Here is a 46,354-nt window from a genome sequence, read left to right on the forward strand (position 1 = left end):
CCCCGGGGGGGGCCGGGTCGGGGCCCCCCGGCCCCCCCCCGGGCCGCCGCCCGCGGCGGGGGCCGGGCCCCCCGACGTCGACGACGACGCCACGGTCGAGCCGGACGCGGGACCGGACGGGCGCGACGACGACCCCGCGGAGCCCACCGCCCGGGCCGCCGACACCGGCCCGGCCTGGGCCGAGGCACGGCCGCCGTCCCCGGCCATGGGAGCGGAGGAGCCACCGTTCCCGGGCATGGTCTCGCTGTTCGACGAGGAGGAGCTCGCCCCGAGCCTCGTCCCCACCCGGCCCCGGCGGCCCGCGGCGGTGCCCGGCCGGTCCCGCCGGTCGGCGCCGCTCTCGCACGCGGCGACGATGCGCCGGGCGATGACGGCCGTCCGGGCCGACCTCGCCGGCCACCCGGGCGTACGGTCGGTCGTCGTCGCGCACGCCTGGGTCACCGGCGCCGCCGGCAGCGACAGCGAGCGCGACATCAGCGTCGGCGGCGTCGGCCAGGTGCCCGCGACGCTGTTCGACGGGATCACCTACGCCGCGCTCGGCCATCTGCACCGCCCGCAGCGGGTCCAGGGCGCGCCGCACGCCCGCTACAGCGGCTCCCCGCTGGCCTACTCGTTCTCCGAGGCGGGCGACACGAAGGCGTCGCTGCTCGTCGAGCTGGGGCCGACAGGCCTGACCCGGGTGGAGACGGTTCCCGTCCCGACCCGGCGGCGGATGACGATCCTGCGCGGCCGGCTCGCCGACCTGCTCACCCGGCTGGAGTACGGGGAGCACGCCGACGACTTCGTCGCCGCCGTGCTGACCGACCAGGCCCGCCCGCTGGACGCCATGACGGCCCTGCGGGCCCGCTTCCCGCGCACCCTCGTGCTGCGGCACGAGCCGGAGCTCGCCCAGCCGGCCGACACCCGGACGTTCGCCCAGCGCACCCGTGGCCGCGACGACCTGGACGTCGCGGCCGACTTCGTCGACTTCGCCCGCGGGACCCCGGCGACCGACGCCGAACGAGAGCTGCTTGCCGCGGCGCTCACCGACGCCCGGCTCGCCGCCGCGACGCAGGCCGGCTGATGCGCCCACACCACCTCGAGCTCACCGCGTTCGGCGCGTTCCCCGGCGACGTCGACCTCGACCTGGACCGGCTCGGCGCCGGCGGGCTGGTGCTGCTGTGCGGCGAGACCGGCGGCGGGAAGACGACCCTGCTCGACGCGCTCGGGTTCGCGCTCTACGGCGCCGTCCCCGGTCTGCGCGGCGTGCGCGACCTGCGGTCGCACCATGCCCCGCCCGAGGTCGGCCCCTGGGTCCGGCTGGAGTTCTCCGTGCCCGGCGGGCGATACCGCGTCACCCGCACCGCCGGCTGGGACCGGCCGCGCAAGCGGGGCGACGGCACCAGCCGGGTCCATCCCACGGCGCTGCTGGAACGCTGGACCGGGTCGGGCTGGGACGCGTTCGCGACCCGCAACGAGGACGTCGGCCACGAGATCGGCCTGCTGCTCGGCATGAAGCCCGACCAGTTCTTCCAGGTGGTGATGCTGCCGCAGGGCCGGTTCGCCGACTTCCTGCACGCGGACAACGACGCCCGCGAGGCGCTGCTCAAGCAGCTGTTCAGCGTCGGCCTGTTCGAGCGGGTCGAGCAGTGGCTCGCCGACCGCGCCAAGCGCGCCGCCGACGACCACGCCCTCGCCCGGGCGGACCTCGACCGGGTCCGCGCCAGGGTCACCGAGGCGGCCGGCCTCGAGACGCCCCAGGACCAGCCGGACGAGACCGGGCGGCGCGGCCGGGCCCGCCCGCCGGGCGGCGAGACGCCGTCCCAGGACTGGGCGGCGTCGCTGGCCGCCGATGCCCGGGCGGAGGCGGACGTGGCGGCGGCGCGGCGCGACGACGCGGCGCGGGCGCGCGAGCAGTCCGAACGGGTCCTCGCCGAGGCCCGCGAGGCGACGCGGCGCGCGGTGGAGCGAGCCGAGCTGCGCGCCCGGCTCGCCGGGCTCGAGGCGCGCGAGCCCGAGATCACGCTGCTCGCCGACGAGCTCGACGCGGCGCGGCGCGCGAACCCGGTGGGCCGGGCAGTGGCCGAGGCCGAGAGCCGCGTGGTCGAGGCGCGCGCCGCGGACGCCGCCGCGGCGGCGGCGCGAGACGCGGTCGCCACCGCGGCCGTGCCGCCGGCCGGCACGGCGGACGACACGGCGGACGGCACCGGCACGGCGGACGGCACGGACGCGGCGGACGGGCCGGGGTCCTCCGTCGCGGACGGGGCCCTGCGAGCCGGGTCCGACGCGACGGCGGCGGATCTCGCGGCGCTCGGCGCCCTCGCGCACGCCGAGTCGGGCCGGCTGGAACGGCTGGCGGACGCGGTCGCGGCGGCCGAAGCGGACGAACGGGAGGCACTGGCGGCCGACGCGGCCGTCAGGGAGCACGCGCGGGCCGTCGCCAGTCACGAGACCGAGATCGCGACGACGCTGCCCGGCGTCCGGGTGGCCGCCGAGGAGCGGGTCGGGCGGGCGCGGGAGGCGGCGCTGCTGGCGCCGGCGCTCACCGACCGCTCCGGCCAGCTGGCCGACCTGGCCGGCGCCGTCCGCGAGCGCCTGGCGGCGCGCGGCGCGGCGGCGGACGCCGCCCGGGACGCCGCGCTCGCCCGGGCGCGGGCGGGCGAGCTGCGCCAGCAGCGCTTCGACGCGATCACCGCCGAGCTGGCCGCCGCGCTGGTCGACGGTTCCCCGTGCCCGGTGTGCGGCGCGCTGGGCCACCCGGACCCGACCGAGGTGCGCGCCGACCACGTCGGCAAGGACGAGGAGCTCGCGGCCGAGGCGCGGGCGGCGCGGCGGGAGGCCGCGGCGAGCGAGGCCGCGCGGCGGCTCGCCGGGCTCACCGAACGGGTCCGCACGCTGCGCGCGACCCTGCTGCGCGTTCCCGACTCCCTCCCCGCCGCCGTCGCCGAGCGGTCCGCCGCGAGCCCCGTCGACCCGGTGCGGGAGCTGCTCGACGAGCTGCGCGGCACGCTGCTCGACGAGTCGGTGCTGCTCGACGACGCCACCAGCCCCGGCTCGGCCGATCATGCCCCTGGCTCGGCCGACCGTGACTCGGACGATCCCGACTCGGCCGAACGCGGGTCCGCCGGCCACGACTCCGCCAAGCCCGGAGGCGGCGGCCCGGAACCGGCCGAACGGATCGCCACGGAGCTCGACGCGGTCGCGGCGGCGTTCACCGTGGCGGCCCGCGAGGCCACGGCGGCCGCCCGCGACCTGCCCGGCGCCGAGGCGGGCCTCGCGGCGCTGGCGGACGCCGAGACCCGGGCGCACGCCGAGCTCGCCACCCACCGGTCCGAGCAGCGCCAGGCAGGGCTGCGGGCGGCGGCGGCGCGCGAGCGGGCCGCCCGGGCGCTCGCGAAGGTCCCGGCGGCGCTGCGCGACCCGGCGCGGCTCGTGGCCAGGGTCGACGCCGTCGCCGCGTTCGCCCTCGCCTGCGGACAGGCCGAGCAGGCCGTACGCGCCGCCCGCCAGGCCGCCGGCGAGGTCTCCCGCGCCGAGGCCGCCGCCGTCGCCGCCGCGGCGGAGGCCGGCTTCGCCGACCCGGCGGCGGCGCTGGCCGCCCGCCGGGACGCGGACTGGCTGGCCGACGCCGAGCGGCGCGTCCGGGAGCACCGCGAGGACCGGGTCCGGGTGCTGTCCCGGCTCCAGGACCCCGAGCTGGCCGAGACCGCCGCCGGTCCGCCCGCGCCACTGGACGAGCGTGAGCGGGCCGCGGCCGACGCGAGGGCGGCCCACGAGCGGGCGCTGGCCGCGGCGGCCACCGCGGCCGAGCGTGCCCGCCGGCTCGCCGCCCTCGTCGACGAGTACGCCGCCGCGCACGCCGCGCTCGCGCCCCGCAGGACCGCGGCGGACCGGCTGCGCGCGCTCGCCGACCTCGCCGCCGGCCGGGGCGGCAACCAGCACGGCATGCCACTGTCGAGCTACGTGCTGGCCGCGCGGCTGGAGGAGGTCGCGCAGGCGGCAAGCCAGCGGCTGGCGGCGATGAGCGGCGGCCGCTACACCCTCGTCCACGACGCCGGCGAGCGCCGCGACCGGCGTCGCAGGGCCGGCCTCGGCCTGCTCGTCGAGGATGCCTGGACGGGCCGCTCCCGCCCGACAGCCACCCTGTCCGGCGGCGAGACCTTCCAGGCGGCGCTCTCGCTGGCGCTGGGCCTCGCCGACGTGGTCAGCGCCGAGTCGGGCGGCCACGCGATCGACGCGCTGTTCGTCGACGAGGGCTTCGGCACCCTGGACCCCGACAGCCTCGACGAGGTCATGAACGTCCTCGACGAGCTGCGCTCCGGCGGCCGCCTGGTAGGTGTCGTCAGCCACGTCGCCGACCTGCGCCTGCGCATCCCCACCCAGATCCAGGTCCACAAGGGCCCGAACGGCAGCACCGTCGAGACCACGATCTGACCTGCTTACCACTCCCTCGGCTTCCGCTACACTGGCCGTACCCCCTCAGGGGCTACGGCCGCTGAGTCGAGGCCCGCTTCGGCGGGCCTCTGTTTTTCTGGCTGTTTTTCTGACGCTGGCCACACGGCTGGCCGCCTCTGACGTCTCCAGTCACTCCGCCGCTGACGCGGGCCCGCTTCGGTTGGTCTTCCGCTGGAGATCGGTGGCCGGCTCAGCGGGTGGGGAGCAGCAGGACGAGGTCGTCGCGGTGGACGACCTCGCGTTCGTAGCTGGGGCCGAGGTCGGCGGCGAGCTCCGCGGTGCCGCGGCCCAGCATGCCGGGCAGCTCCGCGGAGTCGAAGGCGACCAGGCCGCGGGCGACGGGGCGGCCGGCGGGGTCGACGAGGTCGACCGGGTCGCCGGCGGCGAACTCGCCGTCGACGGCCGTCAGGCCCGCGGGCAGCAGCGACGCCCGGCGGTCGACCACCGCGGCGACCGCGCCGGCGTCCAGGTGCAGCCTGCCCTGCGGGGTGGTCGCGTGCGCCAGCCAGAGCAGGCGGGAGGCTCGGCGCGGGCCGGTCGGGTGGAAGACCGTGCCGACCTCCTTGCCAGCCAGCGCCTCGGCGGCGAGCGCCGCCGACGTGACGATCGTGGTCACCCCGCCGGAGGCGGCCATCCGGGCGGCGTCGATCTTCGTCGCCATCCCGCCGGTGCCGACACCGGCCGTGCCGGTGCCCTTGGCGGACAGTCCTTCCAGGTCGGCGTCCGACCGCACCTCGCGGACCAGGTTCGCCGGGCCCAGCCGGGGGTTCGCGTCGTAGAGCCCGTCGACGTCGGACAGCAGCACCAGTAGGTCGGCGGAGACGAGATGGGCGACGATCGCCGCGAGACGGTCGTTGTCGCCGAACCGGATCTCCTGCGTGGCGACGGCGTCGTTCTCGTTGACGATCGGGACGATGCCGAGTTCGAGCAGCCGGTCGAGCGCGGTACGGGCGTTGCGGTAGTGGGTGCGTCGGATGACGTCGGTCGCGGTGAGCAGCACCTGGCCGACCTGATGGCCCGAGTGCCCGAACGCCTCCGCGTACTGGTGGACCAGCGCGCTCTGCCCGACGCTCGCCGCGGCCTGCAGGGTGGCGAGGTCGCGCGGCCGGCGCGACAGGCCCAGCGGGGCGAGCCCGGCGGCGATGGCACCCGAGCTCACGAGTACCAGCCGGCGTCCCGCGAGCGGGCGCACCGAGGCGACGAGAGCCTTCAACCGGTCAGCGTCCAGGCCGCCGGCCGCGGTCGTCAGCGACGACGACCCGACCTTGACGACGACCCGCTGCGCGTGCTCGACGAACGACCGCACGCCTACTCCTCGTCCCCCGCCCGTCGGCCGCCGGTCCGCTCCTCGTCGTTCCCGTCGTCGCCCGAGGACGCCGCGGTGCCATCGTCCTCGCGGCCGGCCCAGACGACGACGGGGCCGTCCTCGTCGCCGGCATCCTCGTCGCCGGCATCCTCGTCACCGGCGTCGTCGTCCCAGTGGTCGTTGTCCTCGCCGCCCCAGACGGCCTCGTCCCAGCCCGCGTCCCGCCGGTCGGCGCGGGTGACCACACCGTCCTCGTCGACGAGGACGCCGTCCTGGGCGGCCTCGAACGCGCCGTCGGCGGCGTCCGGGGCGTCCAGCTCCGCGAGCCGCCGGGCCCGGCGGGTCAGCCGCTCGCCGCGGGTCAGCCGGACGGAGCCGCTCAGCCGGTCGTCGCTGCCGCGCGGGCCGAGGACGCCCTCGCGGGCCCGGGTGACGCCGCTGCCGCCGACGGTCGCCACGCCGCCGGTGGACTCGTCCGCGCGCTGGGTCGCGTACTGGGCGAGGGCACCGCGGCCGGACAGGGTCGGCTCCCAGTCGAAGGTGACGTCGCCGATGGTGACCTCGGCGCCGGGCTCGGCTCCCAGCCGGGCGAGCTGCTCCTCGACGCCGAGCCGGGCAAGCCGGTCGGCGAGGTAGCCGATCGCCTCGTCGTTGGTGAAGTCGGTCTGGCGGATCCAGCGCAGCGGCTTCGCTCCGGTGACGACGAACCCGTCGCCGACCGCGCGGACCGCGAAGTCGGGCTCGTCGACGGCTCTCGGGCGCAGCACGATCCGGGTGGCCGACGCCACCGGCGACGCGCGGCGGTGCTCGGCGACCGTCCCGGCGAGGAACAGCGACAGCGCCCGGGTGCCCTCCCGGGTCGCGGTGCTCACCGGGAAGACCTCGAGCCCGCGCTCGCGCAGATCGGGGGTGACCAGGTCGGCGAGATCCCGGCCGTCCGGAACGTCGATCTTGTTGAGCACGACGACGCGCGGCCGGTCGGCCAGGTTTTCCGAGTAGGCCGCAAGCTCCCGTTCGATCACGTCGAGGTCGGAGAGCGGGTCGCGGTCCGGCTCCAGCGTCGCGCAGTCCAGGACGTGCACGATCACCGAACAACGCTCGATGTGGCGCAGGAACTCCAGTCCCAGCCCACGGCCCTGGCTCGCGCCCGGGATCAGGCCGGGCACGTCGGCGACGGTGTAGGGCGGCAGGTCGCCCGCCCGTGCCACGCCGAGGTTCGGCACCAGCGTGGTGAAGGGATAGTCGGCGATCTTCGGCTTGGCGGCGCTCAGCACCGACACCAGCGATGACTTGCCGGCGCTGGGGTAGCCCACCAGGGCCACGTCGGCGACCGACTTGAGCTCCAGGACCGCGTCCAGGCTCTCCCCTGGCTCGCCAAGTTCGGCGAACCCGGGCGCCTTGCGGCGCGCCGACGCGAGCGCGGCGTTGCCCCGCCCGCCGCGGCCGCCGTGGGCGAGCACGAACGACGTGCCGGCGCCGACCAGGTCGACGATCTCCTCGCCGTCCTGCGTGAGCACGACGGTGCCGTCGGGGACCGGGAGCACGAGGTCCTCGCCGTCGGCGCCGTTCTTGTTCGAGCCCTGTCCCGGCCGACCGCTGGTGGCACGCCGGTGCGGATGGAAGTGGAAGTCGAGCAGGGTCGTCACGCCCGAATCGACGATCAAGGTAATGTCGCCGCCCCGGCCGCCGTTGCCACCGTCCGGTCCGCCAAGCGGCTTGTACTTCTCCCGGTGGATCGACGCGCACCCATGCCCGCCATCCCCTGCGGCGGCATGCAGAACCACCCGGTCGACGAACGTGGGCACAGCTTCTACCTTTCCGGTCAATCCGCCTGCCGGCGCCGGCCATTGGGTAGCAATCGACTGCGCACGTCGTCGGCGGCCATCGCAGCGAGCATGAAGAAAGCCGCACTAGGCAACCAGGGCGGTCCACCCGGCACGGCTTTGTCTTCTTGGATTTACCCCTCAGATCGGGCGAAGCCCGACGCCGGGGGTCCGGGGGTCGCCCCCCGGGCAGACATCCTGAGGCGGCTCACCGGGAAGCCGGCCGAAGGGCGGCGAACACGGTGAGCCCAGCCGCGTCAGGCGGCCGCTGTCTCCAGGGCAACCACGTTCACGACGCGACGGCCGTGGCGGGTACCGAACTGGACGTGGCCCTCGGCGAGGGCGAACAGGGTGTCGTCCTTGCCGCGGCCGACGAGAGCACCCGGGTGGAAATGGGTGCCGCGCTGGCGGACCAGGATCTCGCCGGCCTTCACGTACTGACCGCCGAACCGCTTCACGCCCAGCCGCTGGGCGTTGGAGTCACGACCGTTGCGCGAGGAACTCGCGCCCTTCTTGTGCGCCATCTCGCTCAGGCCTTCTTGGTCTCGATGCCGGTGACCTTCAGCCGGGTCAGCTTCTGCCGGTGACCCTGCCGCTTGTGGTAGCCGGTCTTGTTCTTGAACTTGTGGATCCGGATCTTCGGACCCTTGACGACGCCGACGACCTCAGCGGTCACCTCGACGGACGCGAGCGCGTCCTTGTCGGCGGTGACCGACTCACCATCGATGAGCAGCAGCGCCGGAAGGTTCACGGCCGCGCCCGGCTCACCGGAGAGAAGCTCGACGTCGACCACATCGCCGACGGCGACCCTGTGCTGCTTGCCGCCGCTGGCAACGACCGCGTACACCAGTTCTCCCTGCTCCTGGGGCCCGCGCGCACATCCATCAACCGCCGCGCGAGCTCGTGTCCTCAAGGTGCCGCCGTGGCCGTGCGCTGCGGCCATCCCGAGCCGCGCGACCCATCCCTCAGCGGCACCCTGCTGGTTCCGCTACTGGTGTTGCTGGGTCTCGCGCGGCGCTCGGCTGGCACACGCCCGTCCGGAGTGGCACCAAACCTACCCCGTGTCGCTCTACCCTACAGGGCATCCGGGCCCCAGTGGCGACCAGCACCGCTCGAGCGCGCCCGGTGGCGCCGGCTCCTACCCCGGACGGGCGACAAGCACCCCGGACGGGCGGCAAGGCACCGGTGCCCAGCCACAGAGCGTCGCCCATCGACGCCGCTATCGTCACTTTCCGTTGATAGCCAGTCCGGATGGGCACGTTCCCCGGTCCCGGTGGGTGGCACCGGTCTAGGGCCGCATCACGCGCGGCTGATCCGGACGTGTCATGGTCACCACCCGCCCCGCCGGGAACGATGGAATCGGCGACGGAGAAGTCCGGCGGGGGCGGAAGGGCGGCCGGGAATGACCGAGGTGGGATGGGAGCTGGCGGCCTGGGCCGCGGGCGCGGTGGCGCTGCTCGCGCTGCTGGCGGTGCCGGTGGCCTGCTGGGCGACGCTGCACGGGCCGGCGCTCGCGTCGCGGCTGGCGGTGGCGGCCGCGGCCGCGCGCCGCGACGACGCCGCGGCCCGCCTGGGCGATCAGGACGACCTGGTGCAGACGCTCGTGGTGGCGACCTACGCGCTACAACTCGGTGACCACGACAGGGCAAGGGACGCCGTGGACGGCGCGCTGCGCCGCTCCCGTGACACCCTCGACCGGCTGCTCGCCGAGGCCGGCCGGCCGGCGCTGACCGGGACGGGCACGCCGGCCGCCGCGGGAGGCGGCGGCCGGCGTCACGGCTAGCCGGCCCAGGTCCTGGTCGGACCGGCCTTCGCTCCGTCTGCTCCCCTGCTTCGCTGAGGCGCTCCGGCTACTCCACCGAGGCCGAGGCCTCGACGGGCTCCGTCGGCTTCGCGACCGGACGCGACGCTCGGCGCGGCCGGCGGCCCCGGCCGGCGACGACGGCCGGCTCGCCGCCCTCGCGCGACGCGACGCTGTCCGGGTCCCCCGAGTTCGCGAACACGGTCGGCCCCGCGCCGGCATCGGCTCCGTCGGCGTGGATTCCGTTCGAGGCGACCGGGACGGCGTCGACGACCACGCCGTCCGTACCTGGCCAGCCCACACCTCCGGCCTCGCCGGCCCGCGACTCGGGGTGGTGGTCCGCGTCGGTGCCCGGCGCGTCCGGCCATCCGGTGCCGTCGGCCGCCAGCTCCGGCGCCGCGGGTGGCGTCACGGTGAGCGCCGCGGCGGCCTCGGGCACGGCGGCGGTCACCGGGCTGACCGCCCGGCGGGCCCGCCGGGACCGACGGCCGCCCTCCCGCGCCCCATCGGGCTCGCCCGCCGTCCCGGCCACACCGGCACCGGTGGGCTCCTCGGCGGCGGCGGCCGGCTCCGCGGTCTCGGTCGGGCTGTCGAGATCGACGACGACCGCCTCGGTGCCCTCCACCCCTGGCGCCTGCGCGGCTGGCGATCCCGGGAGCGAGCCCCGGCGGGCCGCCCGCCGGGGCGGCGGCGCGGGCACCGGCGCGGCTGGCGCGGGCGCGTGGTGACCGTCCAGGTGGATGATCACACCTCGCCCGTTGCAGTGCGCGCACGCCTCGCTGTATGCCTCGAGCAGGCCCTGACCGACCCGCTTGCGCGTCATCTGGACGAGCCCCAGGCTGGTCACCTCCGCCACCTGGTGGCGGGTCCGGTCCCGGCCGAGGCACTCGGTGAGCCGGCGCAGCACCAGCTCCCGGTTGCTCTCCAGGACCATGTCGATGAAGTCGATGACGATGATCCCACCGATGTCACGCAGCCGGAGCTGGCGGACGATCTCCTCGGCCGCCTCCAGGTTGTTCTTGGTGACGGTCTCCTCGAGGTTGCCGCCCTTGCCGGTGAACTTGCCGGTGTTGACGTCGACGACCGTCATGGCCTCGGTCCGGTCGATCACCAGCGAGCCACCAGACGGCAGCCACACCTTGCGGTCCAGCGCCTTCGCCAGCTGCTCGTCGACCCGGTACTCGCTGAACACGTCGGTCGTGCCCACGTACCGCCGGACCCGGGCGCGCAGGTCCGGCGCCACCATGTCGACGTAGTTCTCGATGGTCTCGGCCTCGGCCGAGCCCTGCACGACCAACTCGGTGAAGTCCTCGTTGAAGATGTCGCGGATCACCCGGACGACCAGGTCCGGCTCGCCGTACAGGAGCGCCGGGGCGTTCGCCTTCTGCGCCTTGCGGGTGATGTCCTCCCACTGGGCCGCGAGGCGTTCGATGTCGCGCTCGAGCTCCTGTTCGCTCGCGCCCTCGGCGGCGGTTCGCACGATCACGCCGCCGTCCTCGGGAGTGATCTTCTTGAGGATGCTCTTGAGCCGCGCACGCTCGGTGTCCGGCAGCTTGCGGCTGATCCCGGCGCTCTGCCCGTCGGGCACGTAGACCAGGTAGCGGCCCGGCAGGCTGATCTGGCTGGTCAGCCGCGCACCCTTGTGCCCGATCGGGTCCTTGGAGACCTGGGCGAGCACCGACTGGCCGGGCTTGAGCACCTGCTCGATCTTGCGAGGCTTGCCCTCCAGCCCGGACGCGTCGTAGTTGACCTCGCCCGCGTAGAGGACCGCGTTGCGGCCCTTGCCGATGTCGACGAACGCGGCCTCCATGCTGGCCAGCACGTTCTGGACCCGGCCGAGGTAGACGTTGCCGGCGTAGGACGCGGAGCTGGCCCTGGTGACGAAGTGCTCGACGAGCACGCCGTCCTCGAGCACGGCGATCTGGGTGCGGTCGCCGGCGTTGCGGACCAGCATCCGGCGCTCGACGGACTCGCGGCGGGCGAGGAACTCGGCCTCGGTCACGATCGGCGGGCGGCGCCGGCCGACGTCTCGGCCCTCCCGGCGACGCTGCCGCTTGGCCTCGAGCCGGGTCGAGCCGCTGACGCCGCGGACGAGGTCGTCGTCGCGGCGCGCCTCGCGGACGTGCACGACGGTGTTCGGCGGGTCGTCGGGCGCGCCGGCGGCCTCATCGCCCGTCGTCGACCGGCGCCGGCGACGGCGCCGGCGCCGCGAGCCGACGCGGTCGTCGCCGTCCTCGTCCTCGTCGTCCTCCAGGTCGGCGGCGGCCCGCTCGTCGGCCTCGTCGTCGGCCTGGGTGGCGGATTCGGCCTGGTCGCCGAGGCCCGCGGCGGCCGGTTCGCCGGCCTCGTCGCCCGCCTCGCCGGCGGTCGCGGTGTCGAGACCCTCGTCGCGCGCCCGGCCGCGGCCACGCCGGCCCCGGCGGCGACGGCGGGTCCCGGCCAGGTCGGCGTCGTCGAAGCCGTTGTCCGCCTCCGAGGCGCCCGCCTCATCCGGGGGTCCCGCCTGATCCGGGGTTCCCGCCTGGTCGGTCTCATCCGGGGTCCCCGCCAGATCCGGGGTCCCTGCCCGATCGGCGGAGCCGATCGGGGAGGTCTGGGAGGTCTGCGGGGAGGTCCGGGAGCGGCTCCGGGACGCTCGGGTCCTGGGCTCCTCCGGCTGGCCGGTCTCGCCAGCCGCGGTGAGCACCGCCTCCTCGGCGACTTCCGCGGCCTCCTCGGTCTCCCGTCCGGCCCGGGCCGGACGGTTCTCCGCCTCCCGCTCGCGCTCCGCGTCCCGGCCCCATGCCTCGCGGGCGGCCAGGTCCGGCGCCTGGAAGGTCACGGTCGTCACCGGCCGACGCACCACCCGCGGCGCGGAGGCCGCCGGCTCGGAGTCCAAGCCGGACGAGAAGGTCGACGTACCGCGGGCGCTCCACTGCGGCGTCGAGGAGCGGGCGGCGCGGGTCGTGGCCTGGGCCGGCTCCTCATGCTCGGCCGAAGCCTGCTCGACGGCCGGCGCGGCGGCCTCGGCCGCGGCTGGCGCGGCGGGTTCGACTGGTTCGGCGGGCCGCTCGCCCTCGGCGGCGGGCTCGGCCGCCCCGGCCGCGCGAGCACGGCGACCGGGCGCCCGGCGCCGCGTCCGCGCCGGCGGGGCCTCGACAGCCGGCTCCGCGGCGGCCTCGGCCGCTGTCTCGGCGGCCGACGGCTCAGCGATGGACGGTTCGGCGACGGCGGGCTCGGCGGCCGGCTGCTCGGCGGCGGGCTCTTCGGCCGCGGCCGGCTCGACGGGAGCCGCCGCGGCGCGGCGGGCGGACCGGGCTCGCCGGCGGACCGGCTCCGCCGGCGGCTCGGCGGCCGGGGCCGGCTCGCTCGGCGGGGCCACGGCGGCCGGTGTTCCCGCCGGATCGGCGGAGCCCTGGGGCCCCGCCGGATCGGTGGGGGCGAGCTGGGAGGTCTGCTGGGAGAGTTCGACGGCCGGCGGCTCGACCGGCGCGGCCGGGAGCGGTTCGGGCGCCAGCGGCGCGAGCACCGCGCGGACCGCGCGGCGCGACCGGGCACGCCGAACCGGCTCGGCGGGAGCCTCCTCGGCCGCCGGCGGCTGCTCGGCGGCCGGCGGCTGCTCGGCGGGAGCCGCCTGGGCGACTGGCTCGCCCGAGACCGGCCCGGCCGCGGGCTCCGCCTCGTCCTGGTCGGGCTCGGCGGCCGGGCCGGGCTCGTCCGCCTGGGCCGCTTGCGCGATGGCGTCCTCGTCAGTCGGCGGCTCGGCCACCACCGAATCGCCGGTGGCGGCCGGTTCGTCGACCGGGGTGGACTCCATGGTCACGAGGTCTTCCCGCGGCGGGCCCGCGGGCCGGCCGGCGGCGCGACGGCGCCGTGGGGCGCTGGCGGATTCCTCCGCTGGCGCTGCTGTGGGGTTGTCGTCGCCGGGGATCAGAGTGTCGTCGGGCACGGGATATGAAGCCTCCGGGCTCCCGGGCGCGCTGCCAACGGCAGGTCGCGACCGCGCAGAAGCCGCTGTCTCGTCCGGCGGGTGACCGCCGTAATCCTGCGACGCCCTGCGTCAAGCTGGGAGCCGACCCGCCGACCTGCCCGTGTCACTGTCGTTCGGTATGAGCGGGTCCGCCAGCGTTCCATCCGCTCGGATCAGTCCCTGCTCGAGCCTGGTTGGCTCCGGTGGGACCGGAAACGTCAGCGGCGGAACGGCGACCACGCCAAGGGCGGTCAGCACGTCGTCTGGTCGCACAGCGGGCGTCGTGTGCCGTACAACCACGTCCAGTATCGCACAGTCGGGAAGCTCCGCACGGCAAACGGCGCAGATCACCGCCGCCCGCACGTCCACCGGCCGCGGTCCGTTCTTGGTTTTCCGCTCCACCTCCACGCTGTCGCGGGCCAGCAGCGCCGCCACCGCGCGGGAAAGCTCCGTCTCGGTCACCCCGGGCAGCCTGATCCGCCAGTGGGACCCGTCGATCCGATCGGCGATCGACCCCTCCGCCGGGACGCAGGCCAGCAGGTCCAGGCCGGGCGGCAGGGCGGCGTCCAGCGCCGCGCGCAGCGCCTCCGGATCGACGTCGGCGGCGAGCCCCAGCTCGACGTACTCCGCCTCGCTGGCCGCCCCGGTCGGCGCCGCCCCGCCCACCCAGGAGACCTTCGGGTGCGGGGTGAAACCGGCCGAGTACGCCATCGGGATCCGCGCGCGGCGCAGGCCACGCTCGAAGGTCCTGGCGATGTCGAGCTGGGAGAGGAACCGGAGCCGGCCGCGCTTGGCGAACCGCAGCCGCACCCGGGCGACCGGGGGCGGCGTCGGCGGGCCGTCAGGACGCCGAGGCGGCACTGGTGGGCACCTGCTTCTCGGGCAGCGGCTGCTTCTCGGGCAGCGACGGCACGGGGGCCAGCGGCAGCAGCTTGCGATGCGTCGGGCCGATCTCGATCTGCGTGCCCATGGTCGGGCAGACCCCGCAGTCGTAGCAGGGGGTCCAGCGGCAGTCGTCCAGGTCCGACTCGCGCAGCGCGTCCTGCCAGTCCGACCACAGCCAGTCCCGGTCCAGGCCGGCGTCAAGGTGGTCCCAGGGCAGCACCTCGCGCTCCGCGCGGTCCCGGGTGGTGTACCAGTCCAGCGAGACGCCCAGCGGCTCGAGCTCCGCGGCCGCGGCCCGCTCCCAGCGCTCGTACGAGAAGTGCTCGCTCCAGCCGTCGAACCGGCCGCCCTCGCGCCACACCCGCTCGATCACCCGGCCGACCCGGCGGTCACCGCGGGCGAGCAGGCCCTCGACGATGCTGGGGCGGCCGTCGTGGTAGCGGAACCCGACGGCCCGCGCGACCTCACGGTCGGCACGGACCGTGTCGCGCAGCAGCTGGAGCCGCTGGTCGACGACCTGCCAGGGTGCCTGCCCCGCCCACTGGAACGAGGTGTGCGGCTTGGGCACGAACCCGCCGATCGACACCGTGCAGCGGATGTCGCGCTGGCCGGAGGCCGCCCGCCCGGCCCGGATGACCTCGCGGGCGAGCCGGGCGATGCCGAGCACGTCCTCGTCGGTCTCGGTCGGCAGTCCGCACATGAAGTAGAGCTTCACCTGGCGCCAGCCCTGCGCGTAGGCCGCGCTGACGGTACGGATCAGGTCCTCTTCGCTGACCATCTTGTTGATGACCTTGCGGAGGCGCTCCGAGCCGCCCTCGGGGGCGAAGGTGAGACCACTACGCCGGCCGTTGCGGGAGAACTCGTTCGCCAGCGTCACGTTGAACGCGTCGACGCGGGTGGACGGCAGCGACAGCGACGTCTTGGTGCCCTCGTACCGGTCGGCGAGCTGGGTCGCGAGCTCGCCGATCTCGCTGTGGTCCGCGCTGGACAACGACAGCAGCCCGACCTCGGAGAAGCCGGACGCCGCGAGCCCCGCCTCGACCATCGCGCCGATCGTGTCGATCGAGCGCTCCCGGACCGGCCTGGTGATCATTCCCGCCTGGCAGAACCGGCAGCCTCGGGTGCAGCCGCGGAAGATCTCCACGCTCATCCGCTCGTGCACGGTCTCGGCGAACGGCACCAGCGGCGCCTTCGGGTACGGCCAGGAGTCCAGGTCGGTCAGGGTGTGCTTGGCCGGGCGGGCCGGGATGTCGTCCCGGTTCGGGGTGACGGCGGCGATCGCGCCGTCGTCGCCGTAGCGGACGTCGAAGAACGCGGGGACGTAGACCAGGCGGCGCCGCGCGAGCCGGGCGAGCAGCTCCTGGCGCCCGCCGGGGCTGCCGGCGGCCCTGAAGGCGCGCACGACGTCGGTGATGTCGAGCGCCGCCTGCTCGCCGTCACCGAGGACGGCGGCGTCGAGGAAGTCCGCGACCGGCTCCGGGTTGAACGCGGCGTGCCCGCCGGCGATCACCAGCGGGTGCTCGTCGGAGCGGTCGGCGGCGCGCAGCGGGATACCGGCCAGGTCGAGCACCGTGAGCAGGTTCGTGTAGCCGAGCTCGGTAGCGAAGCTGACGCCGAGGATGTCGAAGTCGCCGACCGGGCGGTGCGCGTCGACCGTGAACTGGGGGATGTCATGCTCACGCAGCAGCGCTTCCAGGTCCGGCAGCACCGCGTAGGTGCGCTCCGCGACCACGTCGGGCTGCTCGTTGAGGACCTCGTAGAGGATCTGCAGGCCCTGGTTGGGCAGGCCCACCTCGTAGGCGTCCGGGTACAGCAGGCACCAGCGGACCGACGCGGGCTCCCAGGGTTTGACGGTGGAGTTCCCCTCACCGCCGACGTACTGCACGGGCTTGCGAACCCTGGGCAGCAGCGGCTCCAGGCGCGGGAACAGCGACTGTCCGGACATGGTCCCAGCCTACCGAGCCCTCAAAGCGCGTACGGGTCGGTGCGCGACCGCAGCCGCACGTTCTGCAGTAGGCCCACCGCCAGCATGTTCGCGAACATGGACGATCCGCCGTAGGAGACGAACGGCAGCGGCAGGCCGGTCACCGGCATGATGCCCAGCGTCATCCCGATGTTGACGAACGCCTGGAAGGCGAACCAGCACACCACCCCGGTGCCGATGAGCGCGCCGAAGGTGTCGTCGGAGGCGGTGGCGATCGACAGCGCCCGCCACAGCACGATCCCGAGCGCCAGCAGGATGCCGCCGGCGCCGAGGAAGCCGAGCTCCTCGCCGGCGACGGTGAACACGAAGTCGGTCTGCTGCTCGGGGACGAACTGTCCCTGCGTCTGCTGGCCGTGCAGCAGGCCGCGACCGGCGAGCCCGCCGTTCGCGATCGCGGTCTTGGCCTGGTCGACGTTGTAGCTGGTGGTCGAGTTCGTCGACGCGTCGCTGGACACGAACGACGTCAGCCGTGCTTCCTGATACGGCTTGAGCAGGTGGAACTGCAGGATCGCCGTGCCGAGCAGGACGCCGCCGAGCAGCAGCCCGAGCACCCAGCGGCGCGGCGCGCCGCCGACGGCCAGCATGCCGAGGATGACGAACACCAGCACCATCACGGTGCCGAAGTCCGGCTGCAGCATGATCAGCACGATTGGCACCAGCGCGAGCGCGAGCACGACGACGACGTCGAGATCGCCGGGCCGGGCGGCCCGCACCCCGTTGCGGCCGTCGCGTTTCTCCCCCAGGATCATCGCGACGCCGACGATCAGCGCGACCTTGGCGAACTCGGACGGCTGCAGCTGGAAGCCGGCGGGCAGCACGATCCACGAGTGCGCGCCGTTGATCGTCGTGCCGACCACGAGCACCGCGACCAGCCCGAGCAGCGAACCCAGGTAGACGAACGGCGCGTAGGCGCGCAGCAGCCGGTAGTCCAGCAACATCGCCGCCGTGGCGAGCACCAGGCCGATGACCAGGTTGAGCAGGTGGCGCTTGAGGAACGAGTTCGGGTCGCCGCCGACGTCGGCCAGCCGTGTCCTGGTCGCCGACCAGACCAGCAGCGCGCCGAGCACGGCGAGCGCGAGCACCGCGCCCGTCAGCACCCAGTCGAGCCGGCGCAGCGGCGAGTGCCGGCCGGATGCCCGCTCGCGCAGCTGGCCGATCCGGCCACGTGGCGCGACCGGCGAGGAGCGCAGCGCGGCCGAGCCCAGGTCGTCCACGGTGCGTCCTCCGATCTGTCTCGTCCGTTCCAGTCCGTCAGATGAGCGGTCTCGCCGGCTTGCCGGCTAGCCGGCGAGTCCGGCGGGCGGCGCGCGCGGCCCGCCGGACAGCGTGCCGGCGGCGCTCGCCCCGCCGGCCGGCACCCCTGGCCGCGCCGTCAGAACGGCCGGCCGGGCGAGTCGTCCGTCCGGCGGCGCCGCGCCGGCGGCGTCCGGCGACGTGGGCGCCGACTGCGCCGGCCCGACGGCCGCGGGACCGAGGGCCGCTGAGGGAAGGACGTCGATCTGCCCGTCGCTGCCCACCTGGGGAAGGTCACCCGGAGGCAGGCCGCCGGGCATCTCCGCCGGCCGGCCGACCCCGAAGATCGCCTGGTAGATCTGCTTGGCCGCCGGGGCGGCGTAGGTGGCGCCGGTGCCGGAGTCGGGAATGGTCACGACGACGACATAGCGGGGGTCGCTCACGGGCCCGAACGAGGCGAACCAGGAGGTGTCCTCGCGGCCCTCGACCTCGGCGGTGCCGGTCTTGCCGGCGATCGGGATGATGTCCTTCGGCCAGTCGGCGAACACGCCGCTGGCCGTGCCGCCGGGCTCGGAGGTGACGCCGTGCAGCGCCTCCCGGATGTAGCCCAGCACGTCCCCCGGCACCGGGAGCTTGCCCTTGACGACCGGCTCGAAGCGCTTGACGACCGTCCCGTCCGGAGCGACGACGGCCTTGGCGAGCTGCGGCTGCAGGACGGTCCCGCCGTTGGCGATCGACGCATAGGCGACGGCGAGCTGCAGCGGGCTGACCGACAGGTACTGCCCCTGCCCGATCGAGAACTGCGCGGCCGCGCCGGCGTTGTACAGGTAGCCGTCGACGCACGCCTCGGAGGCGTACTGCTGGTAGCGCTTGGCCTTGACCGGGTCCTTCTCCTCCGGGTAGCCGTTCGCGGCCCGCCGGCAGTAGGACTCCTTCAGCTCCTCCCAGATGGCCCGCGCCTTCTCCCGCCCGACGACCGCGCCGGGGGCCTCCCCCGGCAGGTCGATGCCGGTGCGGGAGCCGAAGCCCATGGCCTCGGCCATCTTCACGAAGTGCTCCGCCGGCTCGGCGTAGGGGCCTCGGCCGTTGCGCAGGCCCCCGTCGCGCAGCCACTCGTCGTAGGCGAACTTGTCGAAGATGACGTCGCAGGAGATCACCAGCGCCTGGTGCAGGGTGATCGGGCCGGCCGACGATCCGTCGAAGTTGTGGAAGGTCTGGCCACCGATCTGCAGCGTCGGCGCGCAGTCGAAGTTCTGTTTGGGCTTCGCGCCGAGCCAGGTCATCGCGACCGCCGTGGAGACGACCTTGAACGTCGACGCGGCGGCCCCGGTGCCCTGGTAGGCGCGCGAGAGCAACGGGATGCCGTTGGCCGGGTCGGACAGCGCCTTGTAGTCCTCCTGCGAGATCCCGCCGGTGAACACCGACGGGTCGTAGGACGGCAGGCTGGCGAGCGCGATCACCCCGCCGTTCTTGGCGTCGAGCACCACCGCGGACGCGGTGCGGGCGTGCGGGCCGCCGGGCAGCTTGTCGAGGACACCCTGCAGGGCCTGCTCGGCCGCGGCCTGCACGCCGCGGTCGAGGTGGAGCACCAGGTGGTTGCCGGGTACCGGCGGCGTGTCCGACGCGGTGCCGGAGACGCGGCCGAACCGGTCCACCTCCAGCCCCTCGACCCCGTCGACGCCGCGCAGCTGCTCGTCGTAGACCGACTCGAGCCCGGCGACCCCGACCAGGCTGTTGAGGTGGAACTTGTCGGGGCCGGACTCGCCGTCCTTGCGGGCCGCGGCCTGCCGGTCGAGCTCCTCCTGGCTGACCGGCGCCAGGTAGCCGAGCTCGTGCGCGGCGAGCGAGCCGAACGGGTACTCGCGGACGGCCTGCAGGTCGGCGGTGATCCCGGGGAACCGCTCCGGATGCTCGATGATCGCGAGCGCCTGCGCCGGGGCGACGTCCTGGGCGACCGGGACCGGCTGGTAGGGCGAGCCGTTCCAGCAGGGCTGGGCCACCGTCGCCGAGCAGAACCGGATCTTCTTCTCGATCTCGTCGACGGGCATGCCGATCACCGACGAGAGCTGCGCGAAGGCCGCGCGGCCGCGGTCGGCCTGGCGGTCGGTGGTCGACCGGTTCACCGAGATGACCAGCGAGCTGCGGTTGCGCACCAGCGCCTCGCCCTGGTCGTCGAGGATCATCCCGCGCGGCGACGAGGTGACGACCTCGCGGACCCGGTTGGTCTCGGCGACCCGGCGATAGCGGTCGTTGTCGAGGATCTGCAGCACCCACAGCCGGGCTCCGAGCGTCACCAGCAGGGAGAGGGCGAGCACCCGCAGCATGATGATCCGGGCACGGATCCCGTCATTCACCGCCGTCTCACCCGCCTGGTCCGGCGCACCCCGGCGACCACCGCGGGGAACAGGAACGGGGTGAGCAGCGCGGCGTACAGCGCCGCCGTCAGCGCGCGCAGGAGCACCGGCCCGGCCTCGGTGGGCGCGCCGTCGCCCAGCAGCACGGCGACCAGGACGTTGCCGAGCGAGCCCGCCGCGACCGCCCCGGAGATGGCCGCGAGCGCGACCAGGACCGAGCGTTCGGTCGCCTCGGCGACCAGGCCGACCAGGTAGCCGACGAGGCACAGCACCAGCGCCGAGCGGCCGAGGACGTGGGTGGACAGCAGGTCGCCGAACAGGCCGGCGGTGAAGCCGAGCAGCGCGCCGACGACGGGGCCCTCGACGAGCGCGGCGGCCGCCAGCAGCAGGAGCACCAGGTCGGGGTGCCCGCCCGGCAGCGGCAGCCGCGCGACCACGCTGACCTGCCCGATCACGGCCGCGAGCAGGACGACGACCAGCGCCGCGAACGTCGGCGCGTGCACCTCGACGTCGCTGTCCGGATCCCACAGCTGCACGCTCATCCGGTGTCCCCGCCCTGGCGCGGCGGCAGCACCCGGTCACCCGGGTCGGTCGGCGGCTTGCCGACGACGACGGCGACCATGTCGAGCTTGCCGACCGACACGTACGGCCGGACCTCGGCGGTCCGCGACAGGCCGTCGACGTCGGTGACCTTCGTGACCTCGCCGATCGGCACGCCGGCGACGTAGTCGAGGCTGCCGAAGGTCACCAGTCGCTCGCCGGGCCGCACCCGGTAGGACGCGTCGTACAGGGTGAAGGTCAGCGTGTTCGGGCCGGAGCCGCCGGAGACGGCGCCGAGCAGCTGGGTGCTCTCCAGCCGAGCGCCGATCTTGCTGCGCGGGTCGCAGAACAGGCGGACGACGGCCGTGTGGTCGGTGAGCGAGACGACCGTGCCGACCAGCCCGTCCGCGTTCAGCACGATCTTGTCGGTCGCAAGGCCGTCGGCCTTGCCCGCGTTGATCGTCACCGTCCAGTCGGTGCCGCTGACGTCGCCGACGGCGATCACCCGGGCCGGGATGATCGTGTACTGGCCCTTGTCCGCGAGCAGCCGCAGGGCGGCCAGCTCCTCCGCCTGCCTGGTGACCTCGACCCGGCTGGCGAGCTCGCGGCGCAGCGCCGCGTTCTCGTCGGCCAGCCGGTCCGCGCGGTCGTGATAACGGTTCGGGTGCACCAGCGACGACACGGTCCGCCCGATCGGCCTGGCCACGGCGGTCACGCCGTTCTCGACCCCACCCACAGCCCCGTGCAGGAACCCGCGCACGCCGCCCGCGCCGCGGCCGGTCTTGTAGTCGATCGTGATCAACGTGAACGTGATGACGAGCAGGATGGCGACGACAAGCCGGGAACGCCTCTGCTCACGCCCCACGACGACTCCTCACGGTCCCCACGCCCGACGTCGGTGTTCCTGACGTCGCCCTACCCGACATTCCCCCGAGGACAGGCCCCCACGGACAGGCCCCACGGACGAGGAGGTAGCCCCTCCGCGCTCGCCCACCCGTCCGCCGGCACGGACGAACCAGCCCGCGCGCGGGTTCCCGGCCCCGCGTAATTTCGGCGAAACGTTGTCCGGCCGGCGCGACCGCGGTCGCCAGACCCGCGGGCGCCCAACCGCGCGCGGAGGAGCGCTACCTGCGGGGCTCGGAGATGAGGACCTGCTGGAGGGCCTCGAACTCCTCGACGCACTTGCCGGAGCCCATCGCGACCGAGTGCAGTGGGTTGTCGGCGATGTGGATCGGCATGCCGGTCTCGTTGCGCAGCCGTTCGTCCAGGCCGCGCAGCAGCGCGCCGCCGCCGGTGAGCACGATGCCGCGGTCCATGATGTCGCCGGCGAGTTCCGGCGGGCACCGGTCCAGGGTGACCTTGACGGCGTCGATCACCGCGTTCACCGGTTCCTCGATCGCCTTGCGGATCTCCTCGGCGGTGACGACGATCGTCTTCGGCAGGCCAGTCACCAGGTCGCGCCCACGGATCTCCGCGCTCGGCTCGTCGGGCATCTTGTAGGCCGAGCCGATCGCCATCTTGATCTCCTCGGCGGTGCGCTCGCCGAGCATCAGCGAGTACTCCTTCTTGACGTAGGAGATGATCGCCGAGTCCAGCTCGTCGCCGGCGATCCGGATCGACTGGCTGGTGACGATGCCGCCGAGCGAGATCACCGCGACCTCGGTGGTGCCACCGCCGATGTCGACCACCATGTTGCCGGTCGGCTCGTGCACCGGCAGGCCGGCGCCGATCGCGGCCGCCATCGGCTCCTCGATGATGTAGACCCGGCGGGCGCCGGCCTCATAACCGGCGTCCTTCACGGCGCGCTGCTCGACACCGGTGATGCCGCTCGGCACGCACACCACCAGCCGCGGCTTGGCGAAGTGCCGGCGCCGATGCACCTTCTGGATGAAGTACCGCAGCATCCGCTCGGTCGTCTCGAAGTCGGCGATCACGCCGTCCTTGAGCGGCCGGACCGCGACGACGTTGCCGGGCGTCCGGCCGATCATGCGCTTGGCGTCGGTCCCGACCGCGAGGATGCCCGTGGTGGTGGTGTTGATCGCGACGACGCTCGGCTCGTTGAGCACGATGCCACGACCGCGCACGTAGACGAGCGTGTTGGCGGTGCCGAGATCGACGGCCATGTCGCGGCCTAGGAACGACAGGGAACTGGACATCGTCGGGCCGACCTTCCCGGAGATGCGGTCCTGGGGCGTCACCGGACCGGTCCGGTGACGCCGGACCCGCCGAGCTGGCCCCTGGACGTCGAACACGATCAGGGTTCTTCGAGGCTCAGGGTATGCGGACGGTTATGTCGCGATCCCCATCAGGGCGGTCATGACCGTCATCGTTGTTGATCCTCATGGCGGACGTCGTGTTCCTCACCGACTACGCATGGCCCGGTACCGGGGATGCGTGCACGCGGGCGGACCACGCGGACGTCATGCGGAGGGACTGAGTGTGCGGGGAGTGCGGGAGCGGTGCGGACATTGCGGGGGTGTGGAGCAGGCGGGGCGTGTCGCGACGTTCCTCGGTGGTTCCTGGCGGCCGGGGGTCCGGCGCCCCGTCCCGCTGTCCAGCAAGAGCCACTGTCCAGCGGAGACCAGGTCCCACTGTCCGGCGAGGTCCCACTGTCCGGCGGGGACAAAGAAAGCCTAGACCGCGCCACCGACAGCCCGCCGCCCCGGCGGAACCGTGTCACCCGGGGTGCCGACCGGTCATCCCGCCCGGCCGCGCCCCAGCCGGTCCTTCCGGCGGTCAGCGGGACGACCTTCGCGAGGCGACACGCATCGCGCCCGCCGGCGCGGGCCGAGCCTGCCCGTAGCCGGCCAGACCGCCCCGCCCGCCTGAGCGGAGAGCCACGCCGGCCGGGCCCACCGGCTCACCCACCGGGTGGGAGCCCGCGCGGCGGCGGCCCCGCCGACAACGAACAGGCGGGCCCTCCTGGAGCAGGAGGGCCCGCCTGTCAGTCGCGTGGTCGGGGCCCCGTGGCCGTAGCCGTGGTCGGGGCCCCGGCGGCTCAGCCGAGGCCGGGGAAGAACAGGTCGATCTCCCGCTTGGCCGACTCGGGCGAGTCCGAGCCGTGAACCAGGTTCTCGCCGATCTCGAGCGCGAAGTCACCGCGGATCGAGCCGGGGACGGCCTTCACCGGGTCGGTGACGCCCATCAGGCCGCGCACGCCCTCGATCGCGCGCGGGCCCTCGACGACCAGCGCGACCAGCGGCCCGGAGGTGATGAACTCGACCAGCTCGCCGAAGAACGGCTTGCTCGCGTGCTCGCCGTAGTGGGTCTCGGCGACCGACTTCTCCAGCGTGCGCAGCTCGAGGGCCACCAGGGCGAGGCCCTTGCCCTCGAGGCGGCTGACGATCTCGCCGACGAGGCCGCGGCGGACACCGTCGGGCTTGACCAGGACGAGGGTGCGCTCAGCGGACACCGGACTCCTTTGTTCGTGTCGTCGGGGCGCGCGGCGCCCCGACATGTCAGGCGCTTCGCGCCCGAGCGGGCCTGGCCAGGGTGCCACCCACGGCGGGGTTCCCCTGTCCCAGGTCGGGGCGATGGTTGGCTGGGCCGACGAGGCGCGGAACACCGCACCGGCCCACACTGCTGACCGGGTCGGCATAACCCACAGTGCTGGACGCCAACTTACTCTGTTCGCGAGACCCAGCGGCCGGGGCGCCCGTGCCAGAACGCCGGTACCAGGGCGCCCGTGCCAGAACGCCGGTACCAGGGCGCCCGTGCCAGCGCGCGGCTCAGCGCGCCAGCAGGCGGCGGGCCTCGCCGACGATGGTCAGCGAGCCGGCGACGATGACACCGCCGCCGCCGAGTTCGGCGTCCTCCTCCACCAGCCGCACGGCCGCGTCGATCGCGTCGTCCAGCCGGGGCGCGACCTCGACCCGGTCGGCGCCGAACACCTCGACGGCGACCGCGGCCAGCTCGTCGGCGGGCCACGCCCGCGGCGAGCTGCTCTGCGTGATGACGACCGAGTGCAGCACCGGCTCCAGGACGCTGAGCATGCCGTGCGCGTCCTTGTCGGACAACAGGCCGACCACGCCGACGAGCACGTCGAACGCGAAGCTGTCGGTGAGCGCCTCGGCCAGGGCCTGCGCGCCGGCGACGTTGTGCGCGCCGTCGAGCACGATCGTCGGCGAGCGGCGCACCACCTCGAGCCGGCCCGGCGAGCTCACCGCGGCGAAGCCGGCGCGCACCGCCTCGACGTCCAGCAGCTCGGCGCCGCCACCCAGGAACGCCTCGACGGCGGCCAGCGCGCACGCGGCGTTGTGCGCCTGGTGCTCCCCGTGCAGCGGCAGAAAGATCTCGTCGTAGACGCCGCCCAGGCCACGCAGGGTCAGCATCTGCCCGCCCACGGCCACGTTCCGCCGCGCGACCCCGAACTCCAGGCCCTCGCGGGCCAGCGTCGTGCCCAGCTCGGCAGCCCGGTCCGCCAGCACCCGGGCCACGCCGAGCGGCTGCGCGCCGAGCACCGCGAGGGACGCAGGGCGCAGGATCCCCGCTTTCTCGGCCGCGATCTCCTCGGCGGTATCGCCGAGCTCCCGGTGGTCGAGCGCGATCGGCGTGACCACCTGCACCACACCGTCGACGACGTTGGTCGCGTCCCACGCGCCGCCCATGCCGACCTCGACCACGGCCACGTCGACCGGGGCGTCGGCGAACGCGGAGAACGCCATGGCGGTCAGCAGTTCGAAGAAGGTGACCCGCTCGGGGTGCCGGCCATCGATGATCTCGACGTAGGGCAGCACGTCGTCGAAGGCGCGGGCGAACACCTCGGCGCTCGCCGGTTGGCCGTCGAGACTGATCCGCTCGGTCACGCTCTCCAGATGCGGCGACGTGTAGCGCCCGGGGCGCAGCCCGAAGGCGCGCAGCACCGAGTCGATCATCCGAGCGGTGGACGTCTTGCCGTTCGTGCCCGTCAGGTGCACCACGGGGAACGACCGCTCGGGGTGGCCGAGCAGATCGACCAGATCACGCATCCGCTCCAGGTCGGGGATCATCCGGTGCGGGAAGCGCCCGGCCAGCGCCTTCTCGACCCGCGCCAGCTCGTCCCCGTCGGCCGCCGCCTGGTCCGGCCCGCCCGCTCGCCCGTTGTCCGTCACGCCCGAAGGTTATCCGCCAGCCGGACCCTTACCCTCGTCCCGACCACCCGGTAAAAGAGCGGATGGTCGGCTCCGGGACCCGGATCGTCGGCACGAACACTCGTAGACACCCTTCCCCTGAGTCTGGGCAGAGCCAGTGCTCGACGTCCCGTGGCCCGCGCACTCAAGGTGTACAAGGAGGTCCTTGGTGATCAGCACAGCCCAAGCCCGATACGGCGCAGCGGAAGCGCGCGCCGACGGGGGGTGTCGGGGGGCGAAGCCCCCTGACATTGGGGGTTCCAGGGGGTCATCCCCCTGGGCAGACATGCGTGGTGCGGCCTACCGGGAAGCTGACCGAAGGTCAGCGAACAGCGTCGGCCCACCCCGCCGCATCACGCGGACTTCTCCTGGCGGGTGTTGCGCTTCTGCGCCGCGATGTCGCGGGGCACCAGCGTGGGGTTCACGTGCTCGAGCACGACCTCGCGGGTGACGACGACGCGGGCGACGTCCTTGCGGCTCGGGATGTCGTACATCACCGACATCAGCACCTCCTCCATGATCGCGCGCAGGCCGCGCGCGCCGGTGCCGCGCAGGATCGCCTGGTCGGCGATGGCCTCCAGCGCGTCGGAGGTGAAGTCGAGGTCGACGTTGTCCAGCTCGAAAAGCCGCTTGTACTGCCGGACGAGCGCGTTCTTCGGCTCGGTCAGAATCCGGATCAGCGCCTCGCGGTCGAGATTCTGCACGCTGGTGATGATCGGTAGCCGGCCGATGAACTCGGGGATCATCCCGTACTTCAGCAGGTCCTCCGGCATGACGTCGCCGAAGATGTCAGACGAGTCCGGATCGTCCTTGCCGTGCAGTACCGCGCGGAATCCGAGGGACTTCTTCCCGATCCGGGACTCGATGATCCGGTCCAGCCCCGCGAACGCGCCGCCGACGATGAACAGCACGTTCGTGGTGTCGATCTGGATGAACTCCTGGTGGGGATGCTTGCGCCCGCCCTGCGGCGGCACGCTCGCCGTGGTGCCCTCCAGGATCTTCAGCAGCGCCTGTTGCACGCCCTCGCCGGAGACGTCCCGGGTGATGCTGGGGTTCTCCGACTTCCGGGCGATCTTGTCGACCTCGTCGATGTAGATGATCCCGGTTTCGGCCTTCTTGACGTCGTAGTCGGCCGCCTGGATCAGCTTGAGCAGGATGTTCTCGACGTCCTCGCCCACGTAGCCGGCCTCGGTGAGCGCGGTGGCGTCGGCGATCGCGAACGGGACGTTGAGCATCCGGGCGAGGGTCTGCGCGAGCAGGGTCTTGCCGCAGCCCGTCGGGCCCAGCAGCAGGATGTTGCTCTTGGCGAGCTCGACCTCGCCCTTGGCCGCGTCCCCCTGGGCCGAGCCACCCGCCTGGATCCGCTTGTAGTGGTTGTAGACCGCCACTGACAGCGTCTTCTTCGCGGTCTCCTGGCCAACCACGTAGCCGTCCAGGAACTCGTAGATCTCCCGCGGCTTGGGCAGCTCATCCCACTTGAGCTCGGAGGACTCGGAGAGCTCCTCCTCGATGATCTCGTTACAGAGATCGATGCACTCGTCGCAGATGTAGACGCCGGGTCCGGCGATGAGCTTCTTCACCTGCTTCTGCGACTTCCCACAGAACGAGCACTTCAGCAGGTCGCCGCCATCACCGATGCGTGCCACCGAGGACTCAGTCCCTTCGTCCAGACGATGGGGTCGCCTGCGGGTCGGGGGCGGCTGTGACCGCCCGGTCGTCGCGTGTCGAGCGAGGCCTTCGCATTCTTGTGCGCCCTTCACGGCCGGCTCAAGGGCCAACACGCCAGCCGCTTCGGTCGATGTCGTTCCGCTGTGTCCGCCTCCGGCCGCCGTGTGCCCCGGACGTCGCGGCGCGACGCCCAGGGCCCCGTCGGCCCGCTGGCAGCTTCGGGCGGGACCGCCGCCGGGCAACCGCTTCCCGCGCCGGGCCTGCCCGACCTCGTACCGTCCCCCGTGGGGACGTTACCCCGGCCGGGCGCCCGGTGAGAGCCCTATCGCGCGGCTCATTCCGGTCAGCGTACGGCCGACCGGACCGTCAGCGTGCGGCCGACAGGCGGGACGTCTTGCGAGTCTTGATCACTTCGTCGATGAGGCCGTACTCCTTGGCCTCGTCGGCGGAGAGAATCTTGTCCCGCTCGATGTCCCGGCGGATCTCCTCTTCCGACTTACCGGTGTGGTCGGCGAGCATCCTCTCCAGCAGCGAGCGCATCCGAAGAATCTCGCGTGCCTGGATCTCGATGTCGCTCGACTGGCCCTCACCGGAGCCGGACGGCTGGTGGATGAGGATCCGGCTGTTCTGCAGCGCGAACCGCTTGCCCGGGGTGCCGGCGGCCAGCAGCACGGCCGCGGCCGAGGCGGCCTGGCCCATGCAGATGGTCTGGATGTCGGGCCGGACGAACTGCATCGTGTCGTAGATCGCTGTCAGCGACGTGAACGACCCACCGGGCGAGTTGATGTAGATGGAGATGTCGCGATCCGGATCCTCGGACTCCAGGAACAGCAGCTGCGCCATGACGTCGTTCGCCGACACGTCGTCGATCTGGACGCCGAGGAAGACGATCCGTTCCTTGAGCAGCTTGGAGTACGGGTCCATGCCGTACTCACCGCGCGACGTCTTCTCGATGATGTTCGGCAGCACGTAGCGGCCGGTGTGCTCGTAATGGGACATGATCGTGGCCTCCGAAGGACGGTATGCCGGGCCGGAAGAGCTGGGGCGCAGCGAGAAACTCAGCTGTTCGCGTCGGTGGGCACCTGGCGGGCGCGCTGGACGACGTGATCGACGAAGCCGTAGTCCTTCGCCTCCTCGGCGGTGAACCAACGGTCCCGGTCCGAGTCCCGCTCGATCTGGTCGATCGGCTGGCCCGTGTGGAAGGCAATCCGCTCCTGCATCATCCGCTTGGTGTAGAGCATCTGCTCGGCCTGGATGGCGATGTCGGACGCCGTGCCGCCGATCCCACCCGACGGCTGGTGCATCATGATCCGCGCGTGCGGCAGCGAGTAACGCTTGCCCGACGCGCCCGCGCACAGCAGGAACTGGCCCATCGACGCCGCCAGGCCCAGCGACACCGTCGCCACGTCGTTCTCGACGAACTGCATGGTGTCGTAGATCGCCATCCCGGCGCTGACCGAGCCGCCCGGCGAGTTGATGTACAGCCAGATGTCCCGGTTCGGGTCCTCGGCGTTGAGCAGCAGCAGCTGCGCGCAGATCTGGTTCGCGATGTTGTCCTCGACCACCGAGCCGAGGAAGATGATCCGCTCCCGCAGCAGGCGGTTGTAGACCTGATCGTCGAACCCCGGGCCGCCCTGGCTCGGCGACCGGAGGCTCGGGCCACCCGGCACGGCCAGACTCGGCACTGCGAACTCACTCACGGTCGGCTCCTCGGCTTCCCGGCCAGGCTTCCTGGCTGGCATGGCGACTTGTTCCCCTGATGCGACCCGCGGGGCTACAGCTTGACCGGCTCGACACTATCTGTGACCCGGGCGAGTTCCGGCCCATCCGGCCCGATGTTCGCGCTAGGCAGAGGGGCGGTCCGCCGCCACGGGCGCCGAGCGCCCGGTGACGGCTCCACCGGGCGAATGCTCAGCGCCCGCCCAATTCCGGACACAGAATGAGCCGGGAAACCGGGCCAAAACCAGGCCATGGTCACCACGGCGGCCAGGTCACCGCGACAGCCGCGGACATGCCTCGGCCCCCGCGGCACAGGTCCGCGGGGGCCGGTTGGGCGTTGCCAGGTCAGCCGCGAAGGCCAGACCTCCGGCGCCCGCGTCCGCGGGTCGCCGAGGAACCACTAGTGGTCGTGATCGTGACCCTCGTGGTCATGGTCATGGTCATGATCGTGGTCATGATCGTCGACGTCCACCGGCTCCGGGCTCTCCGGCAGCGCGAGCTCGATGGGGTTGTCCTCGCCGTCGACGACCGTCGCGGCGCGCAGCAGGTGCAGCAGCGCCTTGTTGCGCATGATGTCGGCCATCAGCGCGGTCAGGCCCGCGCCGTTGCCTCCCGCCAGCTGTTGCGCGTACTGCTCCGGCGCGACTCCGGACCGCTGGGCGAGCAGCACGATCTGCTCCATCAGCTCACCCTGGTCGATCCCGATCGACTCGGCACGCACCACCGCGTCCAGGACGAACTGAGACTTGATCGCCTTCGTCGCCGAGTCGCGCACCTGCGCGTCGAACTCGTCGGGCTCCTGCTCCAGCGTCTTGAGGTAGGTCTCGCGGTCCACGCCGAACCGCTCCAGGTCGTGGCCCAGCCGATGCTCACGGGCCTCGATCTCGGACTCGAGCACGGAGTCCGGCACCGGGACGTCAACGGCCTCGAGCAGCTGCTCCAGCAGCCGCTCGCGCGCCTGGTTGACCTGCTCGAACTTGCGGCTGTTCTCAAGACGCTCGCGCAGGTCGGCACGCAGCTCGTCGAGCGTGTCGAACTCGCTGGCGGTCGTGGCGAAGTCGTCGTCGAGCGCCGGGAGTTCCTTCTCCTTGACGCCGCTGACCACCGCGGTGACCTGGGCGGTCTGGCCCTTCTGGTCGCCAGCCAGCAGCTCGGTGTCGAACGTCCGGCTCTCGCCCTCGCTCGCGCCGATGATCGCGTCATCGATGCCGTCGATCAGGTTGCCGCTGCCGACCTCGTAGGACAGCCCGGTCGCGGTGGCATCCTCCACCGGCTCGCCGTCGACCACGGCCGACAGGTCCAGCGACACGTAGTCACCCGAAGCCACCGGCCGTTCCACCGGGGTGAGCACCGCGAACCGCTCGCGCATCGAGGTGAGCTGGGTCTCGATCTGCTCGTCGGTGACCTCGACCGCGTCGACCGTGACCTTGAGACTGTCCGTGGCCGGCAGCGTCAGTTCCGGCCGGACGTCCACCTCGGCGGTGAACACGATCGGGTTGCCCTCGGTGAACTCGGTGACGTCCACCTCGGGCCGCGACAGGACGTCGACGTCCTCGGCCTCGACAGCCTCCGAGTAGAAGCGCGGAAGCGCCTCCTGCAGCGCCTCGTCGAGGATCACCTCGCGCCCCAGGCGCTGGTCCAGGATCCGCGGTGGCACCTTGCCCGGACGGAATCCGGACACCCGGACCTGCTTGGACAGCTTCTTGTACGTGGCGTCCAGGGAAGGCTTCAGGTCGTCGAAGGGCACCTCGACGGTGAGTTTGACCCTGGTCGGGCTAAGTGTCTCCTTGGTGGCCTTCACGGCGCGGATGTCTCCTGGTACGACGTCGGACGGGGGGACGCGCCGAGATTACCGCCGCGCGACGGCCCCGGACCGCTCCGCGGCCGAGCGAGGCTCGACGCCGGGGTTCCGGGGCCACCACGCGCAGGTCGACTCCCAGCTACCCCTCGGGTCGAGCGAACTCGACGTCGGGGGGTCCGGGAGTCGGGGTCCCGGGGATCCGCGCCAGCGGACCTCCGGGAGCCGCCCCCCAGGCAGTATCGCGGCCCGCCCGGAAGCTGCCCTAGGGCGGCGAACAAGCCGGGCCGGCACGTCGGGGCGGGGAGACTCGAACTCCCGATCTCCTGCACCCAAAGCAGGCGCGCTAGCCACTACGCTACGCCCCGAGGCGTTGCCCACCCATCCTACGGGGTAAGCTCGCCACGATCACCCCGCGGGTCCAGGGACCTGGGCAGACCAGCCGGCCACCAGCTCCCGGCCGACCCGTGAGGCGTCCGTGCCCCCGCTGACGCGGTAGGCTCGGTCAGATCAATGCGGGTGTAGCTCAATGGCAGAGCCCCAGCCTTCCAAGCTGGCCATGCCGGTTCGATCCCGGTCACCCGCTCGCACAGGCCAGGCACCCAGCCGCTCATTTCTGGATGCAGCGGCAATTACCCATCGATTTCCCACCTCTCGGCCAGCTGGCGCGGGAGAAGGTCGCGCGCCGCCGTCACGGACGGTGGCGACTCAGCCGTCCGCGATGGCCACTGCCTGTCCCGCGTAGCGCCGGGACCGTCGCGCCTCGGCCCCTCGCCGGTTTCGCTCCGCCTGGAAGATGCTGGTCGTTTCGGGCCTCAGCGCCCGCGCGCGACTCCCTCGATCTTGTGTCGCCACGCCCGATCCAGGTAGCAGATCATCACCGGAAGCGATCGTGGGGCCCTGACGCGGACCACGGGAACGGCATTCCGGGTACGCCCGGGTCGGAGGGCCCATGGGCGGCGATGCGAAGCTTGGCTCCATGGCGGAGCTAAGGGCGGGGGTGGAGGCAGGGCTGCTCGGCTCGGTGGTGCCGGCGGCCGCGGTCGCGGTGGAGACGTTCACGGACGACCTCGAGGCCGTGCTCTTCCCGGCCGAGGAGGCGCTGCTCGCGCGGGCCGTCGAGAAACGGCGACGGGAGTTCACCACCGGGCGGGTGTGCGCGCGCCGGGCGCTCACGCGCCTTGGCGTCGCGCCGGGGCCGCTGCTGCCTGGACCCCAGCGGGAGCCACTGTGGCCGGCGGGGATCGTCGGCAGCATCACCCACACCGACGGCTACCGGGCCGCCGTCGTCGCCTGGGACCGTGACCTGGTCTCCGTCGGGATCGACGCCGAGCCCAACGGTCCGACCCCGGAAGGGGTGTTCGAGCGAGTCTCGCTGCCGTCCGAGCGGGCGTGGGCGGACGCGGCGGCCCGGCGCGCGCCGGAGGTCCACTGGGACAGGCTGCTGTTCTGCGCCAAGGAGTCCGTCTACAAGACGTGGTTCCCGCTCGCCCGGCGCTGGCTCGGCTTCGAGGAGGCCGAGATCACCCTCACCGACGACGGCACCGCCGGCGCGCCGGGCACCACCGCCGGCGTGCCGGGCACCTCGGCGGACGCCGCCCGGGCAGGCACCGCCCGGACGGGCGGCTTTTCCGCCCGGCTGCTGGTACCCGGACCGACGCTGCCCGACGGGACCCGGCTGACGACACTCGCCGGCCGGTTCGTCGTCGACCGAGGGCTGATCGTCACCGCGATCACGCTCGGGGAGGCGGCATGAGCGCGCGGCGCTGGCTGCCGGCGGCCGTGTGCGCCGGCGTCGCGCTGAACACCGCCCGGCTGCGCCGCCGCCTCGCGGCCCTGCCCGTCGCCCAGCCCTCCGACGACCGGGTCCATCACACCCACGTCTTCCTGCTCGCCGACGGCGTGCGCCTCGACGACGCCCAGCAGCGCGCCGCCAGCGCCCACGCCCGCCGCCACGGTCTCGACGTCCTGGACCTCGTCCCCGCCGAGCTCACCGCCGACCGCCTGCTCGACCTGGCCCGGATGGTCGACACGACCACCTACCAGGCCGACCGGCTCGCCTGGGGCCGCGGCGCCTTCCAGGCCCTGCTGATCGACCGGGACGTGCTGACCCGCGCCGGCCTGCATCCCAAGGACGTCAACGAGGTCGACCTGGTCGCCATCACCGAGACCCTCAAGCGGTACGCGCCGGTGACGACCGGCCTCGCGGTGCTGCCCGGGCTGCGCGCGGCGCCGCGGACGGGCGCGACCCGGCTCGCGGTCCAGCGGGCGGCGTACCGGTGGAACCCGCTGGGCCCGCTCGGCCCGACGCTGCGGGACGCGCTGCTGCTCGCCGGGTCGAGCGCCGCCCCGCGCTGGGCGCTGGCCGCCACCGCGCTGTCGGCCGCGCAGCCCGCCGTCGTCGGCGCGGGCCGGGTCCGGCTTGCTCCCGCCGACCTCGTCCGCGCCCCGCTGACCCGCCGCCGGGGTGCGGCCGAGCTGCTCGCGGACCTGACCGGCCGGGCCCGGTCGGCCCCGAAGGACCCGGCCGGCACGGGCGGCCGGCTGGCCCGCTGGTGGGTGGCGCCGCCGCGGGCGTTCACCCCCGACGACGCGGAGCACGCCGCCGAGATTCGGGCCGGCTACCGGGCAGACCTGGCCGGCGGCGTCGAGCGCTTTCTGGAGGCGGAGCGGTCCAGCTGCCCGTGGTGCGGCGGCACGCGCCTGCGCAAAGTGATCACCGGGTTCGACGCGACCCAGGCGAAGCCGGGCCGGTTCCGCTACGACCGGTGCGCCGACTGCCGGCACGTGTTCCAGAACCCCCGGCTGACCCTCGAAGGACTCGACTTCTACTACCGCGACTTCTACGACGGCCTCGGCGGCGAGCTCGCGGAGCTGATCGCCGGCGCTGGCGCCGGGCCGTACCTCGCCCGCGCTCGGGCGGTGCCGCCCACCCCCAACCGCTGGCTCGACGTCGGCGCCGGCCTCGGCCACTTCTGCCTCATCGCCCGCGACACCTGGCCCACCACCACCTTCGACGGCCTCGACCTCGGCGACGGCATCCACGAAGCAGCCCGCCGCGGCTGGATCAACACCGCCCACCACGGCCAGTTCCCCGACCTCGCCGAAACATTCGCCGGCCACTACGACGTCATCAGCATGTTCCACTACCTCGAACACACCCGCGACCCACGCACCGAACTCGACGCCGCCAAAACCGCCCTCACCCCCGGCGGCCACCTCCTCATCGAAGTCCCCAACCCCGACAGCCCCGCCATGCGCATCTACGGACCGCTGTCGCCGGGCTGGATGGTGCCGCAGCACCAGCACCTGCTACCGGCGGACAACCTGGTCGCGGCGCTGACCGAACGCGGCTTCACCATCGAGAACCTCGAATTCGGCGACACGCACATGGGCGGCGACGGGATGTACGCCTGGTGGGCGCTGGCCCAGCGGCTCGCCCCCTCCCCGGGCCTCCCCTGGCGCGACGACCCGTATCCGAGCCTGGCCCGGGCCAAACGGGCGGCGACGCTGGCGGCGCTCGGGCCGCTGTTCCCGCTTCTCGTCGCCGCGGAGGCCGCGAGCAAGCCGTATCTGACGCGTGGCACCCGTGCCAACGCCTACCGAATCCTCGCCCGGGTCCCGTGAACCCGACTCTCGCCCGGGAGGCCTCGTGAACCGCTGGCACTGGCTGTCGGCCGCCGTGTGCGCCGGGGTCGGGCTGAACACCGCCCGGCTGCGCCGCCGGCTCGCCGCCGTGGCGGTCATCGAGCCGTCCGACGCCCCGGTCCACCACTCCCACGTCTTCCTGTTCGCCGACGGCGTGCGCCTCGACGAGGCCCAGCAGCGCGCCGCCAGCGCCCACGCCCGCCGCCACGGCCTCGACGTCCTGGATATTGTCCCCGCCGAGCTCACCGCCGACCGCCTGCTCGACCTGGCCCGCCTGGTCGACGCCACCACCTACCAACAGGCCCGGTTGGCCCCCGGCCGTGGCGCCTACCAGGCGCTGCTCATCGACCGCGACGTGCTCACCCGCGCCGGCCTGCGGCTGAAGGACGTCACGGAAGTCGACCTGGTGACGGTCACCGCCACACTGAAGCGGTACGCGCCGGTGACGACCGGGCTCGCGGTGCTGCCCGGGCTGCGGGCCGCGCCCCGGACCGGCGCGCGGCGGCTCGCCGTGCGGCACGAGGCCTACCGCTGGGACCCCGCTGCCCCGCTGGGCCCGCTGCTGCGTGACCTCGCGCTCGCCCGCGGGCTCGCCGCCGCGCCTGGCTGGACGCTCGCGGCGGGCGCGGTCAGCTGGCTGCAGCCAGCCGTCGTCGCGGCGGGCGGGCCGATCCGGCTGCGCCCGGCCGAGGCGCTGGCCTCGCCACTGACCCGGCGGCGCGCGGCCGCCGAGTTCGTCGCCGACCTCGCCGGCCGCGGGCGGCGGCCGTCCGACGGCCCGGCGCTCGACCTCGCCGCCGCGGACGGCGGCCCTGCCCAGCCCGCGCGGTGGCGGTTCTCGTTACCGCGGGCGTTTCCCACCGAGGACGAGGCACGCGCCGCCGAGCTGCGGGCGGCCTACACGGCCGAGCTCACCGACGGCGTCGAGCGGTTCCTGGAGAAACCGCGGGTCACCTGCCCATGGTGCGGGGGCGGCCGGCTGCGCAAGGTGATCGACGGCTTCGACGCGACCCAGGCCAAACCGGGCCGGTTCCGCTACGGCCGGTGCGCCGACTGCCGGCACGTGTTCCTGAACCCGCGGCTGACCCCTGATGGTCTCGACTTCTACTACCGCGACTTCTACGACGGCCTCGGTGCTCCGATCATGGAGGTGATCGCCGAGGCCAGCCGTGACCGCTATCTTTCCCGGGCACGCTCGGTGCCGGCGACCTCCGCGACCCCGACGAGGTGGCTCGACGTCGGCGCGGGCATGGGCCACTTCTGCCTGATGGCGCGCTCCGTCTGGCCCGACACCGCCTTCCACGGCCTCGACCTGGGCGACGCCCTCGAGGAGGGGACCCGGCGCGGCTGGCTCGACCACGCCTACCGGGGCCAGTTCCCCGAGCTCGCGGGGTCGTTCGCCGGCCGCTACGACGTGGTCAGCATGTTCCACTATCTGGAGCACACCCTCGACCCGCGCGCCGAGCTCGCCGCCGCGGCCACGGCGCTGCGCCCCGGCGGCCGCCTGCTCATCGAGGTCCCCAACCCGGACAGTCTCTCGGCGCGCGTCTACGGGCCGTTGTGGTCGGGCTGGCTCGCGCCGCAGCACCTGAACCTGGTGCCCGCCGACAACCTCGTCACGGCGCTGACCGAGCACGGCTTCACCGTCGAGAACGTCGACTTCGGCGAGACGCACCTGGACGGCGACGGGATGTTCGCCTGGTGGGCGCTGTGCCAGCGGCTTGCCCCGTCGGCCGGCCTGCCATGGCGCTCGGGCACGCATCCGGGCACGGGCCGGGCCCGGCGCGCGGCGACGCTCGCCGCGCTCGCGCCGCTGTATCCGGCGTTCGTCGCCGCGGACGCGGCCGCCCGCCCCTATCTGACGAGCGGTCGGCGGGCGAACGCCTACCGCGTCCTGGCCCAATTGTCATGACGGGCGCTCGGAGCGCGAGCTGGCCGGAGGTGCCGTGAACGGCAGGTACTGGTTGTCGGTGGCCGTGTGCGCCGGGGTCGGGCTGAACTCCGCCCGGCTGCGCCGCCGGCTGGCCGCGCTTCCCGTCATCGAGGCGTCCGACGACCGGCCGCACCACTCCCACGTGTTCCTGCTCGCCGACGGCGTGCGCCTCGACGAGGCCCAGCAGCGCGCCGCCAGCGCGCACGCGCTGCGCCACGGTCTGCATGTCCTCGACCTGGTGCCGGCCGAGTTCACCCCCGACCGGCTGCTGGACCTGGCCCGCCTCGTCAACACCGGCAGCTACCAGGCAGACCGGTTGGCCCCCGGCCGGGGCGCCTACCAGGCGCTGCTCATCGACCGCGACGTGCTCACCCGCGCCGGCCTGCACCTGAAGGACGTCACCGAGACGGACCTGGTCACCGCGCTGGAGACCCTCAAGCGGTACGCGCCGGTGACGACCGGCCTCGCCGTGCTCCCCGGGCTGCGCGCGGCGACCAGGACGGGCGCCGCGCGGTTCAGCGTGCGCCGGGCCGCCTACAGCTGGGAGCCGACGAGCCTGGCCGCGCCGCTGGTCCGCGACGCGCTGCTCGTCGCCGGGGCGACGGCGGCCCCGGGTTGGGCGCTGTCCGCCGCGGCGCTGTCCGCCCTGCAGCCGGCCGTCGTCGCGGCCGGTGGCCCGGTGCGGCTTCGCCCGCGCGATCTGCTGGCCGCGCCGCTCGCGCGCCGCCGTGGCGCCGCCGAGCTGCTCGCCGACCTCGTCGGCGCGACGCCCGCCGGACGGCGCTCCCTCACCGGCCGGCAATCCCCCGCCGGACGGCACTCCCTCGCCGGGCGGCGCGCTCCAGCCGACAGGCGTCCTCCAGCCGACAGGCACTCCCCGGCCGACAAGCGCTCCCCGGCCGCCGCCGAAGCGGACGGACTGGCGCGCTGGAAGATCACCCTGCCGCGGCAGTACGCCGCCGCCGACGCCGAGCAGGCCGCCGAGGTCCGCGCGGACTACCGGGCCGAGCTCGCGGCGGGCGTCGCGCGGTTCTTCGAGCCGCGCCGGGACACCTGCCCCTGGTGCGGGAGCGACCGGCCGCGCCGGTTCCTCGTCGGCGCCGACGCCATGCAGGCGAAGCCGGGCCGGTTCCGCTACGACCGGTGCGCCGACTGCCGGCACGTGTTCCAGAACCCCCGGCTGACCCTCGAAGGACTCGACTTCTACTACCGCGACTTCTACGACGGCCTCGGCGGCGAGCTCGCGGAGCTGATCGCCGGCGCTGGCGCCGGGCCGTACCTCGCCCGCGCTCGGGCGGTGCCGCCCACCCCCAACCGCTGGCTCGACGTCGGCGCCGGCCTCGGCCACTTCTGCCTCATCGCCCGCGACACCTGGCCCACCACCACCTTCGACGGCCTCGACCTCGGCGACGGCATCCACGAAGCAGCCCGCCGCGGCTGGATCAACACCGCCCACCACGGCCAGTTCCCCGACCTCGCCGAAACATTCGCCGGCCACTACGACGTCATCAGCATGTTCCACTACCTCGAACACACCCGCGACCCACGCACCGAACTCGACGCCGCCAAAACCGCCCTCACCCCCGGCGGCCACCTCCTCATCGAAGTCCCCAACCCCGACAGCCCCGCCATGCGCATCTACGGACCGCTCGCGTCCGGAATGCTGATTCCCCAGCATCTGAACCTGCTACCGGCGGACAACCTGGTCGCGGCGCTGACCGAACGCGGCTTCACCATCGAGAACCTCGAATTCGGCGAGACCCACATCTCCGGGGACGCGCCGATGGCCTGGTGGGGCCTGTGCCAGCGGCTCGCCCCCTCCCCCGGCCTCCCCTGGCGCGACGACCCGCGCCCCGCCTGGAGCCGGGCCAGGCGGGCGGCGACGCTGGCGGCGCTCGGGCCACTGCTGCCCGCCGCGGCGCTCGCGGAGGCGGCGACCCGCCCCTACCTGACCCGCGGCACCCGCGCCAACGCCTACCGGGTCCTCGCCCGGCTCGGCTAGCCCACCCCCCACCCCACGACTACTCTCCGTAGCCGACAGCTCCCGGAGACGGCGGGAGCCGGCGGCGAAGGGAGCGCGGCGATGGCCGTGTGCGAGGTCTGCAGCAACGACTACGCGATGAGCTTCGAGGTGCACGCCCAGGGCGCCGTGCACGTGTTCGACAGCTTCGAGTGCGCGATCCACGCCATGAGCCCCGTGTGCGAGCACTGCGGGGTGAAGATCAGCGGCCACGGGGTGGAGGCGAGCGGCCGGTTCTTCTGTTGCGCGCACTGCGCCCGCGCCGTCGGGGTCGGTCCCGAACTGGTCCGCGACCACGCCTGAGCGCGGGAGCACGCGCGCGGAGGTCTGGTCCCAGAGCAGCGAGGACGGGGCGGGGCGCGCGGGTGACGAAGCGAAGGGGACGCACTGACCAACGGGGCGTCGCCGCGCCCCCGGTCCACCTCCGGAATAATCGGACGGGACCGGAGGAGATCATCTGTGACGACGACGTCCACCGCGCAGGCCCCCCAGCTGGCGGTCCACAGGTCCATCGAAGCCAGGATCGCCGAGGAGCTCGGGGTACGCGCGACGCAGGTCTCGGCGGCCGTCGAGCTGCTCGACGGCGGCTCGACCGTCCCGTTCATCGCGCGCTACCGCAAGGAGGTGACCGGCACCCTCGACGACGCGCAGCTGCGCACCCTCGAGGAGCGGCTGCGCTACCTGCGTGAGTTGGAGGAGCGCCGGGCGGCGATCCTGGAGTCGATCCGTTCCCAGGGCAAGCTCGACGACGCGCTCGAGGCGCAGATCAACGCGGCCGACTCGAAGGCCCGGCTCGAGGACATCTACCTCCCCTACAAGCCGAAGCGGCGCACCAAGGCGCAGATCGCCCGCGAGGCGGGCCTGGAGCCGCTGGCCGACGCGCTGCTCGCCGACCCGGCGCTCGACCCCGCCGCGACCGCCGCCGGCTACGTCAACCCGGAGGCGGGCGTCGCCGACGCCCCCGCGGCGCTCGACGGGGCCCGCGCGATCCTGGTCGAGCGGTTCGCCGAGGACGCGGACCTGATCGGCGACCTGCGCGAGCGGATGTGGAGCTGCGGCCGGATGGTCTCCAAGGTCCGCGAGGGCAAGGAGGAGGCCGGCGCCAAGTTCGCCGACTACTTCGCCTTCGACGAGCCGTTCACCTCGCTGCCGTCCCACCGGATCCTGGCCCTCTTCCGCGGCGAGAAGGAGGAGGTCCTCGACCTGGACCTCGACCCGGAGCCGGAGGACGCCGATCCGACCGCCCTCGCCGGGCCCTCGGCGTACGAGACCCGGATCGCCGCCCGCTTCGGCGTCGCCGACCAGGGCCGCCCGGCGGACAGGTGGCTCTCCGACACGGTGCGCTGGGCCTGGCGGACCCGCGTCCTGGTGCACCTCGGCATCGACCTGCGGCTGCGGCTGTTCCAGGCGGCCGAGGACGAGGCCGTGCGGGTGTTCGCGGCGAACCTGCGTGACCTGCTGCTGGCCGCGCCGGCCGGCGCCCGCTCGACGATGGGCCTCGACCCCGGCTACCGCACCGGCGTCAAGGTCGCGGTCGTCGACGCCACCGGCAAGGTCGTCGCCACCGACACGATCTACCCGCACGTGCCGGCGCGCCGCTGGGACGAGGCGCTGGCCAAGCTCGGCGCGCTGTGCGCCGCCCACCAGGTCGACCTGATCGCGATCGGCAACGGCACCGCGTCGCGCGAGACCGACAAGCTCGCCGAGGAGCTGGTGCGCAGGGCGCCGGAGCTGAAGCTCACCAAGATCGTGGTCTCCGAGGCCGGGGCGTCGGTCTACTCCGCGTCCGCCTACGCGTCCCGGGAACTGCCGGGGATGGACGTGTCGCTGCGCGGCGCGGTCTCGATCGCGCGCCGGCTGCAGGACCCGCTGGCCGAGCTGGTCAAGATCGACCCGAAGTCGATCGGTGTCGGCCAGTACCAGCACGACGTGAGCGAGCTGAAGCTGTCGCGCTCGCTCGACGCCGTGGTCGAGGACTGCGTGAACGCCGTCGGCGTGGACGTGAACACCGCCTCGGCGCCGCTGCTGACCAGGGTGTCCGGGATCGGCGCCACGCTCGCCGAGAACATCGTCGCGCACCGGGACGCCACCGGGCCGTTCCGGACCAGGGCGGCGCTGCGCGAGGTGCCGCGGCTGGGCCCGAAGGCGTTCGAGCAGTGCGCCGGCTTCCTGCGCATCCCCGGCGGTGACGACCCGCTGGACGCCTCCAGCGTGCATCCCGAGGCCTACCCGGTGGTCCGCCGGATCCTGACCTCGACGAGCACCGACCTGGGCGGGCTGATCGGCAACGCCGGCGTGCTGCGCGCGGTGAAGGCGACGGACTTCGTCGACGAGAAGTTCGGCCTGCCGACGGTGTCCGACATCCTCGCCGAACTGGAGAAGCCGGGCCGGGACCCACGGCCGGCGTTCAAGACCGCCACCTTCGCCGAGGGCGTGCACGAGCTGTCGGACCTGGTCGCCGGAATGGTGCTCGAGGGTGTGGTCACGAACGTCGCCGCGTTCGGCGCCTTCGTCGACGTCGGCGTCCATCAGGACGGGCTGGTGCACGTGTCCGCGATGTCGAAGAACTTCGTGCGCGACCCGCGCGAGGTCGCCAAGCCCGGCGACATCGTCAAGGTGAAGGTGCTCGATGTCGACATCCCGCGCAAGCGGATCTCGTTGACGCTGCGCCTGGACGACGAGTCGACCGCCGGCGCGGCCACCGGCGGTGGCCGGGAGGGCCGTGGCCGACCGGCCGGCCGCGACGGCCGCCAGGACGGCGGCGGGCAGCCGGTCGGACGGGCGAACGGCACCCGCGAGGGCGGCGGCCGAGACGGCGGTGGGCGCGGCGGCGGCCGGGACAGCGGCGGGCGCGGGGGTGACGGACGGCGACGTGACGCCGCGCCAGCGGGAGCTGGAGCGGGCCCCAACAACTCCCGTGGCGGTTCCGGCGACTCCCGTGGCGGTTCCGGTCCGCGCGGCGGCGGACGCGGGCAGCGCGGCGGCGGGCGCGGGGCGCCTCCGCCGACTGGCGCGATCGCCGACGCGCTGCGCCGCGCCGGGCTCGTCGACGAGAACGGCGTTCCCCGCACGGGGCGCTGACGCGGCGGTTCCCACCCGAAGCCCGCGCTCGACACCCTCACCCACTACGCCCAGTAGTCTTCCGGGCGCGACGAGGGGGCGACGGCGGGAGGGCCGGCGGTGCGCGGCGGCGATCAGGAACGTACACGGCACACTCGGCCACGAACGGCGACGATCACGCGGGCCGTCGCCGTCGTGGTCGCCTTCGTCGTCGGATCGCTGGTCGCCGGGCTGCTCGTCCCGGGGTGTGGCGGCAACGAAGAGAAGGCGCCGCCCGCCACACCCCCGAGCGCGCCGCCGTCCCCCGCGGTGACCGCGTCGGCGCCGGGCCCCGGCGCCGACGGCAGGGTCGACCCGGCGAACCTGCCCAAGGGCTGGAGCCTGGTCGCCTGGCCGGCCGACACGAAGGTGGCGGTCTTCGCCGAGGTGTCTCCCGCGCCGCCGGGTGCCGACGGCACCGGGGCGGCCAAGCCCTCGGACGAGCCCCCGCGCGGGCCAGCCGCCGAGCGGCCCACCCGGGTCCTCGACAACCCGAACGCGCAGGGCGCGCCCCTGACGCTGCTGGTCGAGCGTTACCAGCGCGACTGGCTGCGGGTCGCGCTGCCGGTACGGCCGAACGGAACCACCGGCTGGATCCACGCCCGGGACGTCCGGCTCGCGGCGACCCCGTTCGCGGTGACCGTCGACCGGGTCCGCCACGAACTGACCGTCTACCGCGACGGGCGGGTGGCGAAGGTCTATCCGGTCGGCATCGGCACCGGCGCGACGCCGACGCCGAACGGCCGGTTCTACCTGGCCCAACTGCTGCGACCGGGGAACCCGAACGGGCCGTGGGGGCCGTACGCGTTCGGCCTGTCCGGTTTCTCGGACGTCGTCACGAGTTTCAACGGCGGCGAGGGAATCATCGGGCTGCACGGCACGAACCAGCCGGAACGCGTCGGCACCGATGTCAGCATGGGCTGTATTCGGTTGCGCAACGAGGACATCACCGAACTCGCCGACCTTCTGCCGGTCGGCACGCCGGTCACCATCACCTGACCACGCCCAGCACGGCCCCGCCGCGGTCCGCCCGATGACCCGGCGCGAGGTCCGGAGATGCCGGACGAGACCGGAGCCAGCCTGGCGGACGCGCGGCGGGGCCGTGGGGCCGGCCTCGCGGGACTGCCGCGGGGCCTATCTAGCGGTGAGAATGAAGGTGTAGAACAGCGCGACCGGCCAGAGCAGGGTCGCCACGACGGCGGTCAACAGACTGCTCAGGAAATGGTTGTCCCACTGATCCACGTGCCAGTAGCCCTGGCTTATCGTGACGATCAGGCCGACCACCAGATACAAAAGCGTTCCGACCGACGTCCTTGTGTAGGTGCGCACAGCGGCCATCGTTTTACTCCCGAAGAGAGCCGAACCGGAGGTTGGCAGCAAATTACCCGCAATGCGCGGTCTTACACTTCTGAGATCCGAAGAGTCCGGCGTCAACCGGACCCGGCCCGCCTCACCGGTCGGCGCCCTGTCGTGCCGGCGTCTGTCGCCGGCACGACGCGGCCGCGCCCGAGCGGGTCGGCTACCGGTACCGTCGCGGCGTGCGTAGGAGATTGGCGGCAATCGCCGCTATCACGGTTTCGGTGCTGTTCTCGGCGGGAATGCTCGCGGGCTGTGGGCCGGAGGACTTGGACTCGTCCGGCACGACCACGGGCGAGAGTGCCGCTCCCGTGGACCCCGCCTGCGGTGGTTCCGCGGACCAGGACCTGGAGAGCGCGCTCAAGGTCATAACCGGCCCCAACGGCTGCCCGGGCGCCACCAACACCTTCTGGTCGCAGCAGCTCGGTGGCGTCTGGACCGAGCCGCGGATCATCTCCTACCGCGACGGCGAGATCCCGGACAGCGCGTGCGGCACCGAGTCGGACGACCCGAACGACTTCGCGAGCAACGCGTTCTACTGCACCCTCGACGACACCGTCGCGTACAGCGAGGACTTCATGGCTTCGCTGTACGAGCAGGGGGGCGCCACGTACCCGATGTTCGTGCTCATGCACGAGCTGGGCCACCGGGCGTCGACCCTGTCCGGCCAGGAGGGCGTGGTCTCCCGCTCCGAGGAGAACCAGGCCGACTGCCTGGCCGGCGCCCAGGCCAAGTTCACCCACGACGCGGGGCGCCTGCCCGGCGGGGACATCATCAGCGGCTTCGGGCTGTTCATCCAGCTCGGCGACCAGGGCGGCCAGTGGTTCAGCCTCGGCGAGCCGAACGTCGACCCGGACGCGCACGGCAACCCAAGCCAGCGCGCCGCGGCCTTCGGCACCGGCTACCTGCGTGACGTCGACAAGTGCTTCGAGATCGGCCAGTCGGCGGACGGCGGGATCTCGCTGCTCGACACCATCCTGGGCTGATCCGGGTCCTGGGCCGATCCGGGCCCGGCGGGCCTCTTCCCGACGCCGCCACCCCGGCGCACCCCTGACCCAGGCATCCTTCCTTCCGCCACCGGCCTTTCGGTTTCCCACCCCGGTCCACCCGCCAGGCAAGATGGAGTCGCCACCGGCCGAGGGGCCGGCGGCGACGGCGAAAGGGGCGGCATGCCGGCGCTGTGCGGGCTCGACCTGGAGCACCCGGTCATGAACGCCGCGGGGACCTGCAAGTCGCTCGACGACGTCGCCGAGCTCGCCCGCTCCGCGACCGCCGCGGTCGTGGTCGGCTCGATCACCGTCGCGGCGCGCGCCGGCAACGCCGGCGCGACCTACCACTCCGGCGATGGCTACTCGCTGAACGCGCTCGGCCTGCCCAACCGGGGGCTGGGCTACTACCGCGAGCACCTGCCCGAGATGGCCCGCCGCGCGCACGCCGCAGGCAAGCCGCTGGTCCTGTCCGTCGCCGGGTTCTCGGTCGAGGACTACGCGGTGGCCGCGACGGCGGCGGCGCCCACCGGCGTCGACCTGCTCGAGGTCAACCTGGCCTGCCCGAACGTCTGGGACGGGGGCAGCCAGAAGCGGATCGCCTGCTTCGACCTCCGCCAGACCGCGGCGATCTGCGCGGCCGTCGACGACGCGATGCGCGCCATCCCCAGCGCGGTGCCGTACGGGGTGAAGATCTCGCCGTTCTCCGACCCGGAGGCGCTCGCCTCGCTGGCGGAGGTGCTCGGCAAGCTCGCCGCCGGCTCGGAGGACGGGCCGCGCTACGTGTGCACGAGCAACACCTTCCCGAACGCGCTCGCCTTCGACCACGCCGGCCGGGAGGTGATCGGGGCCGGGCTTGCCGGGCTCGCCGGGCCGGCGCTGCGCCCGGTCGCCCTCGGCCAGGTGCGCCAGCTGCGCCGCCTGCTGCCGGACACGGTCGACATCGTCGGCGCCGGCGGCGTGACGACCGGGCGGGACGTCGCGGACTTCCTGCGGGCCGGCGCGACCGCCGTCCAGGTGTCCACCGCCTACTGGAACCGGGGCGAGGACCCGGCCGTCTTCGGCGAGATCGCCGCCGACTGGGCGGAGCACTGCAGCGATGCCTAGGAACGTCAGCGATGGCTAGGAAGCGATACTGGGCCGCGTGGAGCTGACAAAGGGCGCGAACGCCGCGCTTGACGCCGGAGATGTCGAGATCACGGTGAGCTGGCGGGCCACCGCCGGATCGGCGGATCTGGGGCCCTCGCTCGACGTCTGCGCGCTGCGGCTCGGCGCCGACGGCAAGGTCCGCGAGGACGCCGACCTGGTGTTCTTCAACGCGCCGAGCAGCCCCGACGGGTCGGTCCGCCACATCGGGCGCACGCCGGACGGCGCGGGCGAGGTGGTCACCGTCGACACCACCCGCCAACCAGCCGACGTGGCGTCGATCGTCGTCACCGCGACCATCGACGTCGTCACTCCGCACCTGACGTTCGGCGGGCTGGCCGTGTCCGCCCGGGTGGCCGACCTCGCCACCGGCGCCGAGCTCGCCCGCTTCACCCCGCCGCCGCTGGGCCCGGAGAAGGCGCTCGTCGTCGTCGAGCTCTACCGGCGGGGCGGCTCGTGGAAGATCCGCGCGGTCGGCCAGGGCTACGCCTCCGGGCTCGCGGGCCTCGCGACCGACTATGGGGTCGACGTCTCCGCCGACGAGGACGTCTCCGCGCCCGCCGCGCCCCTCGCCCCCACGGCCCCCGCGGCCCCCACGGCCGCCGTCCCGGCCGCGGCGGCGGCCTCCGCGGCCGACCTGCCGTCGACAGGAGACCCCCGCGTCGACATGCGCAAGCGGCTCGACCTGCGCAAGAAGACCGTCCAGGCCGTGCTGACCAAGCAGGGCATCCCCGGCCGCCAGGCCCGGGTCGCGCTGGCGCTGGACGCGAGCGGTTCGATGCGGGCGCTCTACCGGGCGGGCACCGTGGCCCGGGTGGTCGAGCGGGTGGCGGCCGTCGCCGCGACCATGGACGACGACGGGACGCTGGAGGTCTGGTCCTACGCGACCGAACCGGTCGCGCTGCCGCCGCTGCGGGTCGACTTCCTGGCCGACTGGATCCCGCTGTACGTCCGGATGCGCAAGGCCACGACCGGCCAGGGCGGCGCGGACGCGACGCTCGCCCGGGAGCGGGCGGCGCGGGCGGCCGGCTGGCCCATCCCGAACTGGGACGCCATCGGCGGGCAGAACGAGGAACCGAAGGTGATGGCGCTCATCCTCGAGCACTATGAGCGGTTGCCGTCGCCGCCGCCCACGCTCGTCCTGGTACTCACCGACGGCGGCCTCTACCGCGACAAGCAGATCGCCGAACTGCTGCGGCGGACCGCGAAACTGCCGATCTTCTGGCAGTTCGTCGGAATCGGGCGGGCGCGCTACGGAATCCTCGAGAAGCTGGACACGCTGGCGGGCCGGGTCGTCGACAACGCGGGCTTCTTCGCCGTCGACGACCTCGACGCGATTGACGACGAGACGCTCTATCAGCGGATTCTCGGCGAGTTTCCCGCCTGGCTGCGCGCCGCCCGCGCCGCCGGAATCCCGCTCTGACGGAGTCGCGCGCCCGGGCCCGCCGACGGGCCGGAGGGCGGGCTGGCACCGGCCGGACGGGCTGGCACCGGACACGCCGACGGGGGCCCCCGCGGGGGGGGGCGGCGCCGGGGGGGGGGGGGGGGGGGGGGCGGGGGGGGG

General features: G+C 73.8%; 32 protein-coding genes and 2 tRNA genes. 14 read left to right on the forward strand and 20 right to left on the reverse strand.

Annotated features, from left to right (window positions below; genetic code table 11):
• Positions 1 to 1,063: exonuclease SbcCD subunit D (locus I6A81_RS13220; protein WP_238441502.1), on the forward strand; the 1,063-nt coding region annotated here is incomplete at its 5' end.
• Positions 1,063 to 4,413, forward strand: coding sequence for an AAA family ATPase (locus I6A81_RS13225; protein WP_203010193.1), 3,351 nt, complete (start codon positions 1,063 to 1,065; stop codon positions 4,411 to 4,413). The genes I6A81_RS13220 and I6A81_RS13225, both read left to right, overlap by 1 nt.
• Before the next feature lie 211 nt (positions 4,414 to 4,624).
• Here the strand turns inward: I6A81_RS13225 and proB are convergent, their stop codons facing one another.
• The 4 genes from proB to rplU form a co-directional block, all read right to left on the reverse strand.
• Entirely contained in the window at positions 4,625 to 5,740 is a 1,116-nt protein-coding gene (gene proB / locus I6A81_RS13230; protein WP_203007427.1) for a glutamate 5-kinase, read from the reverse strand.
• A gap of 2 nt (positions 5,741 to 5,742) precedes the next feature.
• Complete coding sequence (gene obgE / locus I6A81_RS13235) at positions 5,743 to 7,545, reverse strand: GTPase ObgE (RefSeq protein ID WP_203007426.1); 1,803 nt, start codon at positions 7,543 to 7,545, stop codon at positions 5,743 to 5,745.
• A gap of 275 nt (positions 7,546 to 7,820) precedes the next feature.
• Positions 7,821 to 8,087 (reverse strand): 50S ribosomal protein L27, encoded by a 267-nt coding sequence (rpmA, locus tag I6A81_RS13240; protein ID WP_203007425.1) that lies wholly within the window; start codon positions 8,085 to 8,087, stop codon positions 7,821 to 7,823.
• Between the two features lie 5 nt (positions 8,088 to 8,092).
• Positions 8,093 to 8,410, reverse strand: coding sequence for a 50S ribosomal protein L21 (gene rplU / locus I6A81_RS13245; protein WP_203007424.1), 318 nt, complete (start codon positions 8,408 to 8,410; stop codon positions 8,093 to 8,095).
• 555 nt (positions 8,411 to 8,965) lie between these two features.
• Between rplU and I6A81_RS13250 the strand changes: the two genes are divergently transcribed.
• Positions 8,966 to 9,346, forward strand: coding sequence for a hypothetical protein (locus tag I6A81_RS13250; protein WP_238441503.1), 381 nt, complete (start codon positions 8,966 to 8,968; stop codon positions 9,344 to 9,346).
• Between the two features lie 67 nt (positions 9,347 to 9,413).
• Here I6A81_RS13250 and I6A81_RS13255 read toward each other — a convergent pair whose 3' ends face one another.
• The 15 genes from I6A81_RS13255 to I6A81_RS13325 form a co-directional block, all read right to left on the reverse strand.
• On the reverse strand, positions 9,414 to 13,160 hold the full coding sequence (locus I6A81_RS13255) for a ribonuclease E/G (RefSeq protein ID WP_203010195.1): 3,747 nt from the start codon (positions 13,158 to 13,160) through the stop codon (positions 9,414 to 9,416).
• Positions 13,161 to 13,403: 243 nt separating this feature from the next.
• Positions 13,404 to 14,174 carry a TIGR03936 family radical SAM-associated protein gene (locus I6A81_RS13260; protein ID WP_203001965.1) on the reverse strand — a complete coding sequence of 257 codons (771 nt, stop codon included), beginning with the start codon at positions 14,172 to 14,174 and terminating at the stop codon, positions 13,404 to 13,406.
• On the reverse strand, positions 14,155 to 16,143 hold the full coding sequence (locus I6A81_RS13265) for a TIGR03960 family B12-binding radical SAM protein (RefSeq protein ID WP_203001964.1): 1,989 nt from the start codon (positions 16,141 to 16,143) through the stop codon (positions 14,155 to 14,157). Before I6A81_RS13265 ends, I6A81_RS13260 begins: the two co-directional genes overlap by 20 nt.
• Positions 16,144 to 16,163: 20 nt before the next feature.
• Positions 16,164 to 17,396, reverse strand: a complete 1,233-nt coding sequence (gene rodA, locus I6A81_RS13270) for a rod shape-determining protein RodA (protein ID WP_203001963.1) — start codon at positions 17,394 to 17,396, stop codon at positions 16,164 to 16,166.
• 66 nt (positions 17,397 to 17,462) lie between these two features.
• A complete protein-coding gene (gene mrdA / locus I6A81_RS13275) occupies positions 17,463 to 19,769 on the reverse strand; it encodes a penicillin-binding protein 2 (protein ID WP_203001962.1) in 2,307 nt (768 codons plus the stop codon).
• Complete coding sequence (mreD, locus tag I6A81_RS13280) at positions 19,766 to 20,311, reverse strand: rod shape-determining protein MreD (RefSeq protein WP_203001961.1); 546 nt, start codon at positions 20,309 to 20,311, stop codon at positions 19,766 to 19,768. The genes mrdA and mreD overlap by 4 nt, the downstream gene beginning before the upstream one ends.
• Positions 20,308 to 21,174, reverse strand: coding sequence for a rod shape-determining protein MreC (gene mreC, locus I6A81_RS13285; RefSeq protein WP_203001960.1), 867 nt, complete (start codon positions 21,172 to 21,174; stop codon positions 20,308 to 20,310). Before mreC ends, mreD begins: the two co-directional genes overlap by 4 nt.
• A 259-nt stretch (positions 21,175 to 21,433) precedes the next feature.
• Positions 21,434 to 22,465 carry a rod shape-determining protein gene (locus I6A81_RS13290; RefSeq protein WP_203001959.1) on the reverse strand — a complete coding sequence of 344 codons (1,032 nt, stop codon included), beginning with the start codon at positions 22,463 to 22,465 and terminating at the stop codon, positions 21,434 to 21,436.
• A gap of 842 nt (positions 22,466 to 23,307) precedes the next feature.
• Positions 23,308 to 23,721, reverse strand: coding sequence for a nucleoside-diphosphate kinase (ndk, locus tag I6A81_RS13295; RefSeq protein ID WP_203001958.1), 414 nt, complete (start codon positions 23,719 to 23,721; stop codon positions 23,308 to 23,310).
• A 316-nt stretch (positions 23,722 to 24,037) separates the two neighbouring features.
• On the reverse strand, positions 24,038 to 25,399 hold the full coding sequence (locus I6A81_RS13300; protein ID WP_307874642.1) for a bifunctional folylpolyglutamate synthase/dihydrofolate synthase: 1,362 nt from the start codon (positions 25,397 to 25,399) through the stop codon (positions 24,038 to 24,040).
• Positions 25,400 to 25,770: 371 nt separating this feature from the next.
• A complete protein-coding gene (clpX, locus tag I6A81_RS13305; protein WP_203001957.1) occupies positions 25,771 to 27,063 on the reverse strand; it encodes an ATP-dependent Clp protease ATP-binding subunit ClpX in 1,293 nt (430 codons plus the stop codon).
• 388 nt (positions 27,064 to 27,451) lie between these two features.
• Positions 27,452 to 28,084: an ATP-dependent Clp protease proteolytic subunit gene (locus I6A81_RS13310; protein WP_203001956.1), complete on the reverse strand. Its 633-nt coding sequence runs from the start codon at positions 28,082 to 28,084 to the stop codon at positions 27,452 to 27,454.
• Between the two features lie 59 nt (positions 28,085 to 28,143).
• Positions 28,144 to 28,785 carry an ATP-dependent Clp protease proteolytic subunit gene (locus tag I6A81_RS13315; protein ID WP_203001955.1) on the reverse strand — a complete coding sequence of 214 codons (642 nt, stop codon included), beginning with the start codon at positions 28,783 to 28,785 and terminating at the stop codon, positions 28,144 to 28,146.
• A gap of 419 nt (positions 28,786 to 29,204) precedes the next feature.
• Positions 29,205 to 30,605 carry a trigger factor gene (gene tig / locus I6A81_RS13320; protein WP_203001954.1) on the reverse strand — a complete coding sequence of 467 codons (1,401 nt, stop codon included), beginning with the start codon at positions 30,603 to 30,605 and terminating at the stop codon, positions 29,205 to 29,207.
• A gap of 292 nt (positions 30,606 to 30,897) precedes the next feature.
• Positions 30,898 to 30,970: transfer RNA gene (locus I6A81_RS13325), tRNA-Pro, on the reverse strand.
• 147 nt (positions 30,971 to 31,117) lie between these two features.
• On the opposite strand from I6A81_RS13325, the gene I6A81_RS13330 reads away from it, so the two are divergent.
• From I6A81_RS13330 to I6A81_RS13365, 8 genes are all read left to right on the forward strand, one after another.
• Positions 31,118 to 31,188: transfer RNA gene (locus I6A81_RS13330), tRNA-Gly, on the forward strand.
• Positions 31,189 to 31,581: 393 nt separating this feature from the next.
• Positions 31,582 to 32,358, forward strand: coding sequence for a 4'-phosphopantetheinyl transferase family protein (locus tag I6A81_RS13335; RefSeq protein ID WP_203001953.1), 777 nt, complete (start codon positions 31,582 to 31,584; stop codon positions 32,356 to 32,358).
• Entirely contained in the window at positions 32,355 to 34,229 is a 1,875-nt protein-coding gene (locus I6A81_RS13340) for a class I SAM-dependent methyltransferase (protein WP_203001952.1), read from the forward strand. Before I6A81_RS13335 ends, I6A81_RS13340 begins: the two co-directional genes overlap by 4 nt.
• Before the next feature lie 25 nt (positions 34,230 to 34,254).
• Positions 34,255 to 36,162 carry a class I SAM-dependent methyltransferase gene (locus I6A81_RS13345; protein WP_203001951.1) on the forward strand — a complete coding sequence of 636 codons (1,908 nt, stop codon included), beginning with the start codon at positions 34,255 to 34,257 and terminating at the stop codon, positions 36,160 to 36,162.
• 34 nt (positions 36,163 to 36,196) lie between these two features.
• Positions 36,197 to 38,185, forward strand: a complete 1,989-nt coding sequence (locus I6A81_RS13350; RefSeq protein WP_203001950.1) for a class I SAM-dependent methyltransferase — start codon at positions 36,197 to 36,199, stop codon at positions 38,183 to 38,185.
• An 81-nt stretch (positions 38,186 to 38,266) separates the two neighbouring features.
• A complete protein-coding gene (locus I6A81_RS13355; RefSeq protein WP_203001949.1) occupies positions 38,267 to 38,506 on the forward strand; it encodes a hypothetical protein in 240 nt (79 codons plus the stop codon).
• Between the two features lie 156 nt (positions 38,507 to 38,662).
• The gene (locus tag I6A81_RS13360) at positions 38,663 to 41,284 is read left to right on the forward strand and encodes a Tex family protein (RefSeq protein ID WP_203001948.1); all 2,622 of its coding nucleotides are present in this window, start codon (positions 38,663 to 38,665) and stop codon (positions 41,282 to 41,284) included.
• Between the two features lie 174 nt (positions 41,285 to 41,458).
• Positions 41,459 to 42,301: a L,D-transpeptidase gene (locus I6A81_RS13365; RefSeq protein WP_307874643.1), complete on the forward strand. Its 843-nt coding sequence runs from the start codon at positions 41,459 to 41,461 to the stop codon at positions 42,299 to 42,301.
• Positions 42,302 to 42,436: 135 nt separating this feature from the next.
• Here the strand turns inward: I6A81_RS13365 and I6A81_RS13370 are convergent, their stop codons facing one another.
• Positions 42,437 to 42,640 carry a hypothetical protein gene (locus I6A81_RS13370; RefSeq protein ID WP_203001947.1) on the reverse strand — a complete coding sequence of 68 codons (204 nt, stop codon included), beginning with the start codon at positions 42,638 to 42,640 and terminating at the stop codon, positions 42,437 to 42,439.
• A 200-nt stretch (positions 42,641 to 42,840) separates the two neighbouring features.
• On the opposite strand from I6A81_RS13370, the gene I6A81_RS13375 reads away from it, so the two are divergent.
• The 3 genes from I6A81_RS13375 (at position 42,841) to I6A81_RS13385 (ending at position 46,213) form a co-directional block, all read left to right on the forward strand.
• On the forward strand, positions 42,841 to 43,644 hold the full coding sequence (locus I6A81_RS13375; protein WP_203010194.1) for a neutral zinc metallopeptidase: 804 nt from the start codon (positions 42,841 to 42,843) through the stop codon (positions 43,642 to 43,644).
• Positions 43,645 to 43,827: 183 nt separating this feature from the next.
• Positions 43,828 to 44,751: a beta/alpha barrel domain-containing protein gene (locus I6A81_RS13380; protein WP_203001945.1), complete on the forward strand. Its 924-nt coding sequence runs from the start codon at positions 43,828 to 43,830 to the stop codon at positions 44,749 to 44,751.
• A 37-nt stretch (positions 44,752 to 44,788) separates the two neighbouring features.
• Positions 44,789 to 46,213 carry a VWA domain-containing protein gene (locus I6A81_RS13385; protein WP_203001944.1) on the forward strand — a complete coding sequence of 475 codons (1,425 nt, stop codon included), beginning with the start codon at positions 44,789 to 44,791 and terminating at the stop codon, positions 46,211 to 46,213.
• Positions 46,214 to 46,354 lie beyond the last annotated feature (141 nt).

The sequence above is a fragment of the Frankia nepalensis genome (assembly GCF_016786325.1).
GTDB lineage: Bacteria > Actinomycetota > Actinomycetes > Frankiales > Frankiaceae > Pseudofrankia > Pseudofrankia nepalensis.

What these genes read in the sequence shown, in the direction of transcription:
- I6A81_RS13250 (WP_238441503.1), top strand. Translation starts at nt 8,966, where the DNA reads ATGACCGAGGTGGGATGGGAGCTGGCGGCCTGGGCCGCGGGCGCGGTG.
- I6A81_RS13225 (WP_203010193.1), top strand. Translation starts at nt 1,063, where the DNA reads ATGCGCCCACACCACCTCGAGCTCACCGCGTTCGGCGCGTTCCCCGGC.
- I6A81_RS13290 (WP_203001959.1), bottom strand. Translation starts at nt 22,465, where the DNA reads ATGTCCAGTTCCCTGTCGTTCCTAGGCCGCGACATGGCCGTCGATCTC.
- rpmA (WP_203007425.1), bottom strand. Translation starts at nt 8,087, where the DNA reads ATGGCGCACAAGAAGGGCGCGAGTTCCTCGCGCAACGGTCGTGACTCC.
- I6A81_RS13370 (WP_203001947.1), bottom strand. Translation starts at nt 42,640, where the DNA reads ATGGCCGCTGTGCGCACCTACACAAGGACGTCGGTCGGAACGCTTTTG.
- I6A81_RS13265 (WP_203001964.1), bottom strand. Translation starts at nt 16,143, where the DNA reads ATGTCCGGACAGTCGCTGTTCCCGCGCCTGGAGCCGCTGCTGCCCAGG.
- I6A81_RS13355 (WP_203001949.1), top strand. Translation starts at nt 38,267, where the DNA reads ATGGCCGTGTGCGAGGTCTGCAGCAACGACTACGCGATGAGCTTCGAG.
- mreD (WP_203001961.1), bottom strand. Translation starts at nt 20,311, where the DNA reads ATGAGCGTGCAGCTGTGGGATCCGGACAGCGACGTCGAGGTGCACGCG.
- I6A81_RS13310 (WP_203001956.1), bottom strand. Translation starts at nt 28,084, where the DNA reads ATGTCCCATTACGAGCACACCGGCCGCTACGTGCTGCCGAACATCATC.
- I6A81_RS13380 (WP_203001945.1), top strand. Translation starts at nt 43,828, where the DNA reads ATGCCGGCGCTGTGCGGGCTCGACCTGGAGCACCCGGTCATGAACGCC.
- I6A81_RS13255 (WP_203010195.1), bottom strand. Translation starts at nt 13,160, where the DNA reads ATGGAGTCCACCCCGGTCGACGAACCGGCCGCCACCGGCGATTCGGTG.
- I6A81_RS13335 (WP_203001953.1), top strand. Translation starts at nt 31,582, where the DNA reads ATGGCGGAGCTAAGGGCGGGGGTGGAGGCAGGGCTGCTCGGCTCGGTG.
- I6A81_RS13340 (WP_203001952.1), top strand. Translation starts at nt 32,355, where the DNA reads ATGAGCGCGCGGCGCTGGCTGCCGGCGGCCGTGTGCGCCGGCGTCGCG.